This window comes from Phocaeicola abscessus CCUG 55929 (genome assembly GCF_000312445.1).
GTDB classification, from domain to species: Bacteria; Bacteroidota; Bacteroidia; order Bacteroidales; family Bacteroidaceae; genus Phocaeicola; species Phocaeicola abscessus.
Genome location: NZ_HE997182.1, coordinates 944,903 through 1,002,573, shown reverse-complemented (window position 1 = coordinate 1,002,573; position 57,671 = coordinate 944,903). Strand labels below are relative to the sequence as shown.

The 57,671-nt window shown below is 48.7% G+C and carries 41 protein-coding genes; 19 read left to right on the top strand and 22 right to left on the bottom strand.

Features of this window, described 5'->3' with window-relative positions; genetic code table 11:
- Positions 1–387: 387 nt before the first annotated feature.
- The 10 genes from BN102_RS11220 to mutL all read left to right on the top strand — a co-directional run bounded on the left by BN102_RS11220 (position 388) and on the right by mutL (position 12,289).
- A complete protein-coding gene (locus BN102_RS11220; RefSeq protein ID WP_019207800.1) occupies positions 388–510 on the top strand; it encodes a hypothetical protein in 123 nt (40 codons plus the stop codon).
- Between the two features lie 32 nt (positions 511–542).
- Positions 543–2,639 (top strand): leucine-rich repeat domain-containing protein, encoded by a 2,097-nt coding sequence (locus BN102_RS10515; RefSeq protein WP_019207799.1) that lies wholly within the window; start codon positions 543–545, stop codon positions 2,637–2,639.
- Between the two features lie 178 nt (positions 2,640–2,817).
- A complete protein-coding gene (bamE, locus tag BN102_RS03985; RefSeq protein WP_083867184.1) occupies positions 2,818–3,135 on the top strand; it encodes an outer membrane protein assembly factor BamE domain-containing protein in 318 nt (105 codons plus the stop codon).
- Positions 3,136–3,328: 193 nt separating this feature from the next.
- Entirely contained in the window at positions 3,329–4,807 is a 1,479-nt protein-coding gene (guaB, locus tag BN102_RS03980) for an IMP dehydrogenase (RefSeq protein ID WP_021312135.1), read from the top strand.
- 7 nt (positions 4,808–4,814) lie between these two features.
- Positions 4,815–6,170 carry a peptidylprolyl isomerase gene (locus BN102_RS03975; RefSeq protein WP_019207796.1) on the top strand — a complete coding sequence of 452 codons (1,356 nt, stop codon included), beginning with the start codon at positions 4,815–4,817 and terminating at the stop codon, positions 6,168–6,170.
- 66 nt (positions 6,171–6,236) lie between these two features.
- Entirely contained in the window at positions 6,237–7,112 is an 876-nt protein-coding gene (locus tag BN102_RS03970; protein ID WP_019207795.1) for a peptidylprolyl isomerase, read from the top strand.
- Entirely contained in the window at positions 7,105–8,469 is a 1,365-nt protein-coding gene (locus tag BN102_RS03965; RefSeq protein ID WP_019207794.1) for a peptidylprolyl isomerase, read from the top strand. Before BN102_RS03970 ends, BN102_RS03965 begins: the two co-directional genes overlap by 8 nt.
- Positions 8,466–10,139, top strand: coding sequence for an OstA-like protein (locus BN102_RS03960; protein ID WP_083867182.1), 1,674 nt, complete (start codon positions 8,466–8,468; stop codon positions 10,137–10,139). Before BN102_RS03965 ends, BN102_RS03960 begins: the two co-directional genes overlap by 4 nt.
- Positions 10,140–10,141: 2 nt before the next feature.
- Complete coding sequence (locus tag BN102_RS03955; RefSeq protein WP_019207792.1) at positions 10,142–10,438, top strand: hypothetical protein; 297 nt, start codon at positions 10,142–10,144, stop codon at positions 10,436–10,438.
- A gap of 12 nt (positions 10,439–10,450) precedes the next feature.
- Complete coding sequence (mutL, locus tag BN102_RS03950; protein ID WP_019207791.1) at positions 10,451–12,289, top strand: DNA mismatch repair endonuclease MutL; 1,839 nt, start codon at positions 10,451–10,453, stop codon at positions 12,287–12,289.
- A gap of 225 nt (positions 12,290–12,514) precedes the next feature.
- Here mutL and BN102_RS03945 read toward each other — a convergent pair whose 3' ends face one another.
- Positions 12,515–13,936 (bottom strand): DUF4270 domain-containing protein, encoded by a 1,422-nt coding sequence (locus BN102_RS03945; RefSeq protein ID WP_019207790.1) that lies wholly within the window; start codon positions 13,934–13,936, stop codon positions 12,515–12,517.
- A gap of 18 nt (positions 13,937–13,954) precedes the next feature.
- Complete coding sequence (locus BN102_RS03940) at positions 13,955–14,782, bottom strand: glycogen/starch synthase (RefSeq protein ID WP_019207789.1); 828 nt, start codon at positions 14,780–14,782, stop codon at positions 13,955–13,957.
- A 314-nt stretch (positions 14,783–15,096) separates the two neighbouring features.
- Between BN102_RS03940 and BN102_RS03935 the strand changes: the two genes are divergently transcribed.
- Entirely contained in the window at positions 15,097–15,507 is a 411-nt protein-coding gene (locus BN102_RS03935) for a hypothetical protein (RefSeq protein WP_019207788.1), read from the top strand.
- 77 nt (positions 15,508–15,584) lie between these two features.
- Here the strand turns inward: BN102_RS03935 and nifJ are convergent, their stop codons facing one another.
- Positions 15,585–19,169 carry a pyruvate:ferredoxin (flavodoxin) oxidoreductase gene (gene nifJ / locus BN102_RS03930; RefSeq protein WP_036787005.1) on the bottom strand — a complete coding sequence of 1,195 codons (3,585 nt, stop codon included), beginning with the start codon at positions 19,167–19,169 and terminating at the stop codon, positions 15,585–15,587.
- Positions 19,170–19,206: 37 nt separating this feature from the next.
- Positions 19,207–20,382, bottom strand: a complete 1,176-nt coding sequence (locus tag BN102_RS03925) for an AAA family ATPase (protein ID WP_035456910.1) — start codon at positions 20,380–20,382, stop codon at positions 19,207–19,209.
- Between the two features lie 465 nt (positions 20,383–20,847).
- Here BN102_RS03925 and BN102_RS11245 point away from each other — a divergent pair, with 465 nt between their 5' ends.
- The gene (locus BN102_RS11245; protein ID WP_156810923.1) at positions 20,848–23,916 is read left to right on the top strand and encodes a collagen-like domain-containing protein; all 3,069 of its coding nucleotides are present in this window, start codon (positions 20,848–20,850) and stop codon (positions 23,914–23,916) included.
- Positions 23,916–25,136, top strand: coding sequence for an OmpA family protein (locus tag BN102_RS03910; RefSeq protein ID WP_019207784.1), 1,221 nt, complete (start codon positions 23,916–23,918; stop codon positions 25,134–25,136). The genes BN102_RS11245 and BN102_RS03910 overlap by 1 nt, the downstream gene beginning before the upstream one ends.
- 203 nt (positions 25,137–25,339) lie before the next feature.
- On the opposite strand, the gene BN102_RS03905 is transcribed toward BN102_RS03910, so the two are convergent.
- The gene (locus BN102_RS03905) at positions 25,340–26,752 is read right to left on the bottom strand and encodes an ATP-dependent DNA helicase (protein ID WP_036787207.1); all 1,413 of its coding nucleotides are present in this window, start codon (positions 26,750–26,752) and stop codon (positions 25,340–25,342) included.
- 95 nt (positions 26,753–26,847) lie between these two features.
- Here BN102_RS03905 and BN102_RS03900 point away from each other — a divergent pair, with 95 nt between their 5' ends.
- The 3 genes from BN102_RS03900 to BN102_RS03890 are packed head-to-tail and all read left to right on the top strand — an operon-like array spanning position 26,848 to position 28,927.
- Complete coding sequence (locus BN102_RS03900; protein ID WP_019207782.1) at positions 26,848–27,534, top strand: hypothetical protein; 687 nt, start codon at positions 26,848–26,850, stop codon at positions 27,532–27,534.
- Positions 27,535–27,536: 2 nt separating this feature from the next.
- Positions 27,537–28,349, top strand: a complete 813-nt coding sequence (locus BN102_RS03895; protein WP_019207781.1) for a DUF3822 family protein — start codon at positions 27,537–27,539, stop codon at positions 28,347–28,349.
- On the top strand, positions 28,340–28,927 hold the full coding sequence (locus BN102_RS03890; RefSeq protein WP_019207780.1) for an RsmD family RNA methyltransferase: 588 nt from the start codon (positions 28,340–28,342) through the stop codon (positions 28,925–28,927). The genes BN102_RS03895 and BN102_RS03890 overlap by 10 nt, the downstream gene beginning before the upstream one ends.
- Here the strand turns inward: BN102_RS03890 and cls are convergent.
- The 3 genes from cls to fabD all read right to left on the bottom strand — a co-directional run bounded on the left by cls (position 28,866) and on the right by fabD (position 33,155).
- On the bottom strand, positions 28,866–30,302 hold the full coding sequence (gene cls / locus BN102_RS03885) for a cardiolipin synthase (RefSeq protein WP_019207779.1): 1,437 nt from the start codon (positions 30,300–30,302) through the stop codon (positions 28,866–28,868). The two genes, BN102_RS03890 and cls, sit on opposite strands and share 62 nt — an antisense overlap.
- An 82-nt stretch (positions 30,303–30,384) precedes the next feature.
- Positions 30,385–31,890, bottom strand: coding sequence for a S41 family peptidase (locus tag BN102_RS03880; protein ID WP_198006544.1), 1,506 nt, complete (start codon positions 31,888–31,890; stop codon positions 30,385–30,387).
- A 377-nt stretch (positions 31,891–32,267) separates the two neighbouring features.
- Positions 32,268–33,155 carry an ACP S-malonyltransferase gene (gene fabD, locus BN102_RS03875; RefSeq protein ID WP_019207777.1) on the bottom strand — a complete coding sequence of 296 codons (888 nt, stop codon included), beginning with the start codon at positions 33,153–33,155 and terminating at the stop codon, positions 32,268–32,270.
- 266 nt (positions 33,156–33,421) lie between these two features.
- On the opposite strand from fabD, the gene BN102_RS03870 reads away from it, so the two are divergent.
- Positions 33,422–34,759: a tetratricopeptide repeat protein gene (locus BN102_RS03870; RefSeq protein ID WP_019207775.1), complete on the top strand. Its 1,338-nt coding sequence runs from the start codon at positions 33,422–33,424 to the stop codon at positions 34,757–34,759.
- A gap of 84 nt (positions 34,760–34,843) precedes the next feature.
- Here BN102_RS03870 and BN102_RS03865 read toward each other — a convergent pair whose 3' ends face one another.
- The 11 genes from BN102_RS03865 to BN102_RS03815 form a co-directional block, all read right to left on the bottom strand.
- Positions 34,844–35,182 carry a hypothetical protein gene (locus BN102_RS03865; protein ID WP_019207774.1) on the bottom strand — a complete coding sequence of 113 codons (339 nt, stop codon included), beginning with the start codon at positions 35,180–35,182 and terminating at the stop codon, positions 34,844–34,846.
- Positions 35,183–35,264: 82 nt separating this feature from the next.
- The gene (locus tag BN102_RS03860; protein WP_019207773.1) at positions 35,265–38,510 is read right to left on the bottom strand and encodes a PspA/IM30 family protein; all 3,246 of its coding nucleotides are present in this window, start codon (positions 38,508–38,510) and stop codon (positions 35,265–35,267) included.
- Between the two features lie 527 nt (positions 38,511–39,037).
- Positions 39,038–40,450, bottom strand: a complete 1,413-nt coding sequence (locus tag BN102_RS03855; RefSeq protein WP_019207772.1) for a dipeptidase — start codon at positions 40,448–40,450, stop codon at positions 39,038–39,040.
- 11 nt (positions 40,451–40,461) lie between these two features.
- Complete coding sequence (gene aroC / locus BN102_RS03850; protein ID WP_019207771.1) at positions 40,462–41,538, bottom strand: chorismate synthase; 1,077 nt, start codon at positions 41,536–41,538, stop codon at positions 40,462–40,464.
- Between the two features lie 13 nt (positions 41,539–41,551).
- Positions 41,552–42,130, bottom strand: a complete 579-nt coding sequence (locus BN102_RS03845) for a LemA family protein (protein ID WP_036787002.1) — start codon at positions 42,128–42,130, stop codon at positions 41,552–41,554.
- Between the two features lie 39 nt (positions 42,131–42,169).
- Positions 42,170–43,066 carry a TPM domain-containing protein gene (locus BN102_RS03840; RefSeq protein ID WP_019207769.1) on the bottom strand — a complete coding sequence of 299 codons (897 nt, stop codon included), beginning with the start codon at positions 43,064–43,066 and terminating at the stop codon, positions 42,170–42,172.
- Positions 43,067–43,170: 104 nt separating this feature from the next.
- Positions 43,171–44,124: an alpha/beta hydrolase gene (locus BN102_RS03835; protein ID WP_019207768.1), complete on the bottom strand. Its 954-nt coding sequence runs from the start codon at positions 44,122–44,124 to the stop codon at positions 43,171–43,173.
- A 16-nt stretch (positions 44,125–44,140) separates the two neighbouring features.
- Entirely contained in the window at positions 44,141–44,884 is a 744-nt protein-coding gene (locus BN102_RS03830) for a shikimate dehydrogenase family protein (RefSeq protein WP_019207767.1), read from the bottom strand.
- A gap of 15 nt (positions 44,885–44,899) precedes the next feature.
- A complete protein-coding gene (gene ubiE, locus BN102_RS03825) occupies positions 44,900–45,637 on the bottom strand; it encodes a bifunctional demethylmenaquinone methyltransferase/2-methoxy-6-polyprenyl-1,4-benzoquinol methylase UbiE (RefSeq protein ID WP_019207766.1) in 738 nt (245 codons plus the stop codon).
- A gap of 58 nt (positions 45,638–45,695) precedes the next feature.
- Positions 45,696–46,640, bottom strand: coding sequence for a phosphoribosylaminoimidazolesuccinocarboxamide synthase (locus tag BN102_RS03820; RefSeq protein WP_019207765.1), 945 nt, complete (start codon positions 46,638–46,640; stop codon positions 45,696–45,698).
- Between the two features lie 27 nt (positions 46,641–46,667).
- Complete coding sequence (locus BN102_RS03815; protein WP_019207764.1) at positions 46,668–47,705, bottom strand: PhoH family protein; 1,038 nt, start codon at positions 47,703–47,705, stop codon at positions 46,668–46,670.
- A 147-nt stretch (positions 47,706–47,852) separates the two neighbouring features.
- Between BN102_RS03815 and BN102_RS03810 the strand changes: the two genes are divergently transcribed.
- Both BN102_RS03810 and truA read left to right on the top strand, forming a co-directional pair.
- A complete protein-coding gene (locus tag BN102_RS03810) occupies positions 47,853–48,518 on the top strand; it encodes a DUF5715 family protein (RefSeq protein WP_019207763.1) in 666 nt (221 codons plus the stop codon).
- Positions 48,515–49,261: a tRNA pseudouridine(38-40) synthase TruA gene (truA, locus tag BN102_RS03805; RefSeq protein WP_019207762.1), complete on the top strand. Its 747-nt coding sequence runs from the start codon at positions 48,515–48,517 to the stop codon at positions 49,259–49,261. The genes BN102_RS03810 and truA overlap by 4 nt, the downstream gene beginning before the upstream one ends.
- A 310-nt stretch (positions 49,262–49,571) precedes the next feature.
- Here truA and BN102_RS03800 read toward each other — a convergent pair whose 3' ends face one another.
- From BN102_RS03800 to BN102_RS03790, 3 genes are all read right to left on the bottom strand, one after another.
- A complete protein-coding gene (locus tag BN102_RS03800) occupies positions 49,572–50,489 on the bottom strand; it encodes a nucleotidyltransferase family protein (protein WP_019207760.1) in 918 nt (305 codons plus the stop codon).
- A 101-nt stretch (positions 50,490–50,590) separates the two neighbouring features.
- Positions 50,591–52,933, bottom strand: a complete 2,343-nt coding sequence (gene tamL / locus BN102_RS03795; RefSeq protein WP_019207759.1) for a translocation and assembly module lipoprotein TamL — start codon at positions 52,931–52,933, stop codon at positions 50,591–50,593.
- Complete coding sequence (locus BN102_RS03790; RefSeq protein ID WP_019207758.1) at positions 52,933–57,528, bottom strand: translocation/assembly module TamB domain-containing protein; 4,596 nt, start codon at positions 57,526–57,528, stop codon at positions 52,933–52,935. Before BN102_RS03790 ends, tamL begins: the two co-directional genes overlap by 1 nt.
- Between the last annotated feature and the right edge of the window lie 143 nt (positions 57,529–57,671).

Genomic DNA, 57,671 nt, shown 5'->3' with positions numbered 1-57,671 from the left:
CGAATCGCGAAAGGTTTCGATGAAAAAATAGTTTCCTTTGGCTGGTATTCTAATAAAAAATGTTTATCTTTGCCGCACGAAACAGAAAGAAAGGATCACGCATGTGCAAATCAGTACCTATACAATATACGGCAGGCGGCGGCAACGAACCGTCCGTTCGCGCCTTTTCAATTCCTTTCTGCGCAAAAAGCAAAGAGGATTTTTCTCGAAAAGCGCGAGCATGGAACTCGTCGTGCGGACGACTGATGGGCAGAACGGGGGTTCGTTCCCGTCGAGCCACCCGGCAGCATTGAAACGTCAGTTCTGCCCCCATCAAAACAACTCGTCAGTCGCTATAAACCGTATCCCATTATAAAATTATTCACAAACTGTTAAATATAAAAGCTTATGAACAAAAGAAAGTACCTATCGCCTCAGTGCGAAGAGATTGAATTGGAACTGCAAGGTATGGTGGCAGCCAGCGGAACGGCTGTATTACCCGGCGTAGAGGACGGGGGCAGCGCTTATTAACACATGATCCATAACTTTAAACACAGCATTTTATGAAGAAAGAAATAAAACAAATAGGCTCGGCGATGACCCTTTTGGCCGTATTGGCTGCCGGTTGTACCGAAGACATGAATGTCCCTGAGGCAGAAGTGCCGACAGGGAAGAACAAGATAACCATCACGGTGCTCCCTCCCAGCGCGGCGACCACGCGCGTGATTTACGACGACTCGCAAGCGGGCATATCCGGCGGCAAAGCACTGTCGTGGGAGGAAGGTGATGAACTGCTTCTGACCGGTTTCGACGCCGGTAACAATTACTTGGGAAATACTCGATTTACCTACAAGGGGGCGGATAATAAGTTCGAAGGCGAACTCGTGCCGGGAGCCGTGAAGTACGGCGTGCATCATCCCAGCAACATGACATTGGACAACAACGGTATTCCAACCTATCCGGAGTCGGCGCAAACGCAGACAGCCGACGACAATGCGGAGCACCTGCGCAAGTTTATCATCCTGCACGGTGAAACGTCCGATATAGGAAGAACGCCCGTCGCCTTGGAGATGGCGAGCAGTATCCTGAAGTTCCGGCTGACGAACGTTCCCGCCGAAGTGGGCACCTTGCAGAAATTAGTCTGGACGGTACAGGCAGGTAGTACGGATTACTCAAGCGCGGCGTTGGCGTTTCTCTCCGGTGCAGTGACCTTCTCCGACTCGAAGCGAGACTTGACGGCCTACTTGAGTTTCTATCCGGGAGAATTCGGGGTGTTACCGGGCGGTACGTTCAGCGTCGTGCTGATGGGCGATAAAACGTACAAGGCCGAGACGAGCATCGCCGGAGGGAAGAGCTACAATCGGGGCAAACGGTATACCGCCGCCATCGACGGTACCCCCGCCACAATGGAGTGGACGAAAATGCTGTCCGCCCCCTTCCGTTTCGGCATCCGAACCAACACGTCCAACGAGGTGTACACAATCGGTTTCCTGGCTGTCGAATCTTGTCCGGCCGCACTGACAGTCGATTGGGGGGATGGTACCGCTGCTACGTTGATTCCTGCCGGAACGTCGACGAATTCAGAATTGTTCAAGCATACCTATGCCGCAGCCGGTATCCATACCATCGTCGTTGTTTCGGAAGAGAGCACCCCCACCCAATTACAGCTGCCAAGACTCAAATTCACCTCCGATACCAAACTCGTGTCGGTAGAAACTCCCTTTCTGAATATGGGCGCTACAAATTTCAACAACTATTTCTCCGGTTGCACATCGTTGCAGTCTATCCCCGACAAACTGTTCGAAAACAATACGAAGGCAACGGATTTCAACCGTTGCTTCTCCGGTTGCAGATCGTTGCAGTCCATCCCCGACAAACTGTTCGAAAGCAATACGAAAGCGACGTCTTTTGCCAACTGTTTCGCTAATTGTAGCTCACTATCGGCCATCCCTGCCATATTGTTCGCTCAGAACACGGTGGCAAAGGATTTCCTGAATTGCTTTATCGGTTGCACGTCGCTGACGACCATCCCCGCCGGGTTGTTCGAAAAAAATACGGAAGCGACACGCTTCGTCCACTGTTTCTCCGGTTGCACATCGTTGCAGTCCATCCCCGACAAACTGTTCGAAAACAATACGAAGGCGACGGATTTCAACAATTGTTTCTACGGTTGCAAGTCGCTGACGTCCATCCCCGCCAGACTGTTCGAAACCAACACGAAGGCGACGAAATTCAACGGTTGCTTCAATGGTTGCTCGTCGTTGCAAACCATTCCTGCCGGACTGTTCGACCATAATACGGAAGTAATGGATTTCAGCAACTGCTTCACCTCCTGTCAGGCACTGACTACAGCTCCCGACAATTTGTTCGCTTATAACACGAAAGCGACGAATTTCACCGGTTGCTTCTATTTCTGCAGAAAACTGAAACTGAACGACGGAATCTTCTGCAGTCCCGAAAACCTCGCATGTTTTAAAGACAGGACGATGAACTTCAAGAGTTGTTTCTACGGAGTGGGAAGTGCGCTCTCCGAGAGTGAGCGCGGCACCGCACCCCGTTTATGGGAGTACGATAAAGGCACTGCTACGTGGACTATTCAATCCTGTTTTACAAATGCCAAGGTAACCAACGGCAACGACATTCCTGCAGCGTGGAAATAACCGATGCATGCGCTCGACGAGCATGAAGTTGGGAAGTCAAAGTCGGGGAGGAACGATTGTCGGCTGGGGGATCGTTTCGACAAATAGGGAAACACCTATTCACAAGTAGGAATAATCCCTGCGGAGTATCTTTTCCCCCGACTAACTTCGGCATACTAAAGATCTAATAAACAAGGATATGAGAAAGTTAATCGGTTTATGGACAATTGGTCTGTGCATGGCCCTTAGCAGTTGCGGGACACTGACAGGCAACAATATGTTGTTCAAAGTGAAGAGAGGTATGACGGAAAGACAGGTGAAGGAAATTCTCGGGAGTCCCGATTTTCGCCGATTCCACGGCGATATGGAACAGTGGGAATATCAGAAAATCCCTTGGATCGGCTATGGGAAGATCATCTTGGTGGATTTCGAGGACGGCAGAGTGGTAAACTTCGATTCATTCCCCGAGCCGCACATCGACAAACCGACAGTCAACGTCAAAGTAGATAATAATTAGGTTCCTTCGAAACTTGCCGAGCGATTGGAAGAAAGTTTAGAATCTTTTGAAGGAAAGCTTAGAATCTTTTAGAGGAAAGCTTAGAATCTTTTGGAGGAAAGTGATAAATCTTTCTCAAAAAAGAAAGAGGGGATTCGATAACCGAGAAAAATTACGTAACTTTGCAAGCCATAAATTCAAAAACAGGAGCCCTATGTCATCATTTATTGCAGATAAAATTGTTATGGACGGATTGACATTCGACGACGTCTTGCTGGTTCCGGCCTACTCGGACGTATTACCGCGGATGGTCGATTTGTCGACTCGATTTTCACGTCACATCGATTTAAACATTCCGTTTGTTACGGCAGCCATGGACACGGTGACTGAGTCGCAGATGGCGATCGCCATCGCTCGCGAGGGAGGTATCGGCGTCATTCACAAGAACATGCCTGTTGAGGAGCAAGCTCGCCAAGTAGCCATTGTAAAACGCGCGGAGAACGGCATGATTTACGATCCGATCACCATTCGTCGCGGCTCGACGGTGAAGGATGCGCTCGAACTGATGCGCGATTATCACATCGGCGGTATTCCAGTGGTAGATGAGGAGAATCACTTGGTCGGCATCGTGACGAATCGCGATTTGCGCTTCGAACTCCGTCTGGACAAGAAGATCGACGAGGTGATGACGAAGGATAAGCTGGTGACGACTTACCAACAGACCGATCTGACCGCCGCTGCACAGATTCTTCAGGAGAACAAGATCGAAAAACTGCCGGTTGTCGACAAGGAAAACCATCTGGTCGGTCTGATCACCTACAAGGATATTACCAAGGCGAAAGACAAGCCCATGGCCTGCAAAGACGACAAAGGCCGTCTGCGCGTAGCCGCTGGCGTAGGCGTAACCGTCGATACGTTACAGCGTATGCAGGACCTGGTCGATGCGGGAGCCGACGCCATCGTGATCGATACCGCTCACGGGCATTCGGAAGCCGTGATTGAAAAGCTTCGCGAAGCAAAGGCTTCGTTTCCCGGCCTCGATATCGTGGTGGGCAATGTAGCTACCGGCGCCGCCGCTAAATTGCTGGTCGAAAACGGAGCGGATGCCGTGAAAGTAGGCATCGGGCCGGGATCTATCTGTACGACCCGCATCGTGGCGGGAGTGGGTGTACCCCAGCTGAGCGCCGTTTACGATGTGTCCTGCGCACTGAAAGAGACGGGGGTCCCGTTGATCGCCGACGGCGGTCTGCGCTATTCGGGCGATGTGGTGAAAGCCTTGGCTGCCGGAGGCTACAGCGTTATGATCGGATCGCTGGTCGCCGGCACGGAAGAGAGTCCGGGCGAAACGATTATCTTCAACGGCCGGAAATTCAAGAGCTATCGGGGGATGGGCAGCTTGGAGGCGATGGAGAACGGTTCGAAAGATCGTTATTTCCAAGCGGGAACCGAGGATGCAAAGAAATTGGTTCCGGAAGGCATTGCCGGTCGGGTACCGTTCAAAGGCACGCTTCAGGAAGTTATTTATCAGTTGGTGGGCGGTCTTCGCTCCGGTATGGGATATTGCGGCGCCCATCGTATCACTGAGTTGCACGATGCGAAGTTTACGCGCATCACGAACGCCGGTGTCATGGAGAGCCATCCGCATGATATTACGATTACCAGTGAGGCGCCTAATTACAGTCGCCCCGAATAGGAACAGGATGCCGCAAAGATTAGTCGGCCTGGTAGGACTTCTCCTCGTGCTTGTCTATGAAGTGCAAGCACAGGGAGAAGTTGTCTTTTCTATCGACGATCGACCGGTAGACCGCACCGAGTTCGCTTATCAACAGGCAAAGTCGAACCTATCGGAAAAAGCATTCCGAAGCGCTTATATCGATTACAAGCTGAAGGTCCGCGAAGCGGAATCGCAAGGTTTGGATACTACTGCGACATTCAAAGCTCAGTATTCGTTTTACAGCCATCGGTTGCTGAAACTATTGCTGGTAGACGAACGAAAACTCATGGAGGAAGAACGACGCATCATGAGCCGAATACAACGGCGGATGAAGTCGACGGAGTGGGTGAAAGCGGCGCATGTAAGCATCGATCTACCGCAACAGGCGGATCGTAGCTTGGAGAATCGGGCAAAGAAGTGGATGGATTCCGTGTATACGACGTTGCGGGAGGGTGCGGATTTCAATCTCTTGGTGGAGCAATATGCCGAAGAGGGAGGCGTTCATCCCGCCGGATTTTGCGTAAGGGCTGAAGAACTTCCGTGGCTGCCCATCGACAAGTATCTGAAAGAGTGGACCGAGAGATGGATTTACTTAGAAAAGGATAAAATGTCGGAACCTTTTTTCTCTCCGAAAGGCATTCATATCGTAAAGTGGTCGGATAAGAGCTCCACCGTCTCGTTCGAATTGTTAAAACCCTCTGTCGACGAGTATATAGAACGTTTGGGCGATGCGAATCCCGCCGTAGATAAGGAGAGCGTAACCTTATGGCGGCAAGGAAACTTGGAACTGCTGGAACGGAAATATCCTACGCTGAAGCTCCGTTTGCGGGAATTGTACGACGGATTATTGGTCACGGCTCTCGATAGGCGGTATACCGGCGATATGATTCTCGAAGACGCTTCCCTGGAGCGTTATTTCGTTCAACATAGGGAAAGGTATAAACGGGAGCCTCGTTACAGGGGGGCGATTATTCGCAGTAAAAGGAAGAAAGTGGGCAAATCCATCAAGAAACGTTTGAAGAAACTGCCCATGGAGAATTGGCAGGACGCATTCGATCAGATCGTAACCGATAGAGGGCGATCGTGGGCTACGATGGAACTGGGAATTTTTGAATTCGGGAAGAATGCGGCGGTAGACAAGCTGATTTTCAAATGCGGCGATTATCGACCCGACCCTTCCATGCCGTATACCGTTGTCGTCGGTAAGAAGATGAAGAGAGACATAGACGATTATCGGGAAGTAAAAGCACAACTGATCCGGGATTTTCAATCGGATTATGAAGAACGACTCTTCAAGCAGTTGAGAGAAAAATATCGAGTGAAAATAAATGGATACGATTAAAAACCGTTAATAATAACGGAAGTATCCGATTTTAGCGTATCTTCGTAAATCGATAGAGGAAATAGGATGAAAAGAACGGTTGGAATAACGTTACTGTTTGCCCTATTGGTCGGATGTGGCAAAGGAACCGACCATAGGGGAAGAACACCGTTGGCGGAAGCCGAGGGGCAATTTCTGTATCTCGAGGATTTGCGGAAAGTCATGCCGGTCGACCTGTCGAAAGAGGATAGCCTTTTATTTTCGGCACATTACATAAGAGAGTGGATAGAAGAGACGCTGCTGTTCAAAAAGGCCGAAGGGAATATCCCCGATAATGCGAAGATCGATCGCTTGGTGGAGAATTATCGCCGCTCCCTGATGGTGTATGCCTATCAGGAAGAGTTGATTCAGCAGAAACTGGCAAATACGATTAGCGATAAGGAAATAGCGGACTATTATCGCGATCATAAGAATTTATTCAGATTAGAACAGCCGCTCTTGAAAGGGTTATTTGTCAAAGTGCCGTTAAATGCGCCGAAGATAGCTGATATCCGGCGATGGTACCAGCAAAAAACACAGGACGCGATGGATCATATAGAAAAATACAGTGTAGGCAATGCTACCGCATACGATTATTTTTACGATCAGTGGAAACCAGTAGAGGAACTGATAGCTAAAATACCGTTAAGCGCATTGAGGGAAGACGCGCACTACCTGGATAATCATCGCAATATCGAGGTGCAAGATACGTCGTTTTACTATTTCCTGCATGTAGAAGAGCTATTGAAGAAAGATGACATAGAACCTTTGGATTTTGCGAGGGATGACATCAAGAATCTGTTGATCCATTCGAAGCAGATCGATTTTATGCGTGACATGAAAGCGGAATTGTATGATCAGGCTTCGAAAAGAAATGCTATAAAGTATTATTATTTAGATACCAAAGAATCGTTGTATGAATAAGAAGTGTGTATTGTTGTGGATATTGGGGGCGCCTCTATTTGCTTACGGACAGGATAATGTTGTGGACGAAGTGGTTTGGGTAGTGGGCGACGAAGCGATTCTCAAATCGGATGTGGAGAACGAGAGATTGAATGCCCAGTATGAAGGCCGAAAGATCGAAGGAGATCCCTACTGCGTAATCCCTGAGATGTTGGCTGTCCGGAAATTGTATCTTCATCAGGCGGAATTGGACAGTATCGAAGTATCGGAACAGGAGATTCTCAACATGGTGGAACGAAAGACGAACTGGTTGATCGATCAGATCGGCTCGAAAGAAAAGATGGAGGAATATTATAACAAGACCTCCACGCAAATCAGAGAAATGCTTCGAGAAAACGAACGGGAAGACCAGACCGTGCAGAAAATGCAGCAACAAATTGTAGGCGATATAAAAATTGTGCCGGCCGAGGTGCGCAGGTATTTCAAAGGACTTCCCGCTGATAGTATCCCCTATATACCTACGCAGGTGGAAGTACAAATAATAACCCTTGAACCGAAAATCCCTCAAACGGAGATAGAACGCGTAAAAAAGACGTTGCGCGACTATACGCAAAAGGTAACCACGGGAGAAATGCCGTTCTCGGTCTTGGCCCGTCTGTATTCCGAAGACAAGGTCTCGGCACGTCATGGAGGAGAATTGGGCTTTATGAGCAAAGGGCAGCTGGTGCCGGAATATGCGAACGTGGCCTTTAATCTGCAAGATCCCAATAAAGTATCGAAGATTGTGGAATCCGAATTCGGTTTCCATATCATCCAGTTGATCGAAAAACGCGGCGACCGTATCAATACACGTCATATCTTGTTAAAACCGAAAGTGGAGGAAAAAGAATTGGAAACATCTTTACTCAAATTGGATTCTATCGCTAAGGAAATCCGGAACGAAAAGTTCACGTTCGACGAAGCCGCTTTCTATATCTCCCAAGATAAGGATACGAGAAACAATCACGGTTTAATGGCGAACCCGAACACGGGCACGGCACGTTTCGAGATGGACCAATTGGCACAGATATCGCAGGAAACGGCCAAAGTGATTGATAAGATGCATGTCGGTGAAATTTCGGAACCTTTCATTATGACCAACAGCAAAGGGAAGGAAGTCTGCGCCATCGTAAAATTGAAAGGGCGCATCGACGGACATAAGGCCACGATGACGGAAGATTATCAGCGCTTGAAAGAAATCGTGATGAAGAAGCGTAGCGACGAAATCTTGGAGAAGTGGATAAAGAACAAGCAAAAGAAAACATACATTCGAATTAACGAGAAATGGCGCAAATGCGAGTTTAGATACCCAGGCTGGATTAAGACCGAGAAAAGTTGATCGTGAAGACGGAAGCATATAGGGCATACGACGGGCATAGGCTACTACTTATCAGTTTCCTATGTCTGTGTGGGCTGTGTCTGCTGGCCCAAGGGAATCCCACCCAACCTGCCAAACAAACGAAACAGGCGAAAAGCAAAGTCTATTTGTTGCATGCGGATACCCTGAGAAAAAGTTTGGAAAATCCCGATCCGGACGCCCAAATCCTGATAGGGAACGTCGCATTCCGTCACGATAGCATTTATATGTTTTGCGACAGCGCCTGCTTTTATGAGAAATCCAACTCGTTGGAGGCTTACTACAATGTGAAAATGGAACAGGGAGATACGCTATTCCTTTACGGCGATTATCTGTTTTACAACGGGAATACCCAGATCGCTCAAGTGCGCAATCACGTCAAGATGGAAAACCGGAATACAACACTCCTGACAGATAGTTTGAATTACGATAGAATAGAAAACGTAGGTTATTATTTCGACGGCGGTATACTGATAGACGAAGAGAATGTGCTGACATCCGACTGGGGAGAATACGACCCCTCGACGAAGGTAGCCGTATTCAACTATAATGTAAAGTTGGAGAACCCGAAATTCACGCTTACCTCCGATACCTTACGCTATCATACGGTTACTAAAATAGCACGCATCGTAGGCCCTACCCACATCGTCAGCGACGAGAACCACATCTATTCGGAACGAGGAACTTACCAGACGGTTTCCGGTCAGGCGGAATTGCTGGATCGGTCTGTAGTGACCAACGAAGGAAAGCAGATGACGGGCGACAGCCTGTTTTATGACCGGGAGAAAGGTTACGGCGAAGCTTTCGATAATATCGTCTATACGGATACCGTCAGCAAAAACAGACTGACCGGCAATTACAGTTATTATAACGATTCGACCAAGTATGCTTTCGTGACCGACCATGCACTTCTGATCGATTATTCTCAAGGCGACAGCTTGTTTCTGCACGCAGATACGTTACAGATGTTCACGTATTATTTAAATACGGACTCGATGTACCGCGAAGCGCGAGCTTATTTTAAAGTCCGCTTTTTCCGCAACGACATTCAGGGCGTCTGCGATTCGTTGGTATTCTCTTCGAAAGACAGCTGTCTGACCATGTACACAGAGCCCGTACTATGGCATGCGAAGCAGCAACTCCTGGGAGAAGTGATTAAAATCTATATGAACGACAGCACGATCGACTGGGCGAATATCCACAACCAAGCCTTGTCGGTGGAGGAGTTGGATTCGACGAAATATAATCAGGTAACCGGCAAAGACATCAACGCTTATTTCGAAGAAGGCGAGATGCGACAGGTGGATGTGATCGGTTCCGTCAGGCTCGTCTATTATTATCAGGACAAAGACAGTACGTATTTAGGCATGAATGTCTCGGAGACGAGTACCCTGAACCTGTATTTGGAAGACCGCCAGATGAAAAAGATCAAGATGTATCCTAAACCTACGGGAACATTCTATCCCATGTTGATGATACCGGAGGGAAAATTGAAATTGGATAATTTCGCCTGGTACGATTATCTTCGTCCCAAAAATAAAAGAGACATTATGGTATGGCGTTATAGGTTGGCAGGGCAAGGACTGAAGAAATCAGTCAGAACCGCAGCTCCTTTGCCGAATCGCAATTTGTTTAACGATAAAAAGAAATAGCTATGGGATTCTTTCACATGGAAAAGCCTCGCCCGTTCCATCATGAATATATCTATTATAACGAACGGAAAGAGAAGCTGAAAAAGATAGAAGAGCGTGCCAAACGAGAGTTGGGGATGCTCCCGCCAAAGAAATTCAATCCGGAAGATATCCGCGGGAAATTCGTAGAAGGGACGAAATATCTGAAGCGACGCAAGGAAAGCGGTCGGAAGCCCCTCGCGTACGGAACGTTGCTGGTGGCGATTGCGATCTTGCTCTATATCCTGCGTTACCTCGTTACCGGCGAACTGACTTTTTAAAGGAGAGAGAATATGAGCGATATCATCCGTGTGCTTCCGGATGCGGTGGCCAATCAAATTGCTGCGGGAGAGGTGATCCAGCGCCCGGCTTCCGTAATCAAAGAGTTGATGGAGAACGCCGTCGATGCGGGAGCCGAACATATCGACGTCATCGTGACCGATGCGGGTAAAACGGTCATTCAGGTGATAGACGACGGAAAAGGCATGTCCGACACCGATGCCCGATTGGCATTCGAGCGACATGCAACGTCCAAGATCCGAGAAGCGGCCGACCTGTTCGCCTTGCATACGATGGGATTCCGCGGGGAAGCATTGGCCTCCATCGCAGCAGTAGCACAGGTCGAGCTCCGTTCCTGCAGGAAAGGCGAAGAGTTGGGCACACGTATTTTAATCTCGGGATCGAGGTTGGAGAGCCAGGAGGCGGAAGCCTGTCCCAAAGGCAGCCACTTTATCGTAAAGAATCTTTTCTTCAACGTACCGGCCCGACGCAAGTTCTTGAAATCCAATCATACGGAGCTGAACAATATCTGCATGGAGTTCGAGCGGATCGTATTGGTGAACCCGGCGATTTCGTTCACCCTGCGCCACAACAATATGGAATTGTTCAACCTCCCCGCAGGGCAGCTGCGCCAACGCATTATCGGCGTATTCGGGAAAAAGATGGAACAATATCTGCTGACGATCGAGGTAAAAACATCGATGGTGAAATTGTCCGGCTATGTCGGGCGTCCCGAATCGTCGAAGAAAAAAGGAGCGCGACAGTATTTCTTCGTCAACGGCCGTTACATGCGCCATCCTTATTTCCACAAAGCGGTGATGGAGGCGTATGAAAGATTGATTCCCGCCGACGAGGGCATTCCGTACTTTATCTATTTCGAGGTAGATCCCGCCCGCATCGACGTGAATATTCATCCTACCAAGACCGAGATCAAATTTGAAAATGAGGCAGCCGTCTGGCAAATCCTCTCGGCGGTAGTCAAGGAGACATTGGGTAAATTCAACGAAGTGCCTTCTATCGACTTCGACACGGAGGGCATGCCCCATATCCCCGCCTATCAGCCTGAGGTGCTGACCGGCCTGCAACCTCCCCGAATTGCCGTCGACCCTGGCTATAATCCCTTCAAGACGAACGAGGAATCCCGCCGAAAGCCGACCGACCGGTGGGAAGCGTTCTATAAAGGACTGGAAGGTGATTCGAATCACTTGCCGGAAACGCCGACGAGTCCTCAGCCGGAGGCGGGAGACCTGTACGCGAATACGGATCAAGCGGTTGCGCCCGGGATAGAGATGGCCCCCTCGCATTACCAGTATAAAGGCCGTTTTATCTTAACCTCTGTGAAGTCCGGACTGATGATCGTCGATCAGCAACGGGCGCACGTCCGCATTCTTTATGAGCAATATCTCCGACAGATAAAAGAACGGAGAGGAACCTCGCAAGGGTTGCTGTTCCCCGAAATAGTGCAAATTCCGATGGCCGACATCCCGGTATTGACGGCCATCCTGCCCGATTTGGAAAAGCTGGGGTTCGAACTCTCCAATCTGGGAAGCGGAAGTTACTCGATGAACGGTATCCCCACTAACCTCGAAGGGTTGAACCCCGTAACGTTATTACAACACATGGTCGAGACCGCCAAGGAAAAAAGCGAACGGGTGGAGGAAGAGATCCAAAGCACCTTGGCGTTGACCCTGGCAAAAGCGGTGGCTATCGTTCCCGGGCAAATACTGAGCAATGAAGAGATGGAAAACCTGTTGGAGAGACTTCTCTCCTTGTCCACGCCCACCTACACGCCAGACGGCAAGACAATCCTCCATGTGCTCAAGGACGACGAGTTCCATAAATACTTCAGATAACATCTCCAAAAGTCGCCCCCGTAACAGACTGAGTAGGAATGGAGAGAGTGAAAAACCGAAGTGGCTGTGCAGGAATAATTTATTCTTCCGCCGAGCATGTTCCGAAGTCCAGGGATAATGGCTGCCGGCATTTCAAATCGTTTTCAAATCGCAAAGCAATATATGCGAGCGGCTGTGCCGAAACGTTCATTTCGACACAGCCGCATCATCTTGATTTTTAAGTGCTCAAAAAGTCGTATATAAGACTTGCATGCTCAATTTATTAGTCCCTCCCACCAAACGGACGCTCTCCAAATCCAAATTGTTTTGTACCTGAATAATCGCACTCTCGGAAGAGTTTCTGTAATAGGATGAATAGTAGTACCCAGAATAATTATCATTCCTTTTCTCGCGTGTTACGGAGATCGGTATCAGCACCACCTTATTCCAATCCGGATTCTTCTCCAACCAGTTCGGATCATTCTTCTCGCCCGCTCTCTTCTCATTGATACAGCGCTGGACAAGTTGCGCAATGTTATTGAACGCATACGTATTGGTAGTTTTATTGAATGCCGAGACAAAGGAAGTAATACCGTTGTAAAGACTGTTCTCCTCAAAGAATTTATAGGTTTGTGATTTGCGAAGCAACAACAAGTACGGTGGAGTTTCCATTCGATATTTCTTGGTACTCTTATCGTTATAACGGGTAAAAGAAAGGACGGCGGCATTCAGGGAATCGCGCTGATGGGATTCGTATATCTCCTGAATGGGCAACGTTACCTCCGTCATAATGCCGGCCGGAGATTTGACGTAGGTGCACGAGCGATCTTCCACCAATTCTTTTAATTTATCAGAATTCTGGAAACGGTTGGAGTGGATGACTTCCTTCGTCGCCGCAAAGGATTTGGAACTGTAAACCACCGAATCTTTCTTCCCTGAACTGCTCTTGATCAACCCTTCGAACTGAATAGTCAGATAGAGGTCATCAATATAGAGAATCACGCCGTCGCCATGCGTACAATGTACGTAAACGCCTTTCAATACGTTCTTTATGAACGCATCCGAATCCTTGAAGTTCTTCTTATCCTCCACATATTTATTATAAATGTACTGTCCCAACGAAAGCGGCAATTTCACGGACTGGTAATACGTCTTGCTTCGGATCGTATCGACCGACAGGCCGGTAGCCGCGTAAGCTTTCTGCCCGATGGGCTTTGCCTGCACGTCGTAATAATCTTCAGGCTTGATGCTGGTATAGTATGTACGGCGATCGCCTTCAGGAATGACCTTATTCAGGGTATCTACCTGCAGGCGCATGCTTGCTGTCGAGTCGCCGAAAAATGTCTTGTATACGAACGTCAATTTCGCCGCCGTAATCTTAGAGAGTTCTTCCGGAAATTCAAAATCATCCGTACAATTGAATTGGGCGATGAAATCAGCGGTGAACTCACCGAAGTCCGAATCGGTATAACGTCCTAAATAAGAAGTATTCGACCGGGCAAAGACGGAATCGGCCAGGATGGAGCGAGTCGTTACTTCGAACGAACTCATCCCCGAAGGAATCGAGTCGTTGCCATGAATCGTCGTCTTACCAAAATCCGGCGTGGAGTCGTTGCACCCATACCAACCGATTGCCGCTAACAAGGCGCATAGAAATTTAGTCTTCATTGGTCTGTTCAAATTAGATTAATCTTCGGCGGTATCGCCGCTTACCCGTTGATAAAAATGTTCGAAAGCCGGCACGTACTCATCTTCGGGCTGATACGCCAGGAACGGAATGCCTTTTTCCTTGGCGAAAGCGATCGCGCGGTCGTCCACCTTCTCGCTGTTTTGGATCACGCCATCCGAATAAGAAATGGCCAGTTTGCACAATTCGGGATAATCGAACGGCGCTTTGATGATAGCCTGTATCTCTTTTTTCGTGATCCCTCGCATCAGCAACTTATCTACCAGATTTCCGCTGAACGGACGGTTGAAATTACTGCCGAACAAGGAATAGACAATCTTGCAGTTCCGGAAAACAGGTTCTTCCATATAGACCTTTTTAAGGTACATGGGCACGAAAGCACTCATCCATCCCTGACAATGCACGATATCGGGTATCCAGCGGAGTTTCTTCATCGTCTCGAGCACGCCGCGGGCATAGAAGATAGCCCGTTCGTCGTTATCGTCGTAATCCGCGCCATTTTCATCGACGGTCATCAATCTTTTCTGGAAGTAATCATCGTTATCGATAAAATAAACCTGCATACGGGCAGACTGAATGGAAGCCACCTTGATGATCAGAGGATGATCGGTATCGTCGATGATAAGATTCATGCCAGAAAGCCGGATAACCTCGTGCAATTGATTTCTTCGCTCATTCACAATGCCCCACTTCGGCATAAAAGTCCTAATCTCTCTGCCGCCATCCTGGACAGCCTGCGGCAAGTATCTTCCCATCTTGGCCATCTCGGACTCGGGCACATAAGGGGTTATTTCTTGCGTAATAAATAAAACCTTTTTTGCCTTCATGATCTCTATTCTCTGTTTAATGGACAAAGGTAGTAAAAAACGAGCATAAAAAGGTTTATTGAATCAAATTATTCCTAACGAAATGTTAAGAGGCGAGCATTTATCTCGGGAAAGAGATGCGAAATGACGAATCGACAGAAAGTTCTCCTCACCTTTTTTGTCGATGCAAGTTTTTTTGAGGAATAATGCTATAACTTTGTATCTACGTGAAAAACACCAAGTAATCTTTAACATAAGGCGGTCCAGGAAAGGAGGATATTCGACTGCAGGGATTGTTCGATTGTTTCGTATCATATTCACAAATAAACGATACTATGAAGAAAAGTTTATTGCTCGGTCTCTTTATCGGAGCGACGGTATTATCTTCTTGCACTAAAGAAAAAGGATTGTATTACGGGGAAAAGTTGAAGTTGAAAGGGACTTCATGGACGTGTCACGATAGGGCCCAATTGGCATTTGATAACAACGGCAATAATCAAATAAGTCTCCCGACAGCCGATTTGACTCTATCGTTCAACGACGACCACCTGGTACTGCACGGGGTAGAACGAAACGGAGATAAAGATACCACTTATACGTTAACGGGCGATTATCGGTATAAGCATCCCGACATTATTACGTTTAATTCGGATCAGGGAACGCTTCGATTGAAGGCTTTCTTCGGTAAAATCGCTTACGATGGCGGCGCGTTCTACCCCCGAAGACATGAATTTACCAAAGATTAGACTCAGTTTCTAAAATAAAATCAAGGTGTGCCAGCATCCACTGACACACCTTTCGTTACCCTGAATATAATATTCGTTTATCCGGCGGTTTCGAGACTCCAATCCTCCTGCGTTTTGCGGACATAGCTCTTGTAACGGAGCTGTGCCATGCGCTGTGCTTCGGCAAAGAGTTCTTCCGCTTCGTCAGGATAAGCTTTCTTCACGGAGAGGTAGCGCACTTCTCCCATCAGGAAGTCGTGGAATTTGCTCCAGTCCGGCTGCTTGGAATCCAGGTTGAAAGGGTTCTTCCCTTCGTCGGCGAGTTGCGGATTATATCTCCACAAGTGCCAGTAGCCGCATTCGACGGCGCGGGCTTCCTCCGCCTGACTGCGTCCCATACCGCCTTTTATCTTCAGGCCGTGATTGATACACGGTGCATAAGCGATCACGATGGAAGGTCCCGGATAAGCCTCGGCTTCCCGAATCGCTTTCAGACACTGAGCATTGTCGGCGCCCATGGCTATCTGTGCGGCATAGACGTACCCGTAAGTGGTGGCCATCAGACCCAGATCCTTCTTGCGGATCCGCTTTCCCTGAGCAGCGAACTGGGCGATGGCACCGAGGGGCGTAGCCTTGGACGACTGCCCGCCCGTATTGGAATACACTTCCGTGTCGAGCACGAGGATGTTCACGTCTTCGCCCGAGGCGACAACATGATCGAGGCCGCCGTAGCCGATATCGTAAGAAGCGCCGTCGCCACCGATGATCCACTGGCTCCTCTTAATCAGGTAGTGATCCAGCGTCTTCAATTCGGCACAGACCGGACAACCCGCTTCGGCACCGCTGGCAATATACGGTTTCAATAAGCCTGCCAGGCGTTTGGTTTCGTCGGCATCATTCCGCTTTTCAATCCATTCGGCAGCGAGCGCCTTGAATTCTTCCGGACAATCTTCGTGAGCCGTAGCCTCCTGCAACAGTGCAGCTACCCGCTCTTTCATCTTCTTGTTGCCGAGAGCCATTCCCATGCCGAATTCGCAGAAGTCCTCGAACAAGGAATTGTTGAATACCGGCCCTTGCCCGTTTTCGTTCTTGCAATAGGGAGTAGACGGAATAGAAGCCGAATAGATGGAAGAACACCCTGTGGCGTTGGCAATCATCTGACGGTCGCCGAACAATTGGGAGATCAGTTTGACATAAGGAGTCTCGCCGCAACCCGAACAAGCGCCCGAGAACTCGAACAACGGAGTAGCGAATTGAGAGTTCTTCACCGTCTGTTTGATATCTACCAGATGCTGTTTCGATTTCACATGCTTCATTAAATAATCCCAATGGGTATTTTCCTTCTTCATCTCTTCCGAATCGGGATTGAACGGAACCATAGTCAGTGCTTTTCCCGTCTTGGGATTGCCCGGACAAACATCGGCGCAGTTACCGCATCCTAAACAGTCCATCACGCTGGGTTGAATGCGGAAATGCATGCCTGCCAACGTCTTGGGAGCTTTGATGTCAAGGGTCTGTACGTCGACTCCCGCCAATTCTTCATCCGTTAAGACGAAAGGCCGGATAACGGCATGAGGACAAACGAAAGCGCATTTGTTGCACTGAATACAGTTATCCGCATTCCACAGAGGAACGAATGCTTCGACACCACGTTTTTCATAAGCGGCAGTACCCACATCCCAAGAGCCATCTACCGTATCGTGCTTCACGAAATCGGATACTTTCAATAAGTCGCCGCTCTGGGCATTGATCGGACGCACCAGCTCTTTGATGAATGCCGGAGCATCGTCCTCGGCTGTAGCTTCCTCCTTCAAATCGATCCAAGCCGGATCGACAGTCAATTTCTTATACTCGTCACCACGGTCAACGGCCGCATAGTTCTTATCGACTACGTCCTGCCCTTTGTTACCATAGGATTTGACGATGAATTTCTTCATCTGCTCCACAGCCAAATCTACCGGTATCACTTCCGTGATACGGAAAAAAGCGCTTTGCAGGATTGTATTCGTACGGTTGCCTAAACCGATTTCCTGAGCGATCTTCGTCGCATTGATGTAATAGACTGTAATATGGTTTTTAGCGAAATAGTGCTTCACCTTATCGGGAATGAATCTCACTAATTCTTCGCCCTCGAAGATCGTGTTCAACAGGAATGTTCCATTCTTCCGCAAACCACGGGTCACATCGTACATATTCAAGTAGGCTTGCACGTGGCAGGCCACGAAATTGGGGGTATTCACCTGGTAAGTGGAACGGATGGGGGTATCGCCGAAACGAAGATGCGAACAGGTAAAACCACCCGACTTCTTCGAGTCGTAGCTGAAGTACGCCTGACAGTGTTTGTCGGTGTTGTCGCCGATAATCTGCACCGAATTCTTGTTGGCCCCTACCGTTCCGTCGGCACCCAAACCGTAGAACTTGGCCTCGAACATCCCTTCACCGCCCATGGGGATTTCTTCGACAAAGGGGAGGGAGGTGAATGTCACATCGTCGACAATACCGATGGTAAAATGATTCTTTGGGGTGTTCAGTGCCAAATTGTTGAATACGGAAATAATCTGGGCGGGAGTCGTATCGCGAGATCCCAATCCATAACGACCGCCGACAATCAAAGGTTTATCCTCCACCTCGTAAAAGGCGCTCTTGACATCCAGATACAGCGGTTCGCCTTCGGCGCCCGGCTCTTTGGTGCGGTCGAGAACGGCAATACGCTTAACGGTTTTCGGGACGGCGGCCAAAAGGTGCTTCACCGAGAACGGCCGATACAAATGCACGCTGATCATTCCTACTTTCTCGCCCTGTTTATTCATATAATCGATCGCTTCGCGAGCAGCTTCCGTCGCAGATCCCATCAGGATAATCATACGATCGGCATCCTCGGCGCCATAATAGGAAAACAGATGATATTCGCGGCCGGTAATCGCACTGATCTTACCGAGCAAATCCTCCACCACTTCGGGCACGTTCTCGTAATAACCGTTGCTCGCTTCGCGATGAGTAAAAAACGTCTCGGGATTTTCCGCCGTTCCTCGAGTAACCGGACGCTCCGGAGTCAAAGCGCGATCGCGGAAATGTTTGACGTCCTCCATATCCAACAACGGACGAATATCTTCGGTATCGAGGCGCTCGATCTTATGATATTCATGAGAGGTGCGAAACCCGTCGAAGAAGTTCACAAAGGGGACGCACGTCTTCAAGGTCGCCAGATGAGGCACGGCCGTCAGGTCCATCACCTCCTGGACAGATCCCGAACAGAACAGGGCAAATCCGGTCTGGCGGCACGCCATCACGTCCTGATGATCGCCGAAGATACATAAGGCATGGGAAGCCAAGGTACGGGCGGATACATCAAATACGCAAGGAAGCAGTTCGCCAGCGATCTTATACATATTGGGAATCATTAACAACAGCCCTTGTGAAGCCGTAAAGGTAGTTGTCAAAGCTCCTGCCTGCAAAGAACCGTGCAATGCGCCAGCGGCGCCGCCTTCCGATTGCATTTCCTGCACGCTTACGGTCTGGCCGAAAAGGTTTTTACGACCTTTCGCTGCCCACTCGTCGACATGCTCCGCCATGGGCGACGACGGAGTAATAGGGTAGATCGCAGCAACTTCACTAAACATATAGCTTATGTGAGCAGCAGCTTCATTACCATCACAAGTGATCATTTTCTTTTGTTTAGTCATATATCATATAAGTAGTTAAATAAATAATAAATCTTCATCAATAAAGGAATCCGAACAACCAGAGAGGTATCTGATTTCCATGCCCTACCGACATGTTCCGAATGGCATAATAGATGTGCGAATTGTTCTTCGTCTTACCTTCGTCCATGGAAGTACGGAAATGAATACCGTTATCCACCGAGAAAGTGGCGCCTCGTTCGCCTTTACATATATCATGCCCTTTACACAGCGCATTCATTAAAAAGGTATCGAGCACGTCCTGCTTCTCGAACTTGACAGGATAAACGGCGTACATCAGGTTCGTATTGTGCATCATCAGTTTAGCCGGTTTCTTGGGGAAATTCTCTCCTTCGGGATAGATCAGCTTGATCAACCGGGCTTCCGAAAGATACTTGATATAGTTCATCACCGTAGCTCGAGAGGTTTGAATCTCTTTGGCCAGCTGACTGACGTTCGGAGCAACAGGCCCGTCGACGGCAACCAAATAAAGCAGTTTTTTTATCTTGGAAAGATACTTTAACTCAATCTGTTTAATGAGAAGGATATCGACTTCGATCATCATATTCATCGTCTTCACCAGATTCTCGGAGTAATTCCGGTTTTCCAAAAAAAAAGGATAAAAACCGTGATGCAGATAGGCGGTGAAATGATCCAGCGGCTTGGTATTCCGCAACACGGTCTCCGTAATTGCCCGATGATTCTCCAGAATTTCCTGCAACGTATAGGGATGGAAAGAATGTCCGGTTTGCAGATTCAAATACTCGCGGAAAGAAAAACCTCGAATATGGTACAATTTACAGATGCCTTTCAATTCGGGAAAATCTTCGAGCTGCATGACCGACGAGTTCGTAAATACGATCTTCAACGTAGGAAAACGGTCGTAACAAATCCGCAGGTCATGATTCCAATCCGGATATTTGAATACTTGATCAATCAGCAACACTTTCCCTCCATCGTTTACAAACTCATGAGCGAAATCGACCATCGTATGATTGGCAAAATAAAAATTGTTCATGTTGATATACAAACAGGAACGATCGTTACCGAATTTCTCCTTGGCATATTGTAAAAGGAAAGTCGTCTTCCCAATGCCTCTTGTGCCTTTTATGCCGATTAATCGGTCATTCCAATTGATTTCATCCATTAAGAGGCGCCGAACCGGAGCATCGGTATGTTCGACAAGGTAGTCGTGTGTGCGATAAAATGTTTCCATTTTCTGAAAAATACCAATTTGCATGCAAATGTAACAAACAAAAATATAATTGCAAAGCAGAGATTACAAAATAATGCTAATATTTTTCCTTCAGGCATGATTTTACCAATAATTCGATGTCATTCTTAGCATAAGAAGCGATTGAAATCCATGCCGTATGTTACAATGGCGGTATTCTTCATTTGATATTCCACATACTTCTCTACACCGCATAAAACAGAATGTTTCTATACAGATTTGCTAATTTTACAAACATTAATGCAAATAAACTTTCTAGATAAGATTTATATATGTAACTTTGCGCCCGAATTAAAAATTATGTTGATTTTATAACAATCTAAATGCGATTTTAGAACCGCATGTATGGATCGTAGGAGCCACGACAAAGGAATGACATTCTTAAATTAAATATAAACGATTCATTTTAATATAAACGATTCATTAACTAATGTTTAACAAAAAAGTATGAGAACTGTACAAGAATTTTTCCTGTCAATACTTGCATTCGTATTGATGGGTAGTCTCATGAATTCCTGCACGGACGTGGACATTACCATGCCTAAAGGACCAAAGGGAGACACTGGGCTATCGGCCTATGAATTTTGGAAAGAGAAAGTGACCGACGGTACCATCACCGATTGGCCGAAAGATCAGACAACCGAAACCGACTTCTTCAAGTATTTAAAAGGTAAGGACGGACAGAACGGCAAGAGTGCCTACGAAGTATGGAAACAAGAAATCGCTACGGGCAACGTAGACGACCCGCATCACCCGGGCCAGAAATGGAATCCTAACGACAACAAAACGAACGACTTCTGGCGTTTCCTCACCGGTGCTACAGGTGAGGACGGCCAAACACCGCACATCGGACAGAACGGTAATTGGTGGATCGGCAACATAGACACCAAGGTGCCTGCACGCGGCAAGGACGGTAAGGACGGCAAAGACGCCGTACCGCCGACAGTGACCATCGGCGAGAATGGCAATTGGTACATCGACGGTAAAGATACCGGAAAACCTTCGCGCGGAGAAAACGGGCAAAACGGACAGGACGGAAAAGACGGACAGGACGGAAAAGACGGAAAGAATGGAAAGAACGGACAGACGCCGACGGTAACTATCGGTGAGAACGGCAATTGGTACATTAACGGTGAAGACACCGGCAAACCTTCGAAAGGCGCAGACGGCAAATCGCCCGAAGTAGCCATCGGCGAGAACGGCAACTGGTACATCAACGGTAAAGACACCGGCAAACCGGCTTACGGTAAAAAAGGTAAAGACGGGAAAGACGGACAGAATGGAAAGAGCGCTTACCAGCTTTGGAAAGAGAGCGTGGAGGCCGGTTATAACGGAAGCGGACCAAAGGTAAAGGATCCGAAGAATCCGGCACAGAACTGGCCGAAAGACAAAGTAGGGCAATCCGATTTCTGGGAATACCTCAGAGGTGCCGACGGTAAAGACGGTAAGAGCGCATACGAGATATGGAAAGAGAAAGTGATCGATGGTACCATCGATTGGCCGAAGGATCACACCACCGTAGTCGACTTTTTCATGTACCTGAAAGGTAAAGATGGCAAGGACGGAAAAGACGGAAAGAGCGCCTACGAAGTATGGAAACAGGAAATCGCTACGGGCAACGTAGACGATCCGCATCATTCGGGTCAAAAATGGAAACCTGCCAACAATACGCTTGCCGACTTCTGGCACTTCCTCACCGGTGCTACGGGTGAAAACGGGCAAACGCCGCACATCGGCCAGAACGGCAACTGGTTCATCGGTACCTACGATACCGGAGTACCCGCACGCGGCAAGGATGGCAAAAATGGCAAAGACGCCGTACCGCCGACGGTAACTATCGGCCAAAACGGCAACTGGTTCATCGACGGCGTGGATACCGGCAAACCTTCGCGCGGAGAAAACGGGCAGAACGGTCAGAACGGTGCGACCCCGACTATCGGCCAGAACGGCAACTGGTACATTGACGGCGAAGATACCGGAGTACCTGCACGCGGTAAAGACGGCAAGTCGCCCGAAGTAGTCATCGGCAATAATAATAACTGGTGGATCAACGGTAAAGATACTGGTAAACCGGCTTATGGCAAAGACGGCAAGGATGGCAAAGACGGCAAAGACGGTAAGAGCGCATACCAGCTTTGGAAAGAAGAAGTAGAGGCCGGATGTGCAGGCACAGGCCCGAAGGTTAAACATCCTCACAAACCGAACGAAGACTGGCCATGCGACAAGACCACCCAAACCAACTTCTGGGAATATTTGAGCGGTAAAGACGGCACGAGCGCTATTATCGAGATTATCAAAGGAAAGTACAACGTCATCCCGCAATACTACAATGCCACGTCAGGTGAATACGTTTCTCCTCAGGACGGCAGCGTAACGTTCCAGGTATACGATAAGGAGGGAGAGAAAGCTCCTGCAAATTCTAAGGTAAAAGGATTGCCGGGAGTTCTCGATCAAACGAAAGTATTCACAACCGATGCCGAAGGCATTATCAAGGTGCCCAGAACGGATCTTCCCGACAAGTTGCCGGATGCTCAAAGACGGGGAACCGCTACGGTAACCATCAATGGAGTAACGGAAACATCGGCGAACAATACGTACGTGCCCAACAGGATCAATACCCGCATTCGGCTGACAAAAGTCGAACTGGGCGGTAACGGAGGACTTGCAACGTATCCTGACGCTTCTTGGATGACTGTGAATTATGCGTACGAACGCGAGGTAGACGGTACATGGACCACCTATCCCAATACGCTGCCACCGTACTCGATTCGAGTGATTCGAGTGGCAAATCCCGTACAAGCGTTCTCCGGCACCAATATCACGGATGATAATGACACGCATGCCAGATGGTTCCGAGCCTTAGAGAGTGCGCGGTCTCGAATCTATGTATACAGACCTCATATCTTATTAGCCGAAGAAGAGGCCGACTCGAATACCAATCCCAAGTTCAAGGATAGGAAGTGGGAAGGGCACGAAATGTATTGCGCATTCAAGGGAACAGCCTATTTCTATGGCGAAACGCCTGTTTCGGACATGGCGGTACTGATGCCACAAATATATCCTTACCCGAAATTGAAGGAGGGTAGCATTAAGTATTATCCCACTCCAATTCCCAACATCTGGGGAGAAGTCGATTTCAATTCCTGGAACTATCCTTTCTTCGAGAAGACTTTCACTCAATCAACGGATGGGAAACACTGGACCACCGCCCAAAAACAGAAAGCAGATCTACCCGCCGACTTCCCCGTATACGTCGCACTTCAAGCAATTATAGGAGGGACGGAAAATCTTGCACGTATCAAAGTTCCTAAGAATAAAGTGCGTTTCCAGCTGATCGGAGCATACGAGAACGGTCTCGTCTATGTTCATGACACCGGATACGGTTGGTATTATCGCAGCATGCATTACTACGTATTTAAGAAGGAAGGCACCAAATACTATCTGTTGAATCCAAGAGATTATTCCGACAAGTTCGAAGTGCCGATAGCAGAAATGCCCTCTAATTACTTAGATTAATGAACATAAAACAGAAAAAGAGCATGAAGAATATACTATTATCTCTATTGACATTCACTCTGCTGGGTCTTGTTTCGTTATCGGCACAAAATACCGGAGGGGAAGAAAGCATGGCTAATAAGCAACGCAAGCCCAAACGCGCTTGGGAAATCGGCGTAGGCGGCACGATGATCAACTGGGATCGCATATCGGTGACCGGTTTCCGCAGCACGCCCGAGCAATATCTGTATCACCTCAAGGTAAAGCATTTGCTGGGAGGAGCCAACCTGTACCTGGCCCGCGAGCTGAACCGATGGTTTTATCTCGACTTGCAGGGGACGATAGGCTTTGCCGGCAAGGAAGAAGGTACAGCCAACGAAAAGGACAAGAACAATTACACGCTGATGGGAGGCCTTGGCCTGCAGTTCCGTCTGAGTCCGCTTTTCAAGTCGAAGTATGTGGAACCCTACCTGCGCGTAGGAGGCAATGTATTGCACAAGAATTTCCTGACTACGGGTACCGGCGTATTCTATAACGATCCTACGGGCCAGGCCGGTTGGATTTCCGACGACGTTTGGAATAAACGAGGCTACTCGCACGACAAGAAAACCTGTTTCCCCGTATCATTAGGCGCCGGCGTGAACGCATGGCTCAACAATTCAGTGGGAGTGGGATTGCAAGGCGAATACCTGACTCCGTTCAAGAAGAATCTGCCGCGCTTCGCACAGATCACCATGCGAGTGATATGGCGTATCGGCGGACACGACAAACGTCCGACGCCCGTCGTGCGCTATGTCGAGATCGAAAAACCGGTAGACCGCATCGTCGAGAAGATCGTAGAAAAAGAGATGCTCGTCCCGGCTGAAACGCAACTGTGCGAACTGTTCAACAACGTCAACTTCGAATTCGATAAAGACGTGTTGACGGCCGAGTCGAAAACCATCCTCGAACAAGCCGCTCAGATGTTGAAGACTCGCAGCGACGCACGCTTCCTCATCACCGGTTATACGGACGCCCGCGGCAGCGACGCTTACAATTTAGACTTGTCTCGCCGCCGTGCGAAAGTCGTGGTCGACGAACTCGTGAAGAACGGCGTTCCCACCGAAATGCTGAAATCGCGCGGCGTGGGCAAACGCATTGCCGCCATGCCCGCCAGCGAAACGAACGGAGCACGCTTGGGCGATCGCAAGACGACCATCGAAAGAGTACTCCAAATGGAGTATTGGAATAAATTGCCATAGATCTTCGGATCTCTTGACTTAGTGTAAAGCGGCTGTGTCGAAAGGAACGTTTCGACACAGCCGCTTCGTTTTTCATTCTCTCAGTCATTTTACGGCAGCTCCCCGAACGCAGGGGAACAATTTTTGAAATTAACCGACTCCTCTTCCTGTCTGGACTGCTCCCAAAAAGTTAGACAAAAACTTTGGGGGACAGTTCACTTATTTCAATCGGTCGGGGGCCAATTCACCAAATAAAGTGTTTCGGTAGCTCGGGTAAAAGCCGTATACAGCCATCTGAAATAATCCGGGCCCAAGCTCTCGCCGATCAGATAACCCTGGTCCAAGAAAACATTCTTCCATTGGCCGCCTTGGGCTTTATGACACGTTACGGCATACGCGTATTTTACCTGCAAGGCATTGAAAAACGGATTGGATTTCATCTGCTGCATGCGCTCCTGTTTTCGAGGAATATCCGAATAATCCTCGAGAACCGCCTGGAATAATCGGTCGTTCTCGTCTCTGCTTAATGCCGGCGCATCCGTATGAAGCGTGTCCAACAACAACTTCGCATCAACCTCTTCGTCCTGATAGTCGGGAAAAGAAAGCGTCACGTCCATAAAGCGAAAACCGTACAAATGCTGTTCGTGCCGGATCCGCCGAACCATTGCGATATCGCCGTTGGCAATAAAGTCGAACACGGCGTGCCGTTCCGTCCAAAAATAACTATTCTTCACCACCATTAAGAAATCACCGGCGTTCAATTCTTCCGTACGATAGAGAATGGCGTTCCTGATACCGTTGTTATAGCTGTTCGCCCGTTTGTTCGACCGGGTGATGATCATCGTCTCGTCCATTCCCGCGTTCGCATAGCATTCCCCGATCTTCTCGATCAGCTCTTCGCCGCCGACGACGCGAACGTCTGGAAAATCGTTCAGACAGACAGACGGAAATGCGGAAAAATCCTGCATCGACAGATATTGCCTCAGAACAGTCGCGTTAAACAGGATACCCGATTGCTGCGACTGTCGGACGACCTCCGTCAGTTGTGCCGAATAAACTTCCAAACCATACCCTTTCAACACTTCCGCAGAAAGGGCGGGACTCTCCTCCTCGCCCACAGGAGGCAATTGAGCGGTATCGCCGATCAGCAGCAGTCGACATCCCTGCCCGCCATAAACGTACCGGACCAAATCGTCTAACAAACGTCCCGTTCCGAACGAAAGGCCCGACAAGTCGGCATTCGAAATCATGGAGGCCTCGTCTACGATAAACAACACATGTCGATTCAAATTAGTATCCAAGGCGAAATCGGACACATCGGCCGAGAAACGTCGCTGGCGATAAATGCATTTGTGAATCGTAAAGGCCGCATGCTCGGCGTAATGCGAGAATACCTTGGCAGCCCTCCCAGTGGGAGCCAGCAGGACGGACTTCCGCTTCCACGCATCCAACGCTTTTACCAAAGCGCCGACCAAGGAAGTCTTTCCCGTACCGGCATATCCTTTCAGCACGAAAACGGTATGATCTCGCCGGTCTACGAAAAACTCCGACAAGAGATCGATCGCCTTCTCCTGCTCCGAAGTTGGTTCATACTGAAAAAATTCTTTAATTTGCCGTATCAAAAAGTTATTTATCATCATTGACCATTAAAAAAGTAAAGGATTCATGCAATATTCAATTTATTTATTCTATTTTTGCGATACGAATATAAACTAAAAAACACATACTTATCATGAAAACTGTTATTAATGTTATTTTGGCTCTCTGTACCATCGGATTGGTATACGTGTGCTATGGGAGCATCATGGGGCCGATCAACTTCGACAAACAAAAAAAGATGAGAGACAATCACGTGATAGCGCGCCTGATTGACATTCGGAAGGCTCAGTTGGAGTATCGTACCCTTCACGAGGGCAAATATACGGCAAGTTTCGATACACTGATAGACTTCGTGAAGACGGCGAAATTACCGTTTGTAAAAAAAGTCGGTATCTTGACGGACGACCAGCTGGAGAAAGGAATGACCGAAAAGAAAGCCATTGCCTTGATCAACAAAGCGAAGAAAACCGGAAAGTGGAAAGAAGTGGAAGCGGCCGGATTAAAAGACTTCAGCCGGGATACGGTGTGGATAGCCGTTACGGATACCATCTTCAAAAAAGGATTCAATCCCGATTCTCTGCGCTATGTCCCTTTCGGCAACGGTGCTGAGTTCGAAATGGCTGTCCGCAGCGACACGACTAAATCGGGCGCTCCGCTGAACCTCTTCCAGGCTCAGACTCCGTACGACACCTATTTGAGCGGTTTGAATGCACAAGAGCTTATCAACCTCAAAGATATTCAAACCAAATTAGGCAAATACTGCGGCTTGAGAGTGGGCAGTATCGAAGAGCCGAACAATAACGCCGGTAACTGGGAATAACCATGAACGGAATCGATTTCACGAAATCAGATCAATACCTTTTATCCATCCGCTTGAGTGCGGATGGATTTTCTTTTTCCATTTTCAACCCTCGTTCGGAAGGGGAATTCTTTTTCAAGCCCTATGCCGTCGACAGCACATACTCCCTGACAGCGAACATAAAAGAGATGCTGGCTTCGTCGGAAATTTTCCGGCATACTTACGGGCAAACGTATGTGCTGACCGACACCCCCCGCTTCACCCTCGTCCCGTTCGAGTTGTTCGAAGACGACGAGATGGAAGAGCTGTTCTACTGCAACTTCGGCCGCACGGACAATGAGATCGTTCTCTGCAATATTCTCGGAAAGAGCAACGTGGTCGTCCTCTTCGGGATGAACAAGCACGCTCACCAACTGTTGAACGATTTTTTTCCTCATTCCAAGTATTTTGCCACCTCGAGTCCGCTGATCGACTATTTTCATAAAAAAAGCCGCTTGAACAATAAGCGCCTCTTCATCTACTTGCAGAAACAAATCATGCATGTATTCGGCTACGACGGCAAACGCCTGCTGTTGACCAATTCCTTCGCCTGCGAACAGGATGCAGACCGCATCTATTACCTACTGCATCTCTGGAAACAATCGGAATTCGATGTCGAGGTCGACGAATTGTTCCTCACAGGCGAGGTTCCCGAAAAAGAGGCACTGAGGGAAGGATTACAAACATATATACGGAACGTGTCCGTCGTTCACCCAAGTTCCGAATTCACCTGCTCTGCGATCACCCGACGGCAAGATGTTCCTTTCGACCTGCAAACGTTACTGGCATGCGAGTAGTCAGCGGCATATACAGAGGAAGACACTTCGAAATACCGCACACCTTCAAGGCTCGTCCGACGACGGATTTCGCTAAAGAAAACCTGTTCAACGTGCTCGGAAACTATATCGACTTCGCCGACGGTATCAGTGCCTTGGATTTGTTTTCCGGCACGGGAAGCATCAGTATCGAACTGCTTTCGCGGGGGTGCGATCGGGTCGTATCCGTTGAAAACGATTCGCAGCATCTCGCTTTCATCCGCAAAATCGTGAAAACAGTGCAGACCGACCGATGCGTTCCACTTCGCGCCGACGCCCTCCGATATATCGAAAGATGTCGAGAACAGTTCGATTTTATCTTTGCCGATCCGCCTTACACCCTGAAAGCGCTGCCTACCATTCCGGATCTCATCTTCGAGCACTGCTTATTAAAATCTGAAGGCATCTTCGTCTTGGAACACGGGAAAAACGACCGGTTCGACACAAGTCCGCATTTTATCGAACATCGCAGCTACGGGAGCGTGAATTTCTCCATTTTCAAAGCAAAGGCGAAATCAGCCGAAGAACCGATTCACCCAACTTCTGATACCACGGTCTGAGTGCCCATTGTTTGGGCTGAAGCAACGTGGAAGATTCCTGATCTTTCAGAAAAATCGCCTTGCAAGCCAACGCCGAAGGACGATCGTAGAGAAACGCGTTCACTTCGAAATTATGTTCCAAGCTGCGGAAATCCATATTCGTAGAACCGATGGTCGACAGCTGATCGTCGCAGACCATCAGCTTGGAATGCAAGAAACCTTTTTCGTAAAAATAGATCTTCACTCCCGCCCGCATCATATCGTCCAGGTAAGAGAACGAGGCCAAGTGGGTAAGTATGGTGTCTGCCTTTCTCGGAATCATGATCCGAACGTCCGTACCGGCCAGCGCAATGGTCTTCAGTGCTGTCTGTATCGATTCCGGCGGGAGGAAATAGGGTGACTGAAGATAAAAGTAGGTATGGGCATTGGTGATGGCCAGCAACAATCCTTGCATAATATCGCGCCACTCTCCTATCGGATCGGACGTGACAATCTGAATCAAGGCCTTTCCAGTAGCTGAAACCTCGGGGAAATATCTCGAGGAAGTGATCAAGGTTCGATCCATCGCATACCAATCCGTAAGAAAGACCGTCTGAAGCCCGTACACGGCTTTTCCTTCTATCTGGATCTGGGTATCCTTCCATTGACCCCAATCCAATCCCCGCACATAACGCAAAGCCAAATTCATTCCTCCCGTGAAACCAACTCGACCGTCGATCACTGCGATCTTACGATGGTTGCGGTAATTTACCTTACTGGTAAAAAGCGGGAAACGGACTTTCAGGAATCCTCTCACCTCAACGCCTCCTTCTAACATCTTTTCAAAAAATCGCCGGCCGACACGCCAACAGCCCACGTCATCGTAAATGACGCGCACCTCCACGCCCTCTCCGGCTTTATCGATCAAAGCGTCCCGGACCAACCGGCCGACCGGATCGTCCTCGAACTTAAAAAATTCGATATGGATATGATGCTTCGCCTCGCCGATCGCATGCAGCAGCGAGAGCAACATGGAAGCGCCGTCGGTATAAATTCGTATTTGATTATCGGCAAACGGGAGCGCCTTATTGAGATGACGGAAGAAATGCATCAAATGATACTGCTCCCAAGGATATTTAAATGATTTCTGCGCCTGAAACTCCTCCATCGGATATCTCGTCAGGCGGGCGAAACCGCTCTCGCTGATCAATCTCTCCTTTCTGTCTTTACGTCCGAAGAAGAAATAGAAAATCAGTCCTAAAAGGGGAATAAAGATGAATACCAATACCCAGGCCAATGTTTTGACAGGGTCTCGGTTATCCAAGACTATGACAATGATTGTACCCACTATCAGAGCAAGATAGATCAGATCAAATGCAGTAGAAAAAAATTGATGAAATAGTCCCCATTCTATCATGACATTCCTCCTCAAAGACCGAACGAACCTGTTTCCTCCCGGCAACAGTTTGCATTCGTCAGTTGCCGATGAGGAGTCCGATTTATTCGTTCATCGACAGTTTATCCCACATAAAACCGATTCTTAATCCGAAAGTTTTCCTCTTAGGCGTTTCCAGACTTTTCCCGACAAGCAGTCGATCGATCGCGCGAGTCGATACGGGGATTGTGAAATCCGTCTTACCGGCACGTACCAAAGCGGCACGAAGCATAGTCTCATTTTCATCCCCCAGCTGACAACCATCGAAAGGATCATCTCCTATGTTGTAATCGGGAACGAATCCATTCGGACGGGAAGCATTGTTTCCGTCCTTATCCGCAAAGGTAGAAACCATCACATAGATCCCCCAGTTTTTATTTTCCGACGGTACGTTTTCAGCGACTTCTTCCGTAGAAATCAACCACCCCGTACAATACTTACCATGGCTATTCTGACCAATCTTATCGACAGCGACATAAGGCGACAGCCCTACTAACAAGCCCTCGGAAGCAGAAGCTGTGCCCCCGGTTATAATAGCGTAAACTTTCTTCGGACTCAATATGGCATCCGCAATCGATACTTCCGTATAGTTCTCACCATCACTCGTAACTTTATGGGTCGTGTTAAAATAAGTGTTTAAATCTTTATCTTTCGATTTATAATATTCCGTCATTTGCGCATTATAGACTTCCGTATGGAAAACGTGACGCCCCGTCACGTCGCTTTCCGGAGCTAACAACGAACCGAGCAATTCTTCCGTCGATACATAACCTCCACCATTATAACGTAAATCCAAAATCAACTCTTCTACACTCTCATTCTTAAACTTTTTACAGATATCAATAAGCGCTTGTGCTGACTTCAAATCAAAAGAAGAATAAGCCAAATAACCTACCTTCTTACCTCCGCAATCGAAAGAGGCACTGGCCAGGATAGGATCTTCGTACATCCTGACGGCAATCAAATCATGCGTAATGCCGTTGGAAGAAATGGTATTGGTTTCCTGGTTCAACGTCCCCATCCCGACTTTGATGGACGAACTATAGTAAGCGGTCACATAATTAGATGTGGTAATACTATTTCCATTCAATGTCAAAATAATATCGCCGCGTTTTATACCTGCCTTTTCAGCCGGGCTATTTTTAAAAACAAAATTTACGACAAAGAAAACCTTATCGTTGCTATCTCTGAAACGATAAGGAGTCAGATCATACCCGAAAGTGGTCTCGACACCTTGGGTACTATTCTTCCACGAACTGATGTCGTTAGTCAATTCCGTCCACTTATCCACGTCCACGCCCGACGTCGTGACACCGTTATTGTATCGTATTTTTCTGACGACGGCAATCGGAGAAGTACAAGTATCGACATTCAATCGTTCGATCCCGGAAGCGATTTCCGAAGTCCAGAGATAAAAAGTAGATAGCATTTCCTTTGCAAAACTCGTAGCATACTTAATTTCGCTGCTGATCGATACACCCGGAGTTATCGGATTCTCTACTTTTTCTTTACTACATCCGCAAAATACGATCACCCCAGACAGAAACCCTATAGAAATAAATTTTTTCATGTTCATTATCCTTTTCATCAGTTTACATCCGCTAAATAACACATTTTTTATCAGGGAACCATATATTATTACTTTAAAAAGATATACTTTCTGTATTTGTAATATCCCCAAAGGACGTACAAACATCATTACAGACAAAAGGATAAAGAGAACACAGGCTAAAATCAACTCAAAGCCGAAAGAAAAATTAAACTTTTGGCACCCCTTCACCTGTTTTACAACTATTATCCCTAATAGTACACTGGCTGGTTAACTCTTTACTCCCTTCCAATCGTTCGTTCGAGACAGTTGTTGCGGAACGACTGAAGGGTTAAAGAAAAAAGCGATGCGCCAAAACTCCTATATCGATGCAACGCTTTCATTCTGTGAGACGATTTTCACGCTATCCCATGAACTGTTACGTCCTTATTGATATGAGCAATCATCCCCTGCAGAGCCTTACCCGGTCCGCATTCCGTAAAGTCGGTGGCTCCGTCGGCAATCATATTCTGAACGCAAGCCGTCCAACGTACGGCGGATGTGAGCTGAGCGATCAGATTGACTTTGATTTCTGCCGGATCCGTATGCGGTTTTCCATCGACATTTTGATAGACGGGGCAACGAGGGATGTCGATAAGAGTCTTTTCGATGGCGGCTTGCAGTTCTTCTTTAGCAGGCTGCATCAACGGGGAATGAAATGCGCCGCCCACCTTCAGCACCAATGCGCGTTTGGCTCCTGCAGCTTTCAGCTTCTCGCAAGCGACTTCTAAAGCGCCAACGTTTCCGCTGATGACTAATTGCCCTGGACAATTATAGTTGGCTGGGACGCAGACGGCAGACGACTTGTCGACTTCTGCACAGACGGCCTCGACTGTCTCGTCGGGCAGTCCGATGATGGCAGCCATCGTCGAAGGAGCAGCCTCGCATGCTTTCTGCATAGCCATCGCTCTGGCGTACACCAACTTCAAACCGTCTTCGAACGTAAGGGCCCCGGCAGCGACCAAGGCCGAGAATTCTCCCAACGAATGGCCGGCCGTCATGTCCGGCTTAAAAGCCTCGCCCATGCAAAACGCTGAGATGACCGAATGGAGGAAAACGGCCGGCTGAGTAACTTTAGTCTGACGAAGGTCTTCGTCCGTACCGTTGAACATAATATCTGTAATGCCGTATCCTAAAATGGCGTTGGCTTTTTCAAAGAGTTTCTTCGCCAAAACGGAACGGTCGTAGAGGTCCTTCCCCATTCTCGGGAACTGAGCTCCCTGACCAGGAAATACAAATGCTTTCATTTTCTTATAAATTGATTGTTGAATAATCGTCGCAAAGATAAATTATTTCGCACGCATATACAAGATTTCACGACCTTATCAGGCAATATAAAGAATGTTACAGACTCTTTGACATCAATTAACTGAGAATATCACAAATACTTACTGTTCGCCCTTTATTCGACGATTCGCAGGAGGGCGACGGTCGAAGGATACCGGAAGCCTCTTCTCTTTTCATCGTTTGCCAAAGTTTTGTTATTTTTGTCGAACACTTAAATAACGAAAAGATGAAGAAAAGAATTTATTGGACAATACTTTCCCTATGGATAACTCTGCCTCTATCTGCTCAACAGGAGAGCGAACCGTACGACGTTCAGGTTCTACAAACTGCGATCGGCCGAGCGATGGATGAATTCGACTATGAACTTGTGATCGAAAAGATTCCTGTCGATACGCAGGATTCACTGTTGTTGACCTATAGGGCAAAGGCGCTGATGGCGATGAACCGCTATAAAGAAGCCGTCTTGATTTGGGAGATGTTGAATCGGCCGCCTCTGAACGTACAAACCTTGGTGCATATCGGCGATTGTTACAGGACGATGGGAAACTATATGCAGGCTGCCGAAGCTTATCGGCAGGCTATCGAGTTGAAGCCGGACAACAAGTACTTCCGCTCGCTGCATATCCGCTCCTTACTCTATGCGACCGACTATCGAAAAGCGGTGGAAGCCTCCCATGACTGGTTGGATCGGGATTCCACATCGGCCGAAGGGTTTAAATTCCTCGGCATGGCTTACGAAGGGTTAGAAGATGCCACTAACGCCTTCTTTGCTTATAACAAGGCTTATCGACTGGATTCGCTCGATCAACAGACGGTAGCTCTTGTGGCGAGTATCTTCAACAATAATAGTCAATTTCAGGATGCGATCGACGTGACGGAAACATATCGATCGACGGATACGACCGGCATGGACGTAAACCGTCAGAACGCCAAAGCATATTGCATGCTCCGCGAATATAAAACGGCTGTGAAACGTTATGAGAGTCTGAAAGCCTCCGGCGACCGAAGTTTTACGACTTATTATTATTTAGGTATTTCGCATTACGGCGACAATTGGTATTACGGAGCTTACGAGAACCTGAAAGAAGCTCATCGTTTAAGTCCGAACGATATCAATGTGCTTTATTATTATGGGTTGGCAGCTTCGTATACTTCCTGGAAAAAAGAGGGTGCCGAGCTGTTAGCCAAAGCGGTGAAACTGGCCGTACCGACCGATAGTCTGATGATGAAGCTCTACGATGCTTCAGCAGGCTGTTACGCTCGAGCCGGACTTCCAGAAGAGAGCATCGACATGTTGCATCATTTGCATCGTCTTACAAATAATTATGTCGTCTATTTCCGCATCGCCCAACAATACGATGCGATGAAAAACTATAAGCAGGCCGCCGTCTATTATGAAAAATACATGGCCGCCGTGCCGGAAAACAAGCGGATGGTCCGTAAGGAAGACGGTTCTGTGGCAGAGGATGCAATGACCAATTATCAGTGGGTAGAACGTCGTATCAGGGAGATCAGGGAAGAACAGTTTTTCAAAGAAGGATTCCCAGAAGGAAATCAGAAGTGATCTTCCCCCATTATATAAGAGAATGCGACTGCGCCAAAACTTTTATGTTGACGCAGTCGCATTCTCTTTGTATTGGATCGGTGATCAGTCTTCGTACGTAACGGTTAATCCCATCGAGTCGTTATCCATTTGGCGACGGCTCCGGTAAATCTTACCGTTTTTCAAGTAATAGTAGGCCTGATTCCCAGCAAACTCGATATTCACCCATTCGTCATCGCCGTCTTCGACTATTTTCCATTTGCTATTGTAGGTCGTCCCGTCAGGGAATATGAGCAAGGTGGTCGAATCCCCATTCAATTCGAATCGGATGCTGTCTTCCGTCATGAATTTGCCGGCGTACGCATGGTTTGTTTTCGAAGAGTTGCTGCAACCGCATAGTGCAATTACACTGACAACTAAAATAATCCCAAATAATTTTTTCATCTTTTTATTTTTGCTTGCTATGAATTAAAAAGAGAGTGTTCCGCAAGGGAACACCCTCTTCATGAGTTTATCTTATCCGTTATTATTTACCCGGATTGTAAGTACCCTTGTTACCCTTGACGAGCACTTCTTTGTAGACTACGAATGTCTTCCACTTGTAACCGTAAGTTACAGGAATGTACATCTTGTAATCCCAGTTCACCGGAGTACCGCTGTAGTTGTGGTAAGTCAATTTCTCGGCATTTACGTTGCTCGGAGTAGCCACAACCTTGGTGTTGGATGGCATCGGGCCGTCCTTTACCCCGTCGGTAGGAATCAAGTTACCGCCAACGAGCTTCAAGTTGGTCTTGATGTTCTCCACATCCCAGATAGCATCTTCAGCTTCGTAGAAGTCGCCCAATTCTTCAGCCAAGTTCGTCGGAGCATTCTTTACTTTCGGTTTGACCACCGGATAGTAGTTGCCATTTTCGTCGGCATTCCAAGAAATATACTTGTTGGCTTCTTTCACGTCGATAGTGCTACCGCCGATTGTTGCATCCGTAAAATTATCGGTCTTCGGATTGTTGTGTTTCAACGGCTCGATAATAAATGCATCGTAAGCCTTGATCACTACCAAGTGCGCATACTTCGCTGCTACGGGATGAGTGTTCATATCGTTGCAGAGATCTGCCACCATTTTGATAGGAACGTACTCGCCTACGATAGCTTTAGCAGCTTCGGTCGGGAACGATACATTGTCCCCATCCTTAGCCCACGGTGCATGTGTCGGGTTTGCTTCTTGCAACTTGATGTTGTAGGTCAATTCGGCAGCATTCAACTGGTTGGGCTCGTAGTTAACGATCGTCGCAGCCAATTCGTTGTTGATGTACAATTTCGGCTCTTTTGTATCATTATCCTTTACCGTAGCTCTCAGCTTCTTGATGGTCTTGGTAGCCTTGTCGTAGTAGCTGTATACGTAAGCAGCGCCCTTCTGCAATTTATCGACATCGTAAACGAAGCGAACGCCTTCTTTCGCATAGCTGAGGTAATGATTCTTCGTGCGGTCAACACCCTTGAATCCGGATGGTACATTCTGGTAGTCAGCAGCGTAATAGTACTTGTTGCCGGTCTTGTAGGTGAACGTACCGTTTACTAATGTACGGTCTACCGTGAAGTAGATAGCGCCGTCGGCACCGGTAGTCGGTTTCTTACCCATATCATCCAAGAACCCGTTCAACAGGTCGGTGTAGATGTTACAAGTAGGATTGTTCTTCGTGTTGGGTGCCCAAGCCGGATTAGCTTCTTGCGTTTTGTAAACGATCGGGTTCACGTTGAAGATGTTCCATTCGCCGTTATTCCTCCAGTAGCGGCCGTCATACCCCCAAAGGATGAATTCCGGTTTGTAGATCTTCTTCGTAACGGTAATAACCAAGGTATTGCTTGTACCGCTCTTCCAGTAGAATGTCTTCGTGAATTCCATCGGTTTGGTGTTGTTCCAAGCTTCCCAATTCGGATATTTTTTCACGAGGTCGGCGTGAGTGATCGTCCATTCGATGTTATAGGACTCTACATCGCCTTCCGTATTCTTGAGCAATTTAACTTTACCCCAATCAGCTGCGTCATTCGGATCGAAACCTGAATCCAAATAAGTTGCATGGAATTCAGCTTTCGTCATACCGCCTTCTTTCACTTTATCGTAGATATATACGTTCATCATTTCTGTACCAATGATGTTCTTGTAGTCGATACATTCGTACAGCGATGCCGGGAAGTCGACAGGAAGTTTGGTTTCACCTACTTCTTTCACCCATTTCACTTTGATGTAACGGATGGCAATCAGGTGGTTGTTTACTATATCCCATAATTCAGCGCGAACAATAGGCTCACGACCTACAGCTGTAGCAGAACCACCGTCAATGGTATAAACTCTCGAAGTCATGATACCGTCTTTGGTTACATCGGCGAATTTCTGCTGGTCGGTCTTGTTGGAGTTGCCTTCAGGACCGCCTAAGGTGATATAAGGAGCTTTTGCTAAGTAGAAACGATAACCCAAACCGTAGTCAGCGTAATTATCCAATCTCTGATGACGAGCATGTCCGTCTGCAGCATCTACATCGTTCACACATACGGTCACCCATTTCTTCAAATCGAGTTCTTTGTTGTAATCAGCCTTGATGTCGACGTATCTGTCAACTTCCGATTCGTAAGCGCAGATAGAATCGTGATAGTGTACGAATAAACCGTCTTTGCCGATTGCCGGATCGGAGGTTATTTCGATTTCATCGGCAAACTTATTCACGTTATTCTTGAATGTGGATTTTGCATGAGCAATGTACGGAGCCTTGAAGAGTTCTTCCACCCGTACGTATTCAGAATTTACATAAGCTTCTTTTTCGCCTTCTACCAAGTTTGCTTTAGCGATAGGTGTTTTCAAAGAAACCATCGTGAATGTCTCTTCACCGCTGGCATGAGCACTGCCTTTGGTAGAAATGCGGCCAGTAACGGTCTTCTTATATTGTACTTCCAACACATTCTTGTCGATGTTATAAGCAGTCGGCTTGATGGGGGTGTTGAGCTGGGTCATATCCGTTCTCGTGATATTCTTGGAAGTAATGCTCTGGAACGAAGGCATGGTAATGTCCTGATTACGAACCCCCATATTGGGGCTTACATGGAAGTAAGCTTTGTTCTTTTCCGTAGAGATGTATACTTCTTTAGCCTGTGCAATTCCTGTATGGTCGAGCATTGGACGGCTGTCGTGATCATGCTTGTACATGACTTCGTGTTTCGGCCAAGCGAGATATTCTTGTGGAGTATACTGCAAAGAAGTCAATGTGATCGCTGCAATACCGTTGATGTGTGCGGTAGGGATCACAGCCAACGTTGTGAGACGGTGGCCGACAATGGTAGACACTTTAGCAGTCAAAGTATCTACTTTGGTACTTAACTTCTTCAATTCCTCTGAGGTCGTTCCCGAACCGATTGCTGCGATTTGTGCTTTCAACGCAGCAATCTCTTTTTCAACGGATTCAACGGTGGCCAATTTGTCAATTTGGTCCTGCAATTCTTTCTTCAACTTCGTCAAATCCTCCCCTGAAGCAGCTTTTCCCGCAGCATCCAAAGCTTCCTGAGCTTTAGTTTTAGCTTCGCTGGCTTCAGTTTTAGCGCTGGCAATGGATGTTTCCAATGCCGTGACCTTTGAAGTCAACTCCTCAGCTGAAGCTTTTTTGTCAATTTGCGCCTGTAAGTCTTTGATGTCATCATCGTAGTCCTTACAAGATACAAATGTTCCTGTAGAAGCTAACAAGAAAGCCCCAAACAGGATTGCACTTAAAAACTTTTTTTTCATAACAAAAACTTTTAATTAATAAATTTAAAAATAAAAAGTATATTTCTCATCTATTTCAATTCCTATGCGCCTTTAAGCGCTATAGCCCTTCATAGCTTTTGAATATATATATGGTACGCTTTTTACGTTGCAAACATAAATGTTTTTCCATAAATAAGCAAATAATAAGACTTTTTTTTTATAATAAATCAAAAAAAATACCCCTATGGAGGGATTACGGGCCCGTTTGGATCGCTTCTCCCTTCCAACATATGGTTTCTCTTTATATATAAAGGTGTATTCTTCATCCTATTTACAGGTTCTTGTATGTCTTTCATTTCATCAGTAATAGCAATAATAAGACTTTTAATATTTTAAATAATTTATTTTAATCGGTTTTGGATAGTATATGAATCTTTTTAAAAGATAGGCGTAAGATAACGAGTTTTTATAATCCGACAAAACAAATAGATATTTTTTTGAACTTAAAGTTATTTTTTTAATGTATATCCACATTTAATGGCTAATACTCTAATAATATACCGAATTTATTTATCCTCTGAAGACTTGTCCTTAGATAAAGGATCGATTCTTTGTCTATAAATCACATCAAACTGTTGATGAAATTCTACTACAGCTTCAATTCCTTTCTTAAAAATATCGATAGAGATATGTTCGTTAGGGGAATGGATGGCGTTACTCTCCACGCCGAATCCCATCAGGATGGTTTTTATACCTAAGATTTGTTCAAAATCGCTGATGATCGGAATGCTTCCGCCTCTGCGTACCGCCAAAGGTTTCTTTCCGAAGGCTTTGGCAAATCCTTTTTCGGCAGCGATATATGCCGGGTGGTCGATAGGGCATACATAGCCCTCTCCTCCGTGCATCGGGATAACTTCAACTTCTACGCAGGCGGGAATGTTATCCTTGATATAGTTTATAAATAGCTCGGAAACGACTTCATGTTTCTGATGAGGAACCAACCGACACGAAACTTTAGCGTATGCTTTGGATGGAATAACGGTTTTAGAACCTTGATCCGTATAGCCTCCCCAAATGCCACAAACGTCGAAACTCGGCCGGCAGCTGTTACGTTCCAAGGTGCTGTATCCTCGTTCTCCCTTCAATGCCTTCACACCGATAGCATCCATGTACTTTTTTTCATCGAACGGTATCTGACGTATCATTTCCCGTTCTCTCGCAGGTATTTCTTCCACCTCGTCGTAAAAATGCGGAATCGTGATGCGCCCGTTTTCATCCAATACGGAATCGATGAGACGACATAATTCGATGATCGGATTCGCAACCGCCCCACCGAAATGTCCGGAATGAAGGTCTCGGTTCGCTCCGGTAACTTCGATTTGCCAATACGCTAATCCTCTCAATCCGGTAGTTAAGGACGGCAGGTACTCGCCTAACATGCTCGTGTCCGAGACGATGATTACGTCCGCTTTCAGCAAGTCTTTATGCGCTTTCAGGAATGCGTTCAGGCTCGGTGATCCGATTTCCTCCTCACCTTCCAGGATAAATTTGACGTTATGTTTCAACAGTCCTTCTTTGACTACATATTCGAAAGCCTTTGCTTGAATCATGGACTGTCCCTTATCGTCGTCAGCTCCTCTCGCCCACAACTGTCCGTGGCGAATAATAGGCTCGAACGGATGTGTATTCCATAATTCTAACGGTTCGGCAGGCATGACGTCGTAATGCCCGTAAACCAAAACGGTAGGTGCCGTATCGGAAACATGTTTTTGTGCAAACACCAAGGGATTCCCCGCCGACGGCATCACGATCGCTTCATCCGCACCGGCGGAGAGCAATAGCTGTCGCCATCGCTCCGCACAAGCCGACATATCGTCTTTGTGTTCGGGCATGGGGCTAATGCTTGGAATGCGAATCAGACTGCACAGTTCGTCTAAGAATCTCCTTTCATTGGCTTGGATGTAATTTTTGACTTCCATAGTGAAAGCTGTTATAAATGAGTGGTTTTATTTAGCAAACAGTAATCGAGCATCGTCATGGCGGCCATAGCCTCCACAATGGGAACGGCTCTGGGCAGTACGCACGGGTCGTGACGTCCATACACCTCGAGAGTGATATTTTCGCCGTTTATATCTACCGTCGCCTGTTCTTTCAATATCGTAGCAACCGGTTTGAATGCCACCCGAAAGTAAATGTCTTGTCCGTTGCTGATGCCTCCTTGTATTCCTCCGGAGTGATTGGTAAGGATATCGATGCGACCGCGATTATTGAAAAAGATGTCGTTCTGCCGACTACCTGGGAGATCCATGTCGTCGAAGCCGGCTCCGTAAGCAAATCCTTTGGCAGCGTTAATACTCAGCATCGCGGCGCCTAATGCGGCATGGAGCTTTCCGAAGACCGGTTCTCCCACACCGATCGGACAACCTCGAATAATACAGGTAATTACGCCGCCGATGGTGTCGCCGGCAGCTTTCACTTCTTCGATCAGTTTTATCATCTCGCCGGCTTTCTCGGGATCGGGACAACGAACGATGTTTTGCTCGATCTTGTCGAAATCGTATTGCTTGTAATCCCGGTTTGTCGAAACGGAGCCTACTTGCGAAGTATAGGCGACGATGGAAATCCCCAATTCCTTCAATGCCAACTTGGCCAAGGCCCCGCCCACTACTCTCGCTACCGTCTCTCTCGCCGAAGACCGGCCGCCGCCACGATAATCCCGAACGCCGTATTTTTGCGTATACGTATAATCGGCATGCGATGGACGATAGATGTTCCTGATAGCAGCATAGTCTTTCGAATGCGGATCGATATTCTTCACCGCAAAACCGATGGGACATCCCGTCGATTCTCCCTCAAAGATACCGGAAAAAAATTCCACGACGTCGGGCTCCTTTCGATTCGTCGTGATGCGGGATTGACCAGGACGTCGGCGGTCGAGTTCCTGCCGAATAAAGGCTTCATCGATCGATATGCCGGACGGGAAGCCGTCGATTACGCCACCTACAGCTTGTCCGTGAGATTCCCCGAACGTAGTCAACCGAAAAATATTTCCGAAAGTATTCGACATGCTAAGCTGATCGTTAAAATTTAACTTCGGGAGCGCTTTCGCTACCTTCCGTCGCTTCGAAATATGGACGCGCCCGGAAGCCGAAAAGGCCGGCCACGAGATTGCGAGGGAACTGGCGGATATGCGTATTGTAAGTTTTAGCCGTTTGGTTAAAGTTACGGCGTTCTACGGCAATCCGGTTTTCCGTGCCCTCCAATTGAGCTTGAAGTTCTTTGAAATTTTCGTTGGCCTTCAGTTCCGGGTAATTTTCAGAAATGGCGATCAATCGGCTCAACGCACTTCCTACAGCGCCTTGAGCATTTTGAAATTCTTTCAATCTCTCGGGAGTGAGGTTGTCTGCATCTATTTTGATGGCAGTTGCTTTGCTACGAGCTTCGACTACAGTTTCGAACGTCTCGCTTTCATGGACGGCATATCCTTTCACTGTATTCACCAGATTGGGAATAAGATCGGCACGGCGCTGATATTGATTTTCGACATTACTCCATGCCGTACTCACCGCTTCCTGACCGGTTACCAATCTATTGTACTGACCGACACCCCACAATACTACTGCTGCAAGTACGACAATAATGATGATCGACTTTTTCATTTTTCTTCCGTTTTAATTGTTAGTACTACTCATGCTGTTTTAAAAACGACTTCCGGCACCGCCACCACCAAAGCTCCCGCCGCCGAAACGACCTCCGAATCCGCCGCGTCCACCTAATCCGCCTCCCAGGAAAGTGCCCCCTCTTCCTCGAAGACCTTTGTAATCCTCGTCGGAAGATTCACGGATACGCTTGAAGACATACCCGCAGTTTCGACAAATATAGGTGACTTCCTCTCTTTTCTGTCCGTTCTTTTTATATAAGAGACGCGATTCGACTCGTTTGATACGGTGTTTCTTGCATTGAGGGCATTTCGACGAATTCCATACGATATAGAAAATAAGTCCCATCACGCCGAAGAAAAAGATCAGAAAGATACCCACCGTAAACAAAGCGTTTTCATCCGCATCCTCTTCCGCAGGATCCATGGAACCCTCGAGGATGTCGCCGACCGCTCGGATGCCGGCTACCATCCCTTCGTCCCACCGATCCTTGCCGAAGCAAGGATTCATATATTTATTCTGGATTCGTTTGCAGATGGCATCGGGAAGAGCGCCTTCCAGACCGTATCCGGTAACGAATTGAATGCATCGTTCTTCTGTCGAGAGCAGGATAACCAACCCGTTATCGCGCTGCTTTTGCCCCACCCCGTTTCGCTTTCCTAACTGATAGGCGAATTCAAAGCAATCATGGCCTTCGATTCCTGTTACGACTGCCACTATCGTCTGAATGCCGGTTTTATTTTCCAAGGCATAAAGCACACTGTCCATCGTTGCGACGGCGGATGCCGAAAGTATTCCATCCGGATTGGAGACATATCTTGTACGATCTTGCAGATGTACGAGAGGGATTTCTTTAACCGTGTATTCCTTCGCTCCGATTTGCATCACAAAAAAGAGGAATCCTGCGACCGTGAAGATGTGTTTTATTCTTTTCATTAGTCGCAAATATAAGGTAAATGAAATTCCTATGAAAAATAAATCGTTATTTTTTTATGACGTACCATCAAATCGTCGCGTCACGAGGAAATCCTCCACCAATATCAACGGACATACTCGTTGACGAAACGGCATACTTTTTCCGTATAGACGGCGGGCTGAAAGTAGTAAGCACGGGCATGGGTCGCCTTCGGAGCGATCCAGATCTCTTTCGGTTCCGGTTTGGCTTCGTATAAGGGATAAACCATTGCCGTAGGGACGAAATCGTCCTTTTCTCCATGGATGAACAGCATCGGCAATTTGCAACGGGCAACCTGTTTGAGCGACGAGGCTTCTCTGAATCCCCAACCGTGCTCGAGTTTGCAGAGTATGCTCGCCGTCTCTAATATAAGGGGAGCGAAGACTTTCGTTTGCCGTTTCAACCTCGCATAGAATTCGTCCCACACACTGGTATAACCGCAATCCTCTACGAAACATTTGACGTAAGCGGGCAATACCTCTCCGGAAACCATCATGACGGTCGCAGCTCCCATCGATACGCCGTGCGCCACGATTTGCGTATCCTCTCCGTAGAGGTAGCGAGCCACTTCCATCCACTGCATGACGTCTTTCCGGTCGAACCATCCCATTTGTACGAATTCTCCTTCGCTTTGCCCGTGATACCGTAAGTCCGGTAAAAGAATGTTATATCCTAATTTCTCGTTGTATATCTGTCCCAACATCATCATCCGGATAGCATTGGCCGTGTATCCGTGCACCAGGACGGCAGTCTTGCCTGTCGGTCGCGCAGCGTTGACATAATAAGCGTGCATTTTCACTCCGTCGGGCGATACGATAACGGTGTCTCTGATGGCTTTTACTCGTCGCAGGCTATCCACCCATGGTTTTGCCTGCGGAAAGTTTTCTAACATGAAATTCCAATTCCACTCCAAGTCTCGTGTTTTGCATTCCGGCCTGAGCGTCGAATCTACCATTTTGTCGGCGATAAAAACCGTTACCCCCAACGTTGCCGCAAACAGGCCGAGAACCGTGTAGCCGACGATCTTTCTCATTTTCATCGTTATCGTCTTTCGTCTATTTATTCCAAATATCCCATGCCGCAAAGGCCTGGAAGAGCAACATCTCCAATCCGTTTTTAACCACCGTTCCTTTCTCGGCTCCCTTTTTAAGGAAGAGGGTGACATCGGGATTGTAAAGCAAATCGTATAATAAATGGCGGGGGGTGAGGAACCGGTAAGGAATCTTGGGGCATTCGTCGGTATGGGGAAACATCCCGACAGGCGTACAATTGACGATGATTTTATAGGCTTGCATGAGTTCCTCGGTCAGTTCTTCATAGGTGAGCACATGCTCCCTTTTCTTTCGGGACACGAACCGGCATTCGATATTCATTTTTCTCAGCGCATAATGAATCGCTTTGGACGCTCCTCCGGTACCCAACAGGAGGGCCTTGCGATGATGGGGTTCGAGAATGGGTTGGATAGATTGTGTAAAACCGATAAAATCGGAATTGTATCCTACCAATCTCAATTTTTTCTTCGACTGGCGAACAAACTTGATGACATTGACCGCCCCGATTCCGCGAGCGTCTTCATCCAGATCGTCCAACAGCGGAATAACCTTTTCCTTATAGGGGATGGTGACGTTCAACCCTTGTATGTCGGGGTTCTCGTCGATCACTTTCGGAAAATCGTCGATGGCGGGAATCTCAAAATTGACGTATTCCGCGTCGATTCCCTCGGATTCGAACTTTTCGTTGAAGAAATTTCGCGAAAAGGAATGTCCGAGCGGATAACCTATTAATCCATACTTTTTCATTTGCTTACCACTTGGTTATTTCGTTGCGATATACAAGGCGCACAGGCCTCCGGTCAATCGCTTCCATGTTGCGTCTTTAAATCCGGCCTTGTGCATAATGCCGATCATCTTTTCTCCTTGCGGGAAGGCTTTGACGGAATCGGGCAGGTAACGGTACGCTTTCCCGTCTTTCGAAAAGAGCCTTCCTAACAACGGGATAACGGATTCCGAATAAAGCTTATAAAGCTGTTTCATCGGGAACCACTGCGGTGTTCCCAATTCCAAGATGATCATCCGGCCGTTCTCTCTCAGAACGCGGTGCATTTCCTGCAATCCGGCGTCGAGGTTCTCGAAATTACGAACGCCGAATGCCACGATGACGGCATCGAATCGATTCGACGGGAGCGATAGTGCTGCGACGTCTTCTTTTCGAAAAGAAATACAGCGTTCGAATCCCGCAGCCCTCACTTTTGTCCTGGCCACCCTCATCATCTTTTCCGAGATGTCGACTCCGATCAGTTCTTTCGGCTGTAGGATCCGGCAAGCCTGTATGGCGAAATCGCCGGTTCCCGTAGCCACATCCAAGATGCTTCTCGGGTGCGATGGGGCTAAACAACGGATGGCTCTTTTTCTCCAGCACCGGTCGATATTCCAGGAAAGGGTATGATTCAGTTTGTCGTAAGTCGGCGCAATGTGATCGAACATCTGTTCGATCTGTTTCGTCTTTTTCCCTTCCGACCGGTAAGGCTTGATCTGTTCCTGAGGATAGTTCATCGAGGGCAAAGAAGAGCATGTCAACCGATCGAGCTGATACCCTCTTGGTGAGACGCTGTCATTTCAAATAGTTGTTTACGTTCTTCTCGATGCGGGCGAGCAGATCGGTCTGTTCTTCTCTGACGAATTTCTCGCCCGTGATATGTTCGTACAGTTCGATATAGCGCTCGCTGATCGAATGCACTATTTCGTCTGTCATTTCCGGTACCTTCTGGCCGACTTTCCCCTGGAATCCGTTGTCCATTAACCATTCGCGAACGAATTCCTTCGAAAGTTGTTTTTGCGGCAACTCTTTCTCGAAGCGATCTTCATAACCTTCCGCATAGAAATAGCGGCTGGAATCGGGCGTATGGATTTCGTCCATCAGATAAATCTTGCCGTTGTGCTTACCGAATTCATATTTGGTATCGACTAAGATCAGTCCGCGTTTAGCAGCCATCTCCGTCCCTCTTTCGAACAGTTCCTGCGTATACCGCTCCAATAATTCGTATTCTTCCGCAGTGGCAAGGCCCTGAGCCAAGATTTCCGCTTTCGAAATATCCTCGTCGTGCGTACCGATCTCTCCCTTGGTGGTAGGGGTAATGATCGGATGGGGGAATTTCTCGTTTTCGCGCATTCCCTCCGGCAGACGGATGCCGCATATCTCGCGCACGCCGCTTTTATAAGTGCGCCATGCGCTGCCGCAAAGGTAGCCGCGGATGATCATCTCTAACGGAAATCCCTTGCACATGATCCCCGCGGTGACCATCGGGTCGGGGGATGCCGTTTTCCAGTTCGGGCAGATATCGGTAGTGGCATCCAAAAATGTCAACGCGATTTGATTCAGCACTTGTCCTTTGAAAGGAATGCCTTTCGGAAGGATAACGTCGAAAGCGGAAATACGGTCTGTGACGACCATGATCAACTGCTCGTCGCCGATGTTGTACACATCGCGCACCTTTCCATGGTATACGGCTTTCTGTCCCGGAAAATGAAAGTCTGTTTTTGTCAATGCTACACTCATACTGATAGTTGTTAAATATTGAATTATCTATTTCATTTCGGAGAAGTCGGGATGGAACTTATCGCCCCTCCTCATTGCTCCGGTCTCTTCCTGATATACTTCTTCCCGCGCAGTCTGCGACGTTTTCGTCTTTTCCTCGTATCTCTCGTATGCTTCGACTATTCGGGTTACCAATTTATGGCGCACGATATCTTTCTTATTCATCTCGATGAAACTGATGCCTTTGATTCCTTTCAAAATATGCATGGCTTGTATCAGTCCCGATTGTTGGGAAGCAGGCAAGTCGATCTGCGTGATGTCGCCGGTAAGCACCATTTTGGTATTCATGCCCATTCGGGTAAGGAACATCTTGATTTGCGGCGGCGTGGTGTTCTGCGCTTCGTCCAGGATGACGACGGCGTCGGTCAGGGTTCTCCCCCGCATAAATGCGATGGGGGCGATCTGGATGACGTTCGATTCCATGTATTCCTGCAGTTTGGTTGGGGGAATCATATCCTGCAAGGCGTCGTACAGCGGCTGCAGATAGGGGTCTATCTTATCTCTCATGTCGCCGGGAAGGAAGCCGAGCTTTTCGCCGGCCTCTACGGCCGGACGGCTCAGCACGATTCTTTTGATCTCTTTATTTTTCAAGGAGCGAACGGCCAAGGCAATAGCCGTATAGGTCTTACCCGAACCGGCGGGGCCGACGGCGAATATGAGATCGTTTTTATCGAAATCTTCAACCAATTTCTTTTGATTTGCGCTGTGCGGAACGATCGGTTTCCCACTGACACCGTAAACGATGACAGGATGGTCGGCGTCACCGCTCAGGGGCTTGCCCTTGACGGTATCCAAGATCGCTTCTTGAGTGAGCGAATTGCGTGTGGCGCAAAATTTTTCCAGGGCCAGGATGCTGGCTTCGAAGGCCGTCATCTCCTCTTCCTCTCCCATCACCTTGATCACGTTCCCCCGAGCAACGATGCGCAGCTTGGGGTAGAGCGCCTGAATCATTTGCATGTTGGCATTGTTTACGCCGTAAAAAATAACGGGATCGACGTCTTCTAAAACGATATGTCTTTCTATCATCTATACCTGTTAAACTATTCCTGTGCAAAGTTAATAAATGGTTTCTTCTGTTTTTCGTTTTAGAACGATTTATTTACGGCGGGATGAAACGTAAGACAGATTTTTGCCTTATCTTTACTCCCGCTTTTAAAATATATCATTCGGGAAATGAAAAAAAATGGCATGAGAGTGGCTTGTTGTCTTCTCTTTATCAGTGTGCTGGCGTGGAACGGCTGCAAGGAGAAAGAGATGAAGCTGAACGATCCGCATAATATAAAAGGGGTCGTCAGTTATAAGAGGTGTTTCAACGATATGAACGATGTGCAGCTCGAAACGGCGCAACGCATAGGCATCCGCCCTATCCATTCGCGCGAACAGGCACAGCATTTGGCAAAGCGATTGATCGAAATCAAATCCTGCGACCATTATCTCGTCGATTCCCTGACACATTCCATTCCTTTTCTAGTTCCGAGAGCGTCGGAATTGCTGAAAGCCATCGGAACGAATTTCAAGGATTCGTTAGTCCGTAAGGGATTGAATCCCAACCAAATTATCGTAACCTCTGTGCTCCGCACCAAAAGCGATCAAAAGCGTTTGCGGAGAGGCAACGGGAATGCGACCGAAAATTCTGCCCACGCGTACGCTACTACTTTCGACATTACCTATAAACGTTTCCACAAGTTGGAAGACCCGGAAGGATATCCTACGCAGGAGGTCGATCCGGATATGTTGAAAATGGTTCTCGCGGAAGTCTTGTACGATTTGCGCAAAACGGAGAGGTGCTATGTGAAATATGAGTTGAAACAGGGATGCTTTCATATCACTGCGCGATGAGATATTTCATAGAGTTGGCCTACGACGGGACGGATTATCATGGCTGGCAGATACAGCCCAACGGCAATAGCGTGCAGGCGACGTTGGCGAAAGCGCTCTCCCTCGTCTTGCGGAAAGAGACGGAAGTGGTAGGAGCCGGCCGTACCGATGCGGGAGTCAGCGCTGCTAAAATGGTCGCCCACTTCGATATCGACGAAGCGATCGACCTCCCTTTACTGACGGAGAAACTTTCCAAGCTACTCCCTCCCGACATCGCCGTTCGCCGCATCGACAGCGTGAGGGAAGACGCCCACGCCCGTTTCGATGCGCTCTCTCGGACATATCGGTATCATGTCGTCACCCGCAAGGATCCCTTCCTTCGCCGTTATGCCTGGCGAGTTCCTTTCGCACTCGACTTCGGGGCGATGAACGAAGCGGCTCAGGCTCTTTTCGACTATACCGATTTCACCAGTTTCAGCAAAGTGCATACGGACGTCAAAAACCATCGTTGCAGGATTATGAAAGCGGGATGGGAGCAGACGGGCGATTACGAATGGGTGTTCACCATTCAGGCCGACCGCTTTCTGCGCAATATGGTACGGGCGGTGGTGGGAACGCTGGTCGAGGTGGGAAGAGGCCGACTTTCCGCCCGGGAATTCCGGCAGGTGATCGAGAAGAAAGACCGTTGCGCCGCCGGCGCTTCCGTCCCTGCCCATGCATTGTTCCTGACGGATATCGATTATCCGACGGATATTTATCGCTGACCTTGCTTTCAAAAAGGAATGCCACAAGAGCGAATCCTCGACGGGAATTTCTCTCCGCATACACCGACCGATGACGTTAATATCTGAAACAGGGGAAAGCTTGAAAACTTAAACGGTCGCACAGGAATAATTCTTTCTTCCGCCGTAAGAGCGTTCGCAGATACAAAGATAATTTATTCTCTCGCTGCAGAGCGTCCCGAAGGCCGGGGATCATGTCTGCCGGCATCTACATTCACTTTTCAGGTCTCTGCAATAGGCACGGACGCCTGCGCCGAAACTCCCGTTTCGACACAGGCGCAGCCGACCTGTTTCACTCTTGGAACAACTTAGCCGGATAAACGCCTCTGTCCACCAAGGCTTTCAACTTGGCGACCACCTCCGGACGATCTTCCGGATAGGTTACGCCGAACCATTTGCTCGCCGTGTCGAGGACTTCGACGGTGGCCGTTCCGTCTTTAATCAGCTTGTCGACCATCAGCGGGATGAAGAATTCGCTCTTCAGGTTCGTCCTGTTCTTCGGATCGGCGAGGAATTCCTTGAAATATGTTTTGCTGTAGGCGAAGTAATCGGGCGTGAACCCCCAGAAATTCATGCTGACAGGCGTATTCTCCGGGATGGCCACCCACTGATCGCGCTCATCCAAATACTTCACTTCCCCCTCCATGCGCTGCATCTTCGTACGCTCCACCACCGAAGTGAGACGACGCTGCCCGTCGGTGCTGCACACGCCCCGGGAAACGGTCCCGCTCTCGCTCAACGTGTTACCTACGCGGAAGCCGACCATGGCATATCTGTGCTTCGATCCGGCGGGAAGATCGGCCAGGAATTTCCCCATCACCCGGAACGAGTCCGAGCCGTAATAATCATCGCAATTGATGACGGCGAAAGGCTCGTCGATCACCTTCTCTCCCCTCATCACCGCATGATTGGTTCCCCAGGGCTTGGTACGTCCCTCGGGGACGGTAAAGCCTTGCGGAATATCGTCGATCGACTGAAATACCAATTCGCACGGAATATGGTCTTCATACTTCGAAACGATCTTCTTGCGGAAATCCTCCTCAAAATCTTTTCGAATCACAAACACCAATTTTCCGAACCCTGCATGAATCGCATCGTAAATGGAATAATCCATGATGGTTTCGCCGTTCGGGCCGAGGCCGTCCAACTGTTTCAGACCGCCATAACGGCTGCCCATGCCGGCAGCCAATAAAAATAAAGTAGGTTTCATAACTTTTTACTGTTTGTTATTTTATTCCTGTCTGCAAAAGTATAAAATAATCGGCTTCTCTCCACACGAATCATGCAATATCCGATTCGGACGATAAAACCTCAGAACGGATAACCGATAGCCAGGTGAAGCCCCAAGCCGTCTTTAAACCGGGGGATGTTGTAATATCCGCTTTTCCCCGTCGCATACGGAGCATGCAGCCCTATCCCCACATCCATACGAACGACCAGAAATTCCAAGTCGTACCGGAGGCCGAAGCCCGTACCCAATGCAACACTCTTTGCGAAGTTCTTCAGGATAAATCTTCCTCCCGGCCGGGACTCGTCGTTCCTGAGCAACCACACGTTGCCGGCATCCAGGAACGTCGCCCCGTAAAGATTTCCCAAAATGGGGAAGCGGTACTCCAAATTGGCTTCGAGCTTCAGGTCTCCTGTTTCGTCTATGTAGCCGTACCTGTTCGCCGCATCCGGATGATAGATGCCCGGCCCCAACGACCGGATCGTAAAGGCGCGGATGCTGTTCGCCCCGCCTATGTAAAACTGTTCGCTGTAAGGAGAGATCGACTGGTTACCGTAAGCGTAGACGAATCCGCCCATGATGCGGGCAGCCCAATGACGCCTCCTGTCCGCATTCGACAAAAACCGGAACTCCGTGGTCACCTTGACGAACTGGGCATACGGACTGTTCAACAGCTTCTTATCCTTCTCTTCGAGCCCTTTCCCCAGCGCCGCAAACAAGAGGGAAGTCGCATTGCCAGCGGAGGTGAAAGACGTCTCCCATCCATACCGATGCTTCGCTTTGGTCTGCGAATTATCGTAAGTGAAGGTATAGCTTACAGCGGGAATGAACTGATTGCTCAAGCTCAGCGACAAGGTTCTATTCACCTTCATGATGGAATCGAACGCCGCCGTGGTATGTTGCAGCGTATTGAATGTCAAGCGGAACGGCGTGACGGTATGCTTCCACGTCCTCGAAGACCGGAAGTCATACGATACCGTCCCTCCGAAAGAGAGCATCTTAAAGAAGCGCGAACGGTTCAACTGGTTGGCGTATAACTTGAAAGAAGTGTGCTGAGCATACCGATAGCGGTCGCCTTTCTCCTTCACCCACGGCAACACTAACTCGGGGAATTCCAACGCCACGGTCAATCCCATTTCGTACGAGTTCATCTTGTTCCGTTCCTCGCGAGTCAGTTCGGACGAGTTGGTCTGCCACTCGTAAGAGCCTTTCAGTTGGAAAGACAAGGCGGCGGCCGAGCGCAAGAAATTATGCTTAGTCAGGCCGAATACGACGCCCGGACCGGCCTGATCCGTGCTCTTCGTGGTCACGTTCATCTCCACCGAAGCATCGTAAGGTCGGTCGAACACGGCCAACACATTCACGTTCAACGTATCGCACGCGGAGGTCGTATCGTTCGGGGCAAAGCTATAATCGACCACTTTGAAGACCCCCAAGCGGGAAATCCGTTCCTGTGTAATCTTCAGACGGGATTGGGAGAACAAACTTCCCTTTCGCATGAAATACCGGCGGCGGATGACCGAAGGCCTCAAACCGGGCTTACGCCCCGTATAACGAACCGTTATGTCCCTTGACCGTACGGAATCGAACATCGGACGTTCCTCCCCACGCATTCGACTGTTTATAAGCGTAAAGACGGTATGGCCGACGTAATACTGACGGGCAGCTCGTTCCGGCAACCCTTTCCGGTTGACGACTTTTATTTCCGCATGTCCCGGCCGCCGGATCGTATCCGCCAAGAAAGAGAGGTATTCGGGGCGATAGTAATAATAGCCGTTATTGCGAAGCAGGTTACAGAGTCGGGTACGTTCTTCCTGTAATTTCAACACGCTGAAATGATCCCCCTTCCTGACTGCGCGTTCTTCATGCGACGAACGAATCAGGCTGTCCGCCCGATAAGGGAAATTCGCATACGTCAACGTATCGAAGTAATAAGGTTGCTGCATATCGACCCTGTAAGAAAGTTTCGCCTTCCGCCTATTCCTCATGGAATCGGTCGAATAAGTCACGACGCCGTGGAAGAACCCATAGTCGTGCAGCAGGTTCGTCGCTACTTTCGAGCGGGCCTCGGCATTCACGGTCGACAGATAGACGGGTTTCGAGGCCAACTTCCTAAAGATCCAATTGCCCACCCCCTTCCGATCCTGATACCCGACAAACGAATTGTATATCCAGAGCCCGAAAGGAAGTGGAAAGCGGAGCGAATTGCTGCCCAGAATCGCATTGTTGGGAGGATAGGATAAAGCCGCCTCCACCTCTGCCAAGGCCTGCGCACCGGTATCGGATTTATCTTCATGCAGGATTTCCATCTTCTTCACACCGACATACAAGGTTTCTTCCTCCGGCAGATTCCTCGTCGTGGAACAGCCGGAAAACCATACCGACAGCAGCGAGAGGAGGACGCTATATCGCACAGGGGTTTTCATCAGTTATCGCGTTTCTTTTTGAAAATAAACAATTCGCCCAATCTATCCAATTTTTTTCTCAAGACAAGACCTGCGCCGGTCTCGACCACTTCACCCTCGAGAACGCTTTCGTAGTTCCTATCGTGGAACAGTTTTATGTACCGAGTTCCCGAATTATCCAAACGATATTCGATAGAGACCTTGTCGATAAACGATTCCCGCTGTGAGGCAGTATTGCCTGTCGAGGCCGTCCCGCCGATCACGACGCGAACCCGATTGTTCCAGAACCGACGCGCCAACTGGAAGTTATAATCGGTATGACGCCCCCGGTCATCCTCCAACGTTTCGACGCCGATATTCACGTCCAGCGACTTTCCCACGATGTCCGAAATCTGATTTTGCAAGAAAGAGTTCAAGGCATTATTGACGTTGAAGCCGCTGCTCGAGGTATTGCTCTCCGCCATATAGGCCCCCGTCACCAACATCGTGACTGCCAGCTTGTTCCGCTGTTCTTCGCTCATCGTCGAAAGTTCGTTTCGAATGGTTCCGTCTTCCGGAGCGGAGAGGATGAAACTTAATCCGAGGTTCCCTAAGGTCTGCGATAATTTCACCCCGACGTCAAAGCTTACCATCCTGTCCGACTGCCCGTCCGCCCCGACTCTCGCCCGTACCCTTTCGGTGGCGACAATATTCATTTTCGGGTTCATCAAATCGCCCGTCCACTCCAAGTAGCTCCCATTTTGTATATGAAACGTTTTCAAAGGGATCACGGGGATTTCGTATTTCATTTCTCCGCTGATGAGCGAATAGCGCCCGTTGAGCAACATGTCTCCTTCCGGCGTATATTGGAAAGAGAGGTCGCCTCCGCCTTCCAACAGCATGTAGTTAGAACCGTCCTCCGTCAAATCGACATGTGTCTGAACGGCCTGATCGACATGAATAGTCATCAACACGTCGACACCCGTCAGGGCGGTCGGCTGGACGGTAGCCTCCGTCCCGGCGGTATCGTTGAAGTTGACGAATGCGACCGTCTCGCCCAGTCGATCGTTTACGGTCAGGGGAGAGTCTTTCATCACGTAGCTAAAATCCGTATTTCCCAACACATTCATATTGCCTCGCATGACGAGGTTATCCATCGAACCGCGGAGGAAAGCGTTCACGTCCACATATATCTTGCCATAAGTCACGGCCCGTTTGGTTTTGGGAGCATTGAGCAATTCGTAGTTGTCGGCTTTCATCCATAAGTTCAGTTCCATCTGCGTCAAACGGGTCATATCGATCGTACCGTTCACCGTCAGGGGCGCCTTTCCTTTCGTATAAAGGCGAAAGTCTTTCAACGCCAGCTTGCTGTCAGTCACCTGCAGCGGATGCCGGTCGAAGCCGAACCGAGCAGACAAATCCGGCAGATACATCGAGACGGAATCCAACGAAAGCTGACCGTTCAGTACGGGATTCAAAGGGTTTCCCCTGGCCGAAAGCGTGCCGTCCAATCGACCGTCGAACTCGATCACGTTGTCCGGAACGAAAGGGTTGACGACATAGAGGGGGAAGCGTTCCAAATCTACCTCGGCGGTCAACGATCCGCTCCCCGTTTTAGCATTCAGGTAGATACCGTTGATATGGCCGATTTCTTCTCCTTCATGCAAGAGAAATCCGTCGACGTGATGATCGTTCGAGGAACCGGGCAAATAAACGGCATTGGCTTCCCAATTGCCAAGTTTGCTACCCTCGTATACGAAATGCTTCACCTGCAAGTCCACGTTGATCATCGGCTTGTGATCCTTGACGATGTAATGGCCGGATCCTTCTATCCAGCCTTCCATATTCGGCATATAAGGAATAATCCGGCGGAACTCCTGCAGATCGACCCGATTCAATTCCACTGTCATATCCTGCTGTGCCAACGTATCCGCCCGGTCGGAATAGAACTGCACGCCCGTACCTCGATCGTCGTGCATGTTGACATTTGCGTCGATCCGCCCTTCGCCGCTGAAGAAAACATAATTGTCGGGGTTGAGGGTAAACGGCCTGTAGACCAGCGTCGGCTTATCCGGATACAGGTGGAGGCGTATACCTTCTCCCTGCAATTCCGCACTCACGCCCAAGTAAGCCCCCGTCTCTTTCTTCCCGTTCCGGTAGCGCACCGACAACTGTCCGCTGTTATTCGACAGACTGCCCTTCAGGCTGATATCGAAGGCGTCCTGCGTTTTCTTCGCACCATTGGCATACTCATTCGTCAGATAGATGCCCGTCGAATCCTGACGGAGATTCACGAAAACGGAATCCAGCAACAGACTATCGACTTTCAGTCCCCGAATATATCCGTCGCCCTTTACCCCATCCGTCGGCGACGTATTCAAGTTCAGCGCCAGACTGCGATACGAAATGCCTTTTATCCGCAAATAATTCTGAATGGGATTCTCTCTACCGGAAGTGATTTTCAAGTACATGCTCGGATAAAACCGATTCCAATCGCTCTGCCGGATGCGCTTACTTTTCCACTGCCTGTCGATCTCTGCCCATAAGTTATTCCCCGTTTCCGCCAGAGTCTCCGCATCCCCCTGCGCCAACATCGACAAGTCCAGATCGCCGGCCCTTACGTAAGCCTGCGTATAATCGGCGGACGAGGAGAACCCGCCGTACAGATCCTTGGCCGGATAGGTTTTCGTCTGCGAAGTGATGACGGTTCCCAAGACGGAAACATCGAATGCATAGCGTTTCTTCCCGTCCGTTCGGAACGTCGCGCCGATCCGATGGGCAGTCGTCAGCGGCACTTCTACGAACTGCAGGGCCTGCCAGTCGATCTTCGCCGCCTCCATCTCCAGTTTCGCCGCCACGTCGTTCGGTTTGAGATGCCCGTTCAATTCCGCCTTCAAATCGACCAGACCGGTAGCGGTGGCGGCGACATGCAACCGATGCCGATCCAGACCGGCGGTCAACCGAATAGCCGAGAACGCATAACTACCGTACCGGAGCTCATCCACCGACGCCTTGGCGGAAAAATGCGCTGCGGGCGAAAAGAAATCCGTCCCCTGGCCCTCCGCCTGCAACCTGGCAGAAACAGTAAACGACGAATCGATCGGCAAGAAGGTGTGTACATTCAGCTTATCGAACTCGGCCTCCAGCTTGTACTTCGCTTTCCGCCAGTCGTACCGAAACACGGCGTGTGCACGTTTCACCGCCTCGGAAATCGATAAGCTGTCGGCCGGGACGACCGAATCGGGCGGCGCCGTAACCTTAGCGCCAGCGGTCGTAAGCGAGAGATCCGCCCCGACCTCCGTACCCGACAAAGATACAATCCCGGCGAGGCCGCTCCCTTCGGGGACGGTATACCCGCCCGGTAAGAGGGAAATGAAACGCATGTCGCGGAACTTCGAATTCAACGACAATTCGCCGCTTCGACGAGTCGAATCCGTCAGATTAGCGAAGGTCCCTTCCGCCACGATACGGAAGGCCGAGGGGAGTTCCGCCGTGAAAGCGGCGACATGCAATCGATTCATCGTTCCGTCCGCTCCCAGACGGATTCTCAGCGGTTGCGAGGGATAAGCCTGCAGGAGCCTTCGATCGACGCCGCCCCAGCCAAGCAGCATGTCGGGCTTACCGATATCCGCCATCAGGCGGGCCGACACCCGAGCGGTTTCATCTCCGTCGAGGGCTTTCCAATCCATGCTTCCCCTCAGCTCTACGTACGAATCCGACGTGGAAACCCTTAACGAGGGGATGCGGATCCCCTCCTCGTCCGCCTCCAGTCGACCCCTCGTCGAAACGATTTCCAACCCGGAACGCTCCTTGAAAGCCAAGCCGTCGACGACGGCCTTCATCCTCCTCCCCCGATAAAAAAGCGAATCCAATCGGATATCGATTCCACTCAACGATACCTGCGAAAGCGTATCCCCGCTCCTCCTCAGCCACGCCGAACTGTTCCCTACCGAGAACGAGCCGATGCCGTATGTCGATCGCTTCAAATCGATTTCCCCGTCCCGTATGCGCGCCTCGGCGAGACAAGCCGCCAAAGTCAGGCTATCCCGAGGCATCAGTATTTTTACAGAAACCTTTTCGACATTCGCCTCCTCTACCCTGACCCGCCATGCGATAGAGGACGAGGCAGCCTCCTTCTCGGCAGCCGTGTCGTTCAGCCAGAGGCACAAATCCGAATTCTCCAAAGACACCTTGTCGAGCAGCACCTCCTCCTTGTCCAACGCAATACCGTGGCTCGAGACGTAGATCCTACCGACCGTTCCCTTCAGCCGCAGGCCATCGATCCGGTCCGAAGAATCAATGTAACCGTCGTTCAAGGTGACGCCGTCGATCTCTATGTGTTTTCTCAACAAGGGCATCAGCCGAACATCGGCATGCAACCGGCTTACCTGCAGCAGGGTATCGCGGTTGGCGGAAACGGCGCCGACCTCTTCCAAGACGAGATCCAAAGGGAACGACAAAGAAATGCGACCGATAGCGATGCGCAACCCCAGAGATTCGGAAGCGTAAGCAGTCGCGCGGGCGATCAGAAAATGCTGAACGGGAGGCAGATAAACCGAAAGGCACAGGCACAGACACAGGATGAACGGCGCAGCGACTATCCACAATGTCCGACGTATGTGTCTTTTTATCTTCATGAACCGAATTTCTTCAAACCTGCTGCAAACATAATGAAATTTGCGACATCATCACGATTTCCTTCGAGTATTTTTATACGTAATCACTCGGCAGCCGAACGCTTCCGGCGGAGACTCTGTTTCGATGCCCCGGCAGCCAAGTG

Coding starts and splice junctions, on each gene's coding strand:
- BN102_RS11220 (WP_019207800.1), top strand. CDS start 388: ATGAACAAAAGAAAGTACCTATCGCCTCAGTGCGAAGAGATTGAATTG.
- BN102_RS10515 (WP_019207799.1), top strand. CDS start 543: ATGAAGAAAGAAATAAAACAAATAGGCTCGGCGATGACCCTTTTGGCC.
- bamE (WP_083867184.1), top strand. CDS start 2,818: ATGAGAAAGTTAATCGGTTTATGGACAATTGGTCTGTGCATGGCCCTT.
- guaB (WP_021312135.1), top strand. CDS start 3,329: ATGTCATCATTTATTGCAGATAAAATTGTTATGGACGGATTGACATTC.
- BN102_RS03975 (WP_019207796.1), top strand. CDS start 4,815: ATGCCGCAAAGATTAGTCGGCCTGGTAGGACTTCTCCTCGTGCTTGTC.
- BN102_RS03970 (WP_019207795.1), top strand. CDS start 6,237: ATGAAAAGAACGGTTGGAATAACGTTACTGTTTGCCCTATTGGTCGGA.
- BN102_RS03965 (WP_019207794.1), top strand. CDS start 7,105: ATGAATAAGAAGTGTGTATTGTTGTGGATATTGGGGGCGCCTCTATTT.
- BN102_RS03955 (WP_019207792.1), top strand. CDS start 10,142: ATGGGATTCTTTCACATGGAAAAGCCTCGCCCGTTCCATCATGAATAT.
- mutL (WP_019207791.1), top strand. CDS start 10,451: ATGAGCGATATCATCCGTGTGCTTCCGGATGCGGTGGCCAATCAAATT.
- BN102_RS03945 (WP_019207790.1), bottom strand. CDS start 13,936: ATGAAGACTAAATTTCTATGCGCCTTGTTAGCGGCAATCGGTTGGTAT.
- BN102_RS03940 (WP_019207789.1), bottom strand. CDS start 14,782: ATGAAGGCAAAAAAGGTTTTATTTATTACGCAAGAAATAACCCCTTAT.
- BN102_RS03935 (WP_019207788.1), top strand. CDS start 15,097: ATGAAGAAAAGTTTATTGCTCGGTCTCTTTATCGGAGCGACGGTATTA.
- nifJ (WP_036787005.1), bottom strand. CDS start 19,169: ATGACTAAACAAAAGAAAATGATCACTTGTGATGGTAATGAAGCTGCT.
- BN102_RS03925 (WP_035456910.1), bottom strand. CDS start 20,382: ATGGAAACATTTTATCGCACACACGACTACCTTGTCGAACATACCGAT.
- BN102_RS11245 (WP_156810923.1), top strand. CDS start 20,848: ATGAGAACTGTACAAGAATTTTTCCTGTCAATACTTGCATTCGTATTG.
- BN102_RS03910 (WP_019207784.1), top strand. CDS start 23,916: ATGAACATAAAACAGAAAAAGAGCATGAAGAATATACTATTATCTCTA.
- BN102_RS03905 (WP_036787207.1), bottom strand. CDS start 26,752: ATGATAAATAACTTTTTGATACGGCAAATTAAAGAATTTTTTCAGTAT.
- BN102_RS03900 (WP_019207782.1), top strand. CDS start 26,848: ATGAAAACTGTTATTAATGTTATTTTGGCTCTCTGTACCATCGGATTG.
- BN102_RS03895 (WP_019207781.1), top strand. CDS start 27,537: ATGAACGGAATCGATTTCACGAAATCAGATCAATACCTTTTATCCATC.
- BN102_RS03890 (WP_019207780.1), top strand. CDS start 28,340: ATGCGAGTAGTCAGCGGCATATACAGAGGAAGACACTTCGAAATACCG.
- cls (WP_019207779.1), bottom strand. CDS start 30,302: ATGATAGAATGGGGACTATTTCATCAATTTTTTTCTACTGCATTTGAT.
- BN102_RS03880 (WP_198006544.1), bottom strand. CDS start 31,890: ATGAAAAAATTTATTTCTATAGGGTTTCTGTCTGGGGTGATCGTATTT.
- fabD (WP_019207777.1), bottom strand. CDS start 33,155: ATGAAAGCATTTGTATTTCCTGGTCAGGGAGCTCAGTTCCCGAGAATG.
- BN102_RS03870 (WP_019207775.1), top strand. CDS start 33,422: ATGAAGAAAAGAATTTATTGGACAATACTTTCCCTATGGATAACTCTG.
- BN102_RS03865 (WP_019207774.1), bottom strand. CDS start 35,182: ATGAAAAAATTATTTGGGATTATTTTAGTTGTCAGTGTAATTGCACTA.
- BN102_RS03860 (WP_019207773.1), bottom strand. CDS start 38,510: ATGAAAAAAAAGTTTTTAAGTGCAATCCTGTTTGGGGCTTTCTTGTTA.
- BN102_RS03855 (WP_019207772.1), bottom strand. CDS start 40,450: ATGGAAGTCAAAAATTACATCCAAGCCAATGAAAGGAGATTCTTAGAC.
- aroC (WP_019207771.1), bottom strand. CDS start 41,538: ATGTCGAATACTTTCGGAAATATTTTTCGGTTGACTACGTTCGGGGAA.
- BN102_RS03845 (WP_036787002.1), bottom strand. CDS start 42,130: ATGAAAAAGTCGATCATCATTATTGTCGTACTTGCAGCAGTAGTATTG.
- BN102_RS03840 (WP_019207769.1), bottom strand. CDS start 43,066: ATGAAAAGAATAAAACACATCTTCACGGTCGCAGGATTCCTCTTTTTT.
- BN102_RS03835 (WP_019207768.1), bottom strand. CDS start 44,124: ATGAAAATGAGAAAGATCGTCGGCTACACGGTTCTCGGCCTGTTTGCG.
- BN102_RS03830 (WP_019207767.1), bottom strand. CDS start 44,884: ATGAAAAAGTATGGATTAATAGGTTATCCGCTCGGACATTCCTTTTCG.
- ubiE (WP_019207766.1), bottom strand. CDS start 45,637: ATGAACTATCCTCAGGAACAGATCAAGCCTTACCGGTCGGAAGGGAAA.
- BN102_RS03820 (WP_019207765.1), bottom strand. CDS start 46,640: ATGAGTGTAGCATTGACAAAAACAGACTTTCATTTTCCGGGACAGAAA.
- BN102_RS03815 (WP_019207764.1), bottom strand. CDS start 47,705: ATGATAGAAAGACATATCGTTTTAGAAGACGTCGATCCCGTTATTTTT.
- BN102_RS03810 (WP_019207763.1), top strand. CDS start 47,853: ATGAAAAAAAATGGCATGAGAGTGGCTTGTTGTCTTCTCTTTATCAGT.
- truA (WP_019207762.1), top strand. CDS start 48,515: ATGAGATATTTCATAGAGTTGGCCTACGACGGGACGGATTATCATGGC.
- BN102_RS03800 (WP_019207760.1), bottom strand. CDS start 50,489: ATGAAACCTACTTTATTTTTATTGGCTGCCGGCATGGGCAGCCGTTAT.
- tamL (WP_019207759.1), bottom strand. CDS start 52,933: ATGAAAACCCCTGTGCGATATAGCGTCCTCCTCTCGCTGCTGTCGGTA.
- BN102_RS03790 (WP_019207758.1), bottom strand. CDS start 57,528: ATGAAGATAAAAAGACACATACGTCGGACATTGTGGATAGTCGCTGCG.